Below are 57,505 nucleotides of genomic sequence, written 5' to 3'. Positions count from 1 at the left end.
GCCCTCCGCCTGGCCGAACTTGCCAGCGAGGCCGGCGTCCCGGACGGCGTCTTCAACGTCATCCCCGGCCTCGGCGAAGTGGCCGGCGCCGCCCTGGGCCGCCACCCTCTGGTGGACAAGATCACCTTCACCGGATCCCCGGAGGTGGGCCGGTACTTCCAGCGCTACGCCTCCGAATCCAACGGCAAGCAGGTGGCCCTGGAACTCGGCGGCAAGTCGCCGCAGGTAGTGCTGCACGACGTCGGCGACATCGCCGCGTGCGCGTCCGCCGTCGCCTGGGGCATCTTCTACAACGCCGGCCAGACCTGCCACGGCGGCTCCCGCCTGCTGGTGGACGAACGCGTCCACGACGAACTGCTCGAAGAGGTCATCAAGGTGGGCCGCTCGCTCCAGCTCGGCGACCCGCTGGACCCCGCCACGCAGATCGGTGCGATCATCGATGACCGGCAGCTTGAGAGCATCCTCGGCTACTACGCCGTCGCAGAAGACGAGGGCATCGTCGTCGCCAGCGGCGGCACCAGAGTCCGGCCGGCCGGCGTCGAAAACGGCTTCTACCTGGAGCCCACGGTCCTGGACCGCGTCAACAACGCCGGACGCATCGGCCAGGAGGAAATCTTCGGTCCGGTCCTGGCCGTCAGCACGTTCCGCGGCGCCGCCGAGGGCATCCGGATGGCCAACGACAGCAAATACGGGCTCGCCGCGAGCGTCTGGACGCAGGACATCACCAAGGCCCACACTGCGGCGCGCGAACTGCGCGCCGGGACCGTCTGGGTGAACACCTTCGACGTCGCGGACATCATCACACCCTTCGGCGGCTTCAAGGAATCCGGCTTCGGCAGGGACCGCTCGCTGCACGCACTGGACGCCTACTCCGCCCTCAAAACCACCTGGATCAACCTGGGCGACGCCGCCCTGGACGACGCCTGACCTCCCGGAAGCGAGACCCCACGAATGACTGCAACAACCCACACCCCCTCCGCCGCCGCGGCACCAGTGCAAGCGCCCCTGCTGCCCGGAACCGCCCGCATCGGCTTCATCGGCCTGGGCAACATGGGCTCCGGCATGACCCGGAACCTGCAGGCCGCCGGCTTCCAGCTGATCGTCAACGACGTCCGCAAGGAATCCGCCGCGGAACTCCTCGCCAACGGCGCCGAGTGGGCGGACAGCGCCGCGGCCGTCGCCGCCGGCTCCGACGTCGTCATCACGATGCTGCCCACGCCCAAGCACGTCGAGACGGTCGCCCTGGCGCCCGGCGGCATCCTGGACGGACTGCCCGACGGCGGCACCTGGGTGGACATGTCCACGTCCGTCCCCGAGGTGGCCAACCGCGTCCGCGAGGCCGGCGCCGCCCGCGGCATCCGCGTCCTGGACGCCCCCGTCAGCGGCATGTCCGTGGGCGCAGCCAACGGCATGCTGCAGATCTTCATCGGTGGCGAGGGCGCCGACGTCGAACGCCTCCGCCCCGTCTTCGAAGCCATGGGCGATCCGGAACGGATCCAGCATGTGGGCGGCCACGGTGCCGGCTACGCCGTGAAACTCATGATCAACCAGCTGTGGTTCTCCCACCTGGTGGCCACCGCAGAGGTCCTGAGCACCGGCGTCAAAGCCGGCGTGGACCTCGAAGTCCTCCGCCGGGCCCTCATCGCCAGCCCGGCCAACTCCAACTTCGTCGAAAACGACATCCTGTCCATCCTCAACCACGGCGACTACGACGAAGGCTTCGCGATCGCCCTCGCCTGCAAGGACCTGGGCCTCTCCGTGGACCTGGCCCGCTCGGTGGGCGTCCCGGTGGAACTGTCCTCCCTGGTGGAGCAGCTCTACCGCCGGGCCAAGGCCCTCTACGGCGACAAAGCCGGCGAAATGACCCCCGTGAAACTTTACGAAGACGCCATCGGCGTGCAGCTGCGGACCGCAGCCGCTACCGAGGCCACCCCGGCAAAAGGAGCCTGACATGCACACCCGGATGCAGATCCACGCGGAGCTCGCCTCAACCGAACTGACCCTGGACCCCAAACCCACCGCGTACTTTGGCCGCGGCCGGGTGGCCGAGGTGGGCGGCATCGTGGCCGCGCTGGGCGGGAAGTCGGCACTGATCGTCACGGACCCGTTCCTCGCCACCACCGACGTCGTGGCGGCCGTCCGCACCTCGCTCGAGGCCGCGGGACTCTCGGTCACAGTGTTCGACGGCGTCACCCCCAACCCCACCACGACGTGCGTGGATGCCGGTTCCGACCTGGCCGCGGAATCGGGCGTGGACGTGCTGGTGCCGGTGGGCGGCGGTTCCTCCATGGACGCCGCCAAGGGGATCTCCCTGGGCGCCGTGAACCCGGCCCGCGGGGCCGGCCTGGACTACAGCAACCACTTCGCCAACCCGGCGCTGCCCATCGTGGCGGTCCCGACGACGGCCGGCACCGGCGCCGAGGTCAACGCCTTCGGTGTGGTCACCGACGTCGAGGCCCACCGCAAGTTCTACGTGGGCCACGAATCCGCGCTGCCCAAGGCCGCGGTCCTGGATCCGGAGCTGACCCTGGGCCTGCCGCCGAAAGCCACGGCCGCCACCGGCATGGATGCCCTGACGCACGCGATCGAGTCCTACTCGTCCATCCGGCAGAACCCCTACTCCGACGGCATCGCCCTGCAGGTGGTGTCCATGGTGGCCGAGTTCCTGCCCCGCGCCGTGGCCGACGGCACCGACATCGAGGCCCGGTCCCAGCTGCTTCTGGCCTCGCACATTGCCGGCGTCGGCTTCTCCCATACCGGCCTGGGCCTGGTGCACGCGATCGCCCACCCGCTGGGCGGCCGCTTCAACATCCCGCACGGCCTGGCCCTCTGCCTGGTGATCGAGGACGTGCTGCGGCTGAACCTGCGCAACCGCCTGGACCGGACCGCACGCCTCGCCTTCGCGCTGGGCGTGGGGGACACGGCAGCCACGGTGGAGGCGAACGCGGAGGCGGCCGTCACCGCCGTCGCCGCCCTGGCCCGCGAAGTAGGCATGACCGCACGGCTGGCCGATTTCGGCGTCACGGCAGCGGACCTCGACTCGCTGGTGGAGGACACCCTGGCCGACGCGGTCATCAACAACACCCCGGTGCCGCCCACCGCCGTCGAAATCCGCACGATCCTCGAGAAAGCGCTCTAAGTGGAAAACACCCTTGCCCCCGCCCTGGCCGAAACGTCCGTGACCGACAAAGAGCGGGAGTTCCTCGCGACACTGCCGACGCAGCTTTTCATCGACGGCGAGTGGACGGACGCGTCCGACGGCGGCACCTCCGCCGTCGAGGATCCTTCCATCGGTGCCACCCTGGCTTGGATCGCCGACGCGTCACCGGCCGACGGCGACCGTGCGCTTGCCGCCGCCGCCCGCGTCCAGGATTCCTGGGCGGCGACCCCGCCGCGCGAACGCGGCGAGATCCTGCGCCGCGCATTCGAACTGGTCACCGCCCGGGCCGACGACTTCGCCCTGGCCATGACCCTGGAAATGGGCAAGCCGCTGGCCGAATCCCGCGGCGAAGTGGCCTACGGTGCCGAGTTCCTGCGCTGGTTCTCCGAGGAAGCTGTCCGCATTTCCGGTCGCTATTCCACGGCACCGGACGGCAAGTCCCGGCTGCTGGTGACCAAGCGCCCCGTGGGCCCGTGCCTGTTCATCACGCCGTGGAACTTCCCGCTGGCCATGGCCACCCGCAAGATCGCCCCGGCCATCGCGGCCGGCTGCACCATGGTGCTCAAGCCCGCCAACCTGACCCCGCTGACGGCGCTTCTGCTCACCGAAGTCTTCCGGGAAGCCGGCCTGCCTGCCGGCGTCCTGAACGTCATCCCCACCACCCGTCCTGGCGAGGTGACGGGTCCGCTGATCCGGGACAGCCGCCTCCGGAAGCTCTCCTTCACCGGGTCAACCGGCGTGGGCCGGCAGCTCATCGCCGACTCCGCCCACCAGGTGCTGCGGACCTCCATGGAACTCGGCGGCAACGCGCCCTTCTTGGTGTTCGAGGATGCAGACCTGGATGCCGCCTTGGACGGCGCCATGCTGGCCAAGCTGCGGAACATGGGCGAGGCCTGCACGGCCGCCAACCGCTTCATCGTGCACGAATCGCTGCTCGGCGAGTTCAGCCGGCGCCTCGCGGAACGGATGGCGTCCCTGAAGCTGGGCCGGGGCTCGGCGGAAGGCACCAACATCGGGCCGCTGATCGATGCCAAGAGCCGGGCGAAGGTGGACGAACTTGTCCGGGAGGCGGTCGCCGGGGGAGCCACGGCACTCACCGGCGGAGCGCCGTCGGACGGTGACGGGTACTTCTACCCGCCCACGGTCCTGAGCAACGTGCCCGCCACTGCGCGCATCCTGCACGAGGAGGTGTTCGGTCCGGTGGCTCCCATCGTGAGTTTCCGGACCGAAGCCGAGGCGATCGCCCTGGCCAACGACACGGAGTTCGGCCTGGTGGCCTACGCCTACACCCGCGACCTCAACCGCGGGCTGCGGCTCTCCGAAAAGGTGGACGTGGGGATGTTCGGCCTGAACACCGGCATTGTGTCCAACCCGGCGGCCCCGTTCGGCGGCGTCAAGCAGTCCGGCCTGGGCCGCGAAGGCGGCACTGAGGGCATCGAGGAGTACCTCGAGACCCGCTACATCGGCATCGCGGACCCTTCCTGATGCTTCGCATACTCGTCACGGGCGGCACCAGCGGGATCGGTGCCGCCCTGGTCCGCGAGTCCCTCCGCGCCGGGCACACCGTGTTCACCACAGGGCGCGACGCCGGACGGCTGGCGGAGTTCCTTCACTCCTGTTCGGGCCTCGGGACTGTCCACGGCTCTGTGGCCGACGCCGGGGACTGGGATCAGACCCGCGTCGCTGTGGCTGCCGCGGTGGAGGCCATGGGCGGCCTCGACGTGGCGGTGGCCAATGCCGGGTTCTCGGCTCCCGGCGACCTGGCGGACGGCGACCCGGAGCGCTGGCGGGACATGGTGCTCACCAACGTCTACGGCCCGGCAGCCCTGGCGAAGGCTGCGCTGCCGGAGCTCACCACCAACCGCGGTCACTTCGTCCTGATGGGCAGCACGGCCGGCCGCAAGGTGTATCCGGGCAATCTGTACACCGCCACCAAATGGGCTGTCACCGGTTACGCGGAATCGCTCCGCCAGCAGCTCGTCGGCACCGGGGTCCGCGTACTGCACATTGCCCCGGGCCACGTGGACACGCCGCTGTGGAAGGAAGCACCGGACGCCGCCATCGCCCCGGAATCCGTGGCCGGGGCGTTTCTTTGGGCTTTGTCCCAGCCCGCCGGTGTCGACGTCTCAGAAGTGGCGATCCGGGCCACGGGCCAGGCCTTTTAGCCGATCATCGGTGGGATCAGAGGCCACGCCCGGTGGGGGCCGATGCTTGCCAGGGATGTTTAGGGCAGACTGGTGGCGTGAGCGGAATCCGGTGGGTGCTGCACGTCGATCTCGACCAGTTCATCGCGGCGGTCGAAGTGCTCCGGCGGCCGGAGCTTGCGGGGAAGCCGATCATTGTCGGCGGCCGGGGCGATCCCACGGAACGAGCGGTGGTATCCACCGCTTCCTACGAAGCCAGGGCGTTCGGTGTGGGTTCCGGAATGCCCTTACGCATTGCAGCCCGGAAGGTGCCCGACGCCGTGATCCTGCCCGTCGATCAGGAGGCTTACCTCGCGGCGTCTGAAACGGTGATGGCCACGCTGCGCGCGCAACCCGGCGCCACCGTGCAGGTGCTGGGTTGGGATGAAGCCTTTATGGGCACTGAGACAGAGAATCCGGAAGCCTACGCCCGGCAAGTGCAGGCCGCTGTCCTGGAGCGAACGCGGCTTCATTGCAGCGTGGGCATCGGCGACACGCTGGTCCGAGCCAAGGTCGCCACCGGTTTCGGCAAGCCGGCCGGCGTTTTCCGTCTCACTGCCGGGAACTGGCTCGACGTTATGGGCAGCCGGCCCACCAAGGACCTGTGGGGTGTCGGAACCAAGGTGTCGGGCCGGCTGGCCAAACTCGGCATCAATACAGTGGCGGAGCTCGCCGCCTCCGACCCCCAGAACCTGGTTCCGGAGTTTGGCCCCAGGATGGGTCCTTGGTACGCGGAGCTCGGACGCGGGGATGGCGCCAGCGTTGTGGACGATACGCCGTGGGTTGCCCGCGGGCATAGCCGGGAGACCACCTTCCAGCGGGACCTGACCGAGCCCGCCCAGGTGGACGACGCCGTGAGGGAGCTGGCAGCGCGTGTCCTTGAGGATGTTGTGGCTGAAGGACGGCCCGTGGTTGGGCTGACCCTGAAGGTTCGGTACGCGCCGTTCGTGACCAAGAACCACGGGAGGAAGATTCCCGAGACCTTCGACCGGGAGGAAATCCTCGCGAGGGCTTTGGACCTCGCAGCAGGAATCGAAGCGGGCCGTCCGATTCGACTCCTCGGCCTGCGGGCCGAAATGGCCATGCCCGACGATGCCCGAAAGGGACATACGCCTACGCGAGGCGGTTGGTGAATGAGGTGAAGTGTTCCGTCTGGGTTATATTGGCCGCCGTCCTGTGGTTGTGCGGGTGCACCAGTCCAAGCGGTCCGGTCGCGGGGCATTCAGGGGATGTTGCCGGGGTGGTCCTGACCGCCCCGGTCTGTCCCGTCGAACGTGTTGGTCAGGAGTGTCCACCGCGCCCAGTATCAGGGGCCGCGGTTGTGGCCTTGGACGGGGACGCCGTCCGGGGCTCAACACAAACCGATAGCACCGGTGCCTTCCATCTGACGCTGCCTGACGGACGTTATGTGATCAGGGCGACCAACGTCGGCGGCTACGCTTCGACGGCTACCGAGCTTGTGGTCATCTCGGACAGGCCCGTTCACATCACGCTGGTTGTCGACAGCGGGATTCGCTAAGCCTGATCCGGGCAGGGCCGACAACTCTGGTGAGATCCGCGCCGTGGCGGCTGCCGCCGTCGTCCGGCATTTCCGCCGTGGCCCTGACGCCGCGGGGGAGCTTGACGTCCAGAGTATGTCCCGTGCGTGACGGTCCAGGCTGTGCTGCCCCGGGGCGTCCCGACGGGCGGCGCTCGCCGGGGTGATTCCCCTACCGGGCTGCCTAGGGGCTTTCATTCTGCCGGGCCGGCGTCCCTGATGGTCTGCGCTGATGCTGGCGGAGTGCGAGCAGCGGAAACAGGAGTACCGAGAGCATTCCTGCGCCGACCAGCGCGGATGCGATTCCGCCTGAGAGAAGCCCCGCGTCCCGGCCAATGCCTGTCACCGCCACGATAATCGGCAATCCTGTTGCACCAAACAGGATGATGGCCCGTTTGTCGGCACGGCTGGACTTTGGGGGAGCAGCGAGTAGCGACGGCAGACCTCGGATGATGAGCAGGAGGAGCAGAAACAAGGGAACCAGTGCGAGAGCGGCAGGGCTGGCGGTGAGCGCTCGCAGGTCGAAGTCAATGCCCGTGTCGATGAAGAAGACCGGCACCAGGAATCCGAACGCGATGGCGTCGATTTTCGCCTCAATGACTTTCCGGTCCGGCTCGGGCGCGCGCGCGATGGCGACCTTCCAGAGGACTCCGGCGGCGAATGCACCCAACAGCATGTCGAGTCCCAGGACCATGCTCAGCACAACGAGCACGGTGAGGATAAAGATGATGGACCGGACGGCGAACTGGCCGCTGGTGTGGAGGGTCCTGGTGACCTGGGAGTGGAGCAGAGAGTGCCGTGCGCGCGACGCGAGATAAATCGCCAGACCGGTCAGGAGGACAAACCCGAGAAGTACCGCTGTTGCCGGTCCCAACTGCCTGCCACTAAAGAACAGCGAGATCGCAATGAGGGGACCGAACTCCCCAACCGCACCCAGTGCGGTGACCGCAATACCGATCGGGGATTTCGACTCGCCGGCGTCGCGAAGGATCGGCAGCAGCGTACCCAGGGCTGTGGAGCACAAGGCGACGCCGATGATCACGGCCGCCTCCGGTGCGGGGGCCAGGAGCAGGCCAGCGCCAATGCCTGCCGCCAAGGAAATGACCCAGCCAGCAGCGGCACGGTTGGCGGGCCGGCCGCGGATGAGGGCGAAATCAATCTCGTTACCGGCAACGAAGAAGAGCATGGCCAGGCCGAAATCGGCGAGCGTATCCGTGAACTGGGCGGGTTGGATCCACCCCAACAGGCTGGGGCCGAGCATGATTCCGAGGACAATTTCGAACACCACGATCGGCACCCTGACCACCCGATCAAGGAAGCGGGCCGCAAGGGGCGCCGCGATAGCCAGCAAGGCGATCAGAACCATTGACGTCGACAAGCCATGCATCGGCGGTACCTCCGGTACCTCGGCTGCTTCGAAGGAAAAGTAATCCAAAGCTACCGCCACTGTTGGGGATGGCGCCATAACAGCCACGTCCCAAATGCTATTGGCGGTTCTTCACTGTTCCTGGGACACGATCAGGAAGTCGTACTGACGATCGCGTTGGGCGCAAGCGCTAGCCCACGGGGCACGGACGGTGGGATCATCCGGTCATCGGAGGCGATCAGGTACCAACCGGGCAAGGAACGCCAGGCAGGGCGGGTGATGGCTCCTTCGAGGGCATCGACGCCCCAAGGGACCTGCGGATGAGCTGGCGCGTCCCTGACCAGCTGAGGACGCGGTTCGGCGGGACGTCAGGTTTCCCTGTTCCGCCGGGAGAACTCACGGTGGAGTTTGTTCCTGGCGCCGTGTTCGACAAGGGTCGGGATGTAGGTCCGGATCCGGCCGGCATCCAGCGTTTCGTATTCCTCTGTGACGACCCGGACGACCACCGGCCGGGGTGCGTCGGGATAGCGTGCGGCGAGCAGGGCGGTGACTTTGGCGATGGTGTCGTGCTTCTCCGTATCTTCCATCCAACTAGTTTGATGCCGAAGACCTGTGGCGTCTATCACATTTTTGCAGAGATGGGGGAAACGCTGAAGACCCGCTCGACGCGCGCACGTCCGGTTTCCGTTACGGTGTCAGGATCCCGGGCGCCCGGGCCACTCCTTGCCGGCCCACGGGTCGTAGTCGGCGATGAGTTCCTCCTGTGGCGGACGCACCGGTTCGGGGACGTGCTGCAGGTTCACCCGCACCCGGTACCAGAGTGAGCTTGATCCGCGCATCCCATCGACGAGCACATCGGCGGGGTGCAGGGTCGGGGTGACGTCCGCATGCCGGGACTTCCACTCATCGAGTGCCGCGAGCGCCTCGGGCTTGGTCCTGGTGCGGGCCACCTCGATAAGCGGCATCAGCGAGAGCCGGCGGCCGGAGCCGTCACCGCTGCGGGGCGCCTTCTCAGCGGGGCCGAGCTCGGCCGCCAGAGCCAGCAGCCCATCGAGGGTGCCGACGGCGTCGTCGATGCCTGCGTGGGGGTCGCCCACCTCGGCGAAGCGCCCGGGCACCGTGCGGACCGTGAACTGCTCCGGCCGGATGGAGCGGACCTCATCCCAGGTGAGCGGCGTCGAGACCCGGGCATCGGGCAGGGGCCGGATCGAGTACGCGGATGCCACGGTCCGGTCCTTTGCGTTCTGGTTGAAATCGACGAACACACTCTCGCCGCGCTCCTCCTTCCACCAGCGCGCGGTAGCGAGGCCGGGAGCGCGGTTTTCGACCTCGCGGGCGAGGGTCTCGGCGGCGAGCCGCACCTCGCGGAACGACCACTGCGGCGCGATGCGCACCAGGATATGCAGCCCGCGCGATCCGCTCGTCTTCGGCCACCCCACCAGCCCGACGTCGTCGAGCACCTCCCGTACGACATACGCGACATCAACGATCTGGACCCAGTCAACGCCCGGCATCGGATCGAGGTCCACCCGGAGTTCGTCCGGGTGTTCGAGGTCCTCGGCGCGCACGGGATGCGGGTTGAGGTCCAGGCAGCCAAGATTCACCACCCACGCCAGGCCCGCGGCATCCCGGATGACGGCCTCCTCGGCTGATGTCCCGGACGCGTAGTGCAGCGTTGTTGTGTCGATGAAGTCGGGGTGGTTTTCGGGCACGCGCTTTTGGAAGAACGGTTCAGCGTCGATGCCCTTCGGGAAGCGCTTGAGCACCATCGGCCGGCCGCCGGCGCCGCGCAGCGCACCATCCGCGACGGCGAGGTAGTAGCGGACCAGGTCGAGCTTCGTCAGCCCAGGCTCGGGGAAAACCACCTTGTCAGGACTTGAGATGCGCACCTCGGTGCCGGCAATGTCGAGGATCTCGGCCGGGGTCTTCGACGGGTTCATGCCGCCACGCTAGCAACGATTGGATGCCCCAACCAGACCCGTTGAGGGAATAGCCGCCGACATTTCGCGGCCAGGGCAGCGAACGCGGCATTGAATGCCAGCGGCAGCACGATCAGCAGCACACCGGCCGCAACGGTGGTGGCCACCGGCGCGCCACTGGAGCCGAACACGACGTAGCCGCGGTCGTCGTCGACGATTACATTGGCGGTGACCGTCCAGCGAGGGCTTGACCAACTCCTCGCCGGGATCCCCGTCACCGCATAACGGCGGCGACCGCGCTGATCTCGACCAGTGCGCCGGGTACGCCCAGCGCCGCGACACGCGCTCCGGTCACCAGGGCCGGTTCGTCGGACGCGAGTTCCGATGCTATCGCTCCGTACGCCGCCGCGAGGTCCACGCCATCGACGAAGAGCACTGTCCACTGCACAACGTCGGCGAGGGTCGCGCCGGCCGCGGCGAGCGCAGTCCTCGCGTTCTCGAGGGCGCGGGCAGACTGTACGGCCACGTCGTTCTCTCCGACGAGTGAACCGTCGGCGTCGACCGCGTTCTGGCCGCCGACGTAGATGGTGGTGGCGCCGGGCGGCACGATGGCGACATGGCTGAAGGCCGGGCTCGAAACGAGCCCCTGTGGGCGGATGCGCTGTATGGATGCCATGCCTGTATGTTCTCACCGACCGATGGCCGGGGCGACCCTCGAAACATAGCGAAAGCTTCAACGGGACGGCTGCTGACCGCCTTGAAGCATTGCGCCACCGTTCATGCGCAGTTTGCACACGCCGATACCCTGGCAGATACGCTCAATCAGTCGCGCGGCCAGTGCGTATGCCGCGCCGTGAAGAATGCCGATCCATTACGCCTGGAACGAAGCGACGCGGCGGAGTGTGGGGAACCATGGCGGGAGATCAGTTCATGAAAAGCGCACCCGCCGCTCTCCGGATTCAGTATTCGGACCGGAACCTGTCGTGGTGGCCCGTCCTGCTGTTCCTTCCAGCCCGGGCCCTCCTGTCCTTCCTGGCGCAGATAACAACGGCCGGTATCCTGTGGGCCACGGGCGACATGACTCCCTGGGAATCCTCCCGTGGTTGGTGGACCGTCTACGGAACACTCACCGACGCGGGGTGCCTGGTCCTGCTGGTGCTGCTGCTCCGCCGGGAAGGACTGCGCCTCCGCGACGTGTTCGGTCTCACTCGCACCAACTTGGGCCCTCAACTGCGTGCCATTCCCGTGTACTTGCTGGCCCTGCTGCCCGCCGTCGCGGCCGCAAGCCTGGCCACCCTTCCCTTCTACGGGCCCGGAGCCCTCCCGCCCCAGGTCACGGCCATTCACCTGCCGGTGTGGGCTGCCATCTACAGCAGCACCCTGTGGCCGGTGATCTGGGCGTTCACTGAAGCCCTGGTCTACCTCGGCTTCCTGCTGCCACGCCTTCAGGCGTTCACGGGCAGTGCCTGGAAGGGGGCGGCCATCGTTGTCTGCTTCTGGAGTGCACAGCACCTGGTGATCCCCTTCATTCCCGACGGAACCTACCTCATCTCACGGTTACTTAGTGCTCTCCTGGTCACCGCAGGCCTGACACTGACATTCGTGCTGCTGCGCCGCCGGCTCCTGGCCTCCACCGCCGTCCACTGGCTCAGCGACGCCTCCACCGCGATCCTTGCCGCCTTCGTCCTCACCCGCTGACAACGAGTGGGCGGCCAAGCCCACGAAGACTGTGAAACTATGTTTCCCACCGAAGGCGTCCATGAAATATTTTTTCTCCGTTTACCTTTGTGCCTTTCGCCGTTGACCTGGCATCCGTAGCTTTCTTGGTGTGACAACAACACAGCAAGTACCGGCCACAGCCCACCGCGAGCAGTTCCTGGAAGCGGTGCGGGAAAACCTCGCGTCCTTCACCGCGGTGGAACTGAGGATCGCCAAGGCGATGCTCAACGATCCTGCCGGACTGATCAACCAGTCCATTGGCCAATTCGCGGTAGTGGCCGGTGTTTCCGCGGCGTCGGCGGTGCGCTTCTGCCGGGCCATGGGGCTCGCCGGTTTCCAGGAACTCAAGCTGACCCTGAGCCGCTCGGCGCCCACACAGGCGGTCCGGACGGCAACGGACGTCGACGCCGGGGACTCGCCGGAGTCAGCAAGCCGGAAGGTGGTGCTGGGGTCGGCGGAGGCCCTGGCCACGGCGGCCGGCAACATCGATCATTCGGTCATTGCTGCCGCGGCGGGAGTGCTCGGCGAAGCCCGCAGGGTCCTGGTGGCCGGCATCGGTACGTCCGCTCCGCTGGCCGCGGATGTGGCCTATCGGCTGGCCTTGATCGGCGTGGACGCTGTGTTCCCGGCGGACGCGCACGTCCAGCATGTCATGGCGAGCCACCTCACGGCCGGGGATGCCTGCCTGGTGGTCTCCCACACCGGTTCCACCGTGGAAACGCTTGCCGTCGCCGGTGCCGCCCGCGACGCCGGGGCCACGGTGCTGGCGGTCACCAGCTTCGCCGCAACACCCCTGACCGATATCTCCGACCATGTGGTTGTCGCCGGCAGCCAGGAAACCGCCTATCGCGTGGACGCCATGACCAGCCGCGTGGTCCACCTCGCCGTCCTCGACGCCCTCGTTGTGGTGCTGGCGCACGCCTCGCCCGGGCGGTCCGAGACCCTGGCGTCGAGCAACGAAATCCTGGCCCGCGGCCACCGAATCTAACCCTCCATCCCAACACCAACCTCATTCCCTGGAGACACCCATGCCCAAATTCATCCATGGCCTCGTGACGGACGGCGCCGGAGCGCCGTTCCCCGGTGTCGCCGTCACCAACGGCTGCGACGTCGTCATAACGGACGACGTCGGAGCGTTCAGTCTGGAGCCCGCCGGGCAGTTCATCGCCCTCACCCGCCCCACGGGCTGGACCACCGACCGCTGGTTTGCCCGGATCGACGCCGACCCGGCTGGGGAATCGGCCATCACTTTCGTGCTGGAGCCGGACGAACAGCCGCTGCCTTACCAGTTCATGCACATCACGGACACACACATCGATGCCAAGCGCGAGTCCGAATGGTCCTTCGACTACGGCCGCCTCACCCAGGCCAGCCAGCTCAAGGAGTTCCTACAGGACCTTCCGCAGCTGTCCCCGGCAAGCCGGTCGGTGATCATCACCGGAGACCTCGTTGATCACGGCAGCCCCGACGAATTCGTTGAGCTCATGGATGCTGTGGCGGACGCCCCGGTCGCGGTCAACCTCGTGCCCGGCAACCACGACCACATGCACACGGGCCTCAAGGGCCTGGTCTCGCGCAACAACTACATCATCAACGACGGCAACCCGGAGCTCTACGAAGCCATGGTGGGCCCCCGCTGGTTCTCCTACGACGTCGCGGGACTGCACGTAGTGGTGATGGACTGGCACACCCACGAGCTCGGCCTGGACCACACCGCCCAGGAGGAATGGCTCCGGAACGACCTCGCGGCAGCGGGGGAGGACACCCCGTACATCCTCTGCATGCATGACCAGCCGGGCCACTCCATCATGGACAGGCTGCCGCGCAAGCCCCTGGCCACGTTCTCCGGCCACTGGCACACCTCCCGGGTGGTGGACATCGACGGCGTCCTGCACGTCAACAGCCCTACACCGTTCTTCGCCGGTCTGGACTACTCGCCGCCGATGTTCCGGGAAGTGCTCTGGGACGGCACGGAGATCACGCTCAACTCACGCACCATGCCGGCGCGCTACCTCCACAACCCCGAGCACGCCTTCGATGTGGACAAGGCCACCTTCGCCGGTTACAACGCCAAGCCCGAACAGCCGCAGGTCCGCTGGCGGCACCAGCTGGCCGGTGCCGGGCACCGTGCAGGAGTTGCTGTTGCGGACGGCATGGTCCTGGCCGGGTCCCAGATCGAGGACAAGCCCGCGGGCAGTGTGGAGGCGCTCGACGCCGCCACCGGCAGCCTGCTGTGGCAGGCCCGCACGGCGTCAGCGGTCAAAACCACGCCCCTGAAGGTGGGTGGCACCGTGGTGGTCGCAGAGGTCAACGGTGCAGTCGCTGGACTCGACGCCGCCACGGGTGAGCGCGTGTGGACCACACCGTCCACCGACCCGTACCGGCGCTTTGCCTGGCAGTCGCCGGTAGCCTCGGAAGGGATCGTGGTCCTGGGCGACCAGAGCGACCTCCGTGCCCTCAATGCCGCCACCGGCGAGGTCCTGTGGCGCAGGACCGATCTGTCCCCGCACCACAACATCGTCACCCACTCCAGTGTGCTGATCCTCGGACGGACAGTGGTGGTTGGCTTCTGGCCGACGCCCAACGCGCCGATCGCCGTCGACCTCCACACCGGCGAATCCCTGTGGGCCGTGCCGGCCCTGAAAGATGACCCTTGGGAGACCGCGCGGAAGCTGCGTGTGACAGGCACCGCCGTCTTCGACGCCGCCGACGACAGCATTCTCCTTCCCGCCATCGCCGGCACCGTCAAGCTGGACCGCGCAAGCGGGCGTGTGCTGTGGACGGCGGACCATGAGGGCGGGTACAGCCCGTCAACACCCGTCGTCACGCCTGACGGATACGTCGTCACGGTCACCGGCCGCGGGATCCGGATGCTGGACCGGGAAACCGGTGCCCAGCTCTGGGACGTCGCCGTGGACGGAGTCGCGCCCTTCCCCATGACCGCCTACCGGAAGAAAGCCCATCCTGTCATGGCGGCACCTTTGTATGTCGTGGCAGAGGACGCCCTCCTGCTCCCCGGACTCGACGGCGTCATCCGGCGCTATCGCCTCAACGGCACCCCGGCGGATGAGTTCCGGATCGGCGTCCCACTCGCCGCCCCGCTGGTAGCTGCCGACGGCGGATACCTGACGGTCGGCGTCGACGGCGGCGTCCTGTCGCTGGACCTGCCCTCGGGCCCGCGAGCGGAAATCGGCGCCACATCATGACAACGCCCGCGATGAAAGAGCGACCCTCGCTTGAACAGCAGGCGGCCGGAGATAGTCCAGCGCCGGTCGATGGGCTGGCACCGGTCAATGGGCTGGCGCAGCGAACACCGCGCGCGCCCAGGCCCAGCCCCACGCCCTACCTGCTGCTTCTACCGGCGCTGCTGGGCATGCTGTTGTTTGTCTACGGCCCGGCGCTGTTGTCCCTGGTAGGCAGTTTCTTCATCATCCCGCTGTCCAAGGGGCCCTGGAAGTTCGCCGGGCTGAGCAACTACCAGTCCGTGCTCAGCGACCCCCTGATCCAGCAGGCCGCGTGGAACACGCTTATCTACTCGGTGGCGACGATCGTTCCGTCCATGGTGCTGGGACTGCTCCTGGCGCTCCTGATGGAGCGGCTGGGCCGCCGGGGCTGGCTGGCCAAAACTGCACTCATCCTGCCCATGACGGCCAACATGGTGGCGATGGCGGTGGTTTTCAAATGGATCTTCGCCCTGCAGGGCGGCCTGGCCAACCAGACCCTGGCCATTGTCGGGCTGGCCCCCGTCAACTGGCTCGAGGAGGCTGAAACCTCGCTGCCCACCGTGATCCTGGTGGGACTGTGGCGGGCAACATCCCTGTGCACCCTGCTGTTCATGGCCGGGCTCACCACCATTCCCGGCTCCATCCACGAGGCCACCGCGGTGGAGGGAATCCGCGGCTTAGCGAAGCTCCGCACCATCATCCTGCCCATGCTCAAGCCCACGGTCGTGTTCGTCTCGGTCCTTTCAATCACTGGTGCGGCGCAAGTGTTCGAAATCGTCCATGTGATGACCGACGGCGGACCGCTGGGCAGCTCGGAGGTGGCCATGACCGCCGCCCAGCGGGTCGGCTTCGAGTATTTCCGCGTGGGCGAAGCCTCTGCCATGTCCTTCACCCTCATCGCCATCCTCCTGACCATCGGCATCATCGGCCGAGGCCGCAGCCCCAAGGAAGAGTCATGAACCGTCTCTATAAGCCGCTCGGACTGGTTCTCGGAGCCGTTGCCGTCATCCTCGCCTTGTTCCCCTTCTACTGGATGCTCCGCACTGCCGTGGCGCCCGCCGACGGCAACGCGCTGACCGGGCTGAGCCTTATCCCGGCAGAGCTGGACCTGTCCAACTTCGCCCGGGCATGGGATCAGGCCAATCTGGGATCCGCGATGCTGAACGGCATTACGGTCACCCTGGGGATTCTCCTGCTTCAGCTTCTGACCTGCATCCCGGCGGCTTATGCCCTCGCGAGGTTCCGTTTCCGCGGAGCCGGAGTCCTGCTGGGCCTCGTGCTGGCCGGCCTCCTCGTCCCGAGCCAGGCCACCCTGATCCCCACCTTCGTGGGCCTGAACCTGCTGGGCCTCGGCGACACCAGGATCGGCCTGGCGCTGCCCTTCGTCACCAGCGCAATCGGAATCTTCATGCTCCGTCAACAGATGCTCTCCATCCCTGACGCCATCATGGAAGCCGCCCGCACCGACGGCCTCGGGCCGCTGCGGACCCTCGCCTCGGTGGTGGTCCCCATGTCCGCGCCCTCGATCGCAGCCTTCTCGATGCTGTCCATCTTCACCCACTGGAACGACTACCTCTGGCCGCTTCTCGTAGCACGCAGCCCGGAAATCATGACACCCCCGCTGACGCTTGCCATGTTCCAGAACGCAGACACAGGCTTCGACTACCCGGCACTCGCCGCCGCCGCCGCCATCGTCACCGCACCTGTCATCATCCTGTTCCTCCTCGCCCAACGGCACTTTGTCCGCGGCATGGCCGGCCCGGAAGTCGCCGGCTAGCCCCTCAAACCATTCCCTCCATCCCCATTCCTCCAACACCTCCCACAGCAGCGCCACCAACTAACCAAGGAAAAACAAATGCGCACCAAAGCAATCGCCACGGCGTCCGTTCTGACCGCCGTCGCCCTGGGCTTGTCCGCCTGCGGAACGTCCACCGAATCCGCCCCCGCCAACCAGGCTGCCGCGGCCTCGGCGATCGACAAGTGCACACCCGCCGGAACCAGTATCAAACTGGCCTTCGCGCCGCAGGGTACGCCCGCCGTCGAGCACGCCAAGAAGGTCATGGAACAGAAGTTCCCAGGGCTGAAAATCGACGCCGTGCCCGCGCAGAGCGGCAACTACTCGGACCTGACCAAGCAGATCGTGGCGGATTCCGCCGTCGGCAAGCGGCCGGACCTCATCATGACCGGCCTCGGGCAGCTGCGTTTCTGGACGGACACGTTCAACCCCGCCACGATTGACCCCGCCACGCTTCCTGACGGTTACCAGAAACAGTTCCTCTCCGCCGGCAAGGTTGGCGACAAGAGCTACCTGGCGCCGTTCCAGATTTCCACCCCCGTGATGCTGGTCAACAAGACGCTGCTGGCAGACGCCGGCATCACTGATCCGGCCAGCATCAAAACCTTCGGGCAAGTGGTCGAGGTCGCCAAGAAGGTCACGGAGAAAACCGGCAAGCCCAGCATCAACATCGCTTCCGACGACCTGCCGGACTGGTTCTCCCAGGCCCTGGTCCAGTCCTCGGGCGAAAAGTTCGTGGCCGACGACGGTTCCTTCGGCTTCAACACGGACAAGGGCAAGGAGGCCATCGGCCTGATCTCCACCCTTGCAAAGGAAAAGCTCGCCCTGAATGTCAAGATGGACGACGGCCAAGCCCAGTTCGTCGCCGGAAACCTGGCTTTCCAGATGGCCACCACGTCCCGGATCGCCCAAGTCTTGAAAAACGCCCCGAAGGACCTCGACTGGACCCCGATCGACCTTCCCGGCCTCAACGGCCCGGAGGGCGCCCTCCCCGCAGGCGGCAACGGCTGGGTGGTCATCTCCGAAGACTCCTGCAAGGCCGCGTTCTCACAGGCCATGGTCACTGAAATGCTGACCAAGGATGCCTCGCTCCTGAGCAGCGGCAAGGACTACAGCTACATCCCGGTCAACAAGCTCGCCACGGAAGAGCTCCTCAAGGGCGACAACATCGCCCCGCAGATGCGTTACGCCTGGACCTACAACAAGGCGCTGACCGTCTGGAGCGGATTCGCCGGAGCCCAGACCGCCCCCATTGTCGACACCCTCCGCACCATGCTCCAGCAGATGGGCACCGGCAAGTCCGCCGAAGATGCAGTGCCGGCAGCAGCAAAAACCATCAACGCGCTTCTCGGGAAATAGGCATGCCCTCCATCTCACTCCAAGACATCTCCAAGCGCTTCGGCAAGGTCACCGCCCTTGACGGTGTCAACCTTGAAATCCGCGACGGCGAAAGCCTGGCCATCCTGGGCCCGTCCGGCTCCGGCAAGTCCTCCCTCCTGCGCATCATCGCAGGACTGGAGGACCCCGACACCGGCCGTGTCCTGCTGGATGGCAAGGACCAGTTGGGCGTCCCCGCACACCGTCGGGACATCTCCATCGTCTTCCAGAACTTCGCGCTCTATCCCCACCTGTCCTCCTTGGGCAACATCACGCTGGGGCTGCGCCATGGCCTTGGCCTGTCCAAGAAGGAAGCCGAACAGCGGGCCCGTGAAACCGCGGCGCGCATGCGCGTGGAAGATCTACTGGACCGGCGGCCCAAGGCGATGTCCGGCGGCCAGCGCCAGCGCATAGCACTGGCCCGGGCACTTGCCCGGCACGCCGGCGTCGTCCTCCTGGACGAGCCCATGTCCGGCTTGGACGCCCAGCTGCACATCTCGCTGCGGGCGGAAATCCACCAGCTCATCAGCCAGGAAGGCGCTACGGGGGTCACCGTGACCCACGACCAGCAGGACGCCATGTCCATAGCCGACCGGATCGCCGTTATGAACCGCGGGCGCATCATCCAGCTGGGAACTCCGGACGAACTCTACGACGAGCCAGCTTCGGCGTTCGTGGCCGGGTTCATCGGGGCACCCCCGATGAACCTGCTGGCAGCCGTCCCTCACCGGCCGGGTCAGCTGGCTTCAGCGTTCGGACGCATCCAGCTCCCGGAACGAGGCCCTGCCGGGACGGATTCCGGGTTGGGTTCCGACGCGAAGGTGGGGATCCGGCCGGAGGATGTCCTGTTGGGCACTCCGGGCCGGGCCGACGCCTGGGCATCGGAAGGGACGGCGATTCTCGTGGAGCCCAACGGTCCGCTGCGGACCGTCCACGTTGATCTGGGAGATGAAGTGGTGCTGCTCTCGTGCCGCCCGGATGAACGCCCGGATCTCCACTCCAGGGTGAGCTTGTGGGCCCTCCCCGAGAAGATCCACTGGTTCAGCGGCCCGGAGGGCCTGCGGGCCGGAACGGCTGCCGGGCTGGGCCTCACGGCGGCGGCAATGGCGGGTGCCGTATGAAATTCCTGTTCGACTGGAACGGCACCATAGCCGACGACGCCGCGCGGGCATGCTTCGCCACCAATGCCGCCCTGGATGCCCTCGGGGCGCCGCGCATCGCCTCGGCCGATTTTGACCGCAAGTTCATCCTCCCGATGGACGAGATGTTTCTCCGGCTCGGTGTTTCCGGGGACGACCTTGCAACGGCGGCATCCCACTGGAACAAGGCCATGGCCTCACGGAACGCACCGATCCGCGGCGGTGCGGCCACATTCCTCCGGACCCTGCACGCCGCCGGCGAGTACTGCGCCGTCATCTCCGCGGCCGGAAAGCAGTATCTGCGCGACGAGCTGGAGTACTTCGGCCTGACGGACTGCTTCGACGAGGTCCTCACCGGCGCCACGGACAAGGTCACGGCACTGGAGGGCCTGCGGCAGGAAGGACAGGCGCTCTACTTCGGCGACACGGAATACGATATCGCCAGCGCCGTCGCCTCAGGGTGCATCGCCGTCGGGGTTCTCAGCGGATACTGCCCCGAAGACCGGCTGCGGGCTGCCGGAGCGCGGCACATCATCACGGACTACGAAGGAATGGACGGGGTCAGCGCACGTACGCTCTTCGGCAGCTACGTGACGCCATAGCTTCCTAAACGTGGCGAAGCTCCGGTCAGTCGCTAACTGACCGGAGCTTCGCCATTGAACGGCGGACGAGCGTGGACGAACCACTCATCGTCGATGCCCAAGCGGCGTCGTTCCTCCCATGTGTCCTCGTAGACCCGCCATTCGGTTAGCCCCTCGTGGGCGGCAACAGCCGTCCACAGCGCAGGTCCCTCGAGAGCGGGGAATCCCGGACACACGGTGTGGCCGACGATGGTGACTCTGTTCCCGCGGGCCAAGACGGCTTCGAAGATGTTCCGGTACCCGGGAAAGGAATCGAAGAAGCTGCGCCAGGCCTCGATGCAGACAGTCTTGCCGATGAAGGCGTTGCCGTCGGTGTCGATAAAGGAATGGTCGTTGGCCATGAGCCGCGCAAGCCCCGTCAGGTCTCGCGCGTTGATGCACTCGTTGAACCCCATGGCCAGTGCGGCGGCGTCGTCCATGCCGGAACGCTACCACCCGGCGACTGAAGGGCGGAACCGGGTGTTGGCGGTGGGTGGGGAACGCGACGTCGGTCGCGTGGGCACGCGACATGCTGCGCCCGAGCGGGTCCCCAACCGGTGAGCCAACGCGGCCCCCTTGAACGTCTGAGCGCGGCAGGGCTAGCACTGCCGGCACGGGCGCCGATCAATCGAGGAGACAGCCATGGGCGAGACGACTGCAGAGGCGGCCTCAGCGGACCTGATGGTTGACCTGATCATTTCCCTGGACGGGTATGCCTCGGCCGAGGGATGGCCAGGCTGGTGGGGTCTGGAGGGGCCGGAATACCTGGCTTGGCTCGGGCAGGAGGGGGAGAAGGACTACACCTTCCTCCTCGGGGCGAACACCTACCGGCTGATGTCCAGCATGTCGGAGGAGGCCGCGGCCGACGCCTCCAGCTTCTCCGAGGATGAAGGGGCAAGCCTGACCGGCCTTGCCGCCGTGCCCAAGGTCGTCTTCTCCTCCACCCTGCAGGAGCCCCTGACGTGGCCGAACACGGAGCTGGTCACCGGGGACGCGGTCCAGGCCGTGGCGGAGCTGAAACGGACCAGGACCGGAACCCTGAGCACCCTGGGCAGCCTCAGCCTCTGCCGGTCTCTGCTGACCGCTGGCCTCGTGGACAGGTTCCGGTTGGTCGTCTTCCCGGTGATTACAGGCAGCACCGGCAGGGAACGGATCTACGACGGCTATCCGGACATCTCGCTCGAGATGGTGAACAGCAGGACCTTCGACGGTCGGCTTCAGCTGCTCGAGTACATCCCCACCGTACTCAGCGGTCCGCCGGGTCGCGGTCCCACCTGAGCCAATCCGTGGGGTTCCCGCGTCAGTAGCTGGCGGGGGTTTCGCCGTCGGAGGGCTTAGTGAACGCGGCGGCCAGTGCCTCGGAGCCGCGGGCGAGGATGGCGACGTCGGCGCCCACCAGGACAAAGGCGGCGCCGGCCGCCAGGTAGCTGCGGGCGGTGTCCGGGTTGAAGGCGTTCACCCCGGCCGGTTTCCCGGCCGTTTTTGCGGCCGCAAGGCAGTGTTCGACGGCGGCGCGCACCTTGGGGTGTTCCTGCTGTCCCAGCACGCCCATCGAAGCCGCGAGGTCGGAGGGCCCAAGGAAGATGCCGTCCACACCGTCCACGGCCAGGATCTCTTCGACGGCCTCTACGGCCGCCGTCGATTCGATCTGCACGGTGACGCTGACGGTTTCTGACGCCCGGGCGAGGTAGTCCTGGACACGGTTCCAGCGTGAGGCCCGGGCCAGGGCGGATCCCACGCCGCGGACGCCGTGCGGCGGGTAGCGGGTGGCGGCCACCGCAGCTTCCGCCTCCTGCACCGAGTTCACCATCGGGACCAGCAGGTTCTGCACTCCCAGGTCCAGGTACTGCTTGATCAGCACGGTGTCGTTGACCGGCGGCCGGACCAAGACCTGGACCGCGTAGCCGTTGGCCGCCTGGAGCTGGGCCAGGATGGATTCGAGGCCGTTGGGGCTGTGTTCGGCGTCGACCAGGAGCCAGTCCAAGCCGGATCCGGCGCAGAGCTCGGCGATCAGCGGGCTGCCGGAGCAGACCCACATTCCCGCCAGGGGGCGGTCAGCCGCGGCGAGGGCGTCGCGGAACGTGTTCGCGTACTCAGGATTACCGGGTTCTACTCGAAGCGGCATGTGATGGCCCCCAATGGTCCGTAGTCGGCGTGGACGGTGTCGCCCTTGTACACCCAGAGCGGGCGGGTGAAGGAGCCGGCGAGGATGATGTCCCCGGCTTTCATCCCATCGCCGTGGGCAGCGATCTTGTTGGCGAGCCAGTGCACGCCGTTGGCGGGGTGGTCCAGCACGCCGGCGGCAACACCGGTTTCCTCCACGGTCTGGTTCTTGTAGAGGATGGCCGCGACCCAGCGGAGGTCCACGGCGTCGGGCTTTACGGGGTTGCCGCCGATCACCATGGCGCCCATCGCGGCGTTGTCCGCGATGGTGTCCACGATGGTTCGGCCCTCCATTTCGATCCGGGAGTCGAGGATCTCGAGAGCCGGAACCACGTAGTCGGTGGCGTCCAGGACGTCGAAGATGGTGCAGCCGGGTCCGGCCAGGTCCTTCTTCAGCACGAACGCCAGCTCCACTTCCACCCGGGGGTGGGTGTAGTGGTCCCATTCCACCGAGCAGCCGGTTTCGAGGACCATGTCATCGAAGATGGCGCCGTAGTCCGGTTCGGTGATGCCGGTGGCGGACTGCATGGCCTTGGAGGTGAGGCCGATCTTGCGGCCCACCAGCTTGCGGCCGGCGTCCTCGTTCCGCCGCCGCCACAGCTGCTGCACGGCATAGGAGTCCTCCACCGTCATCTCCGGGTAGCGGGCCGTGAGGCGGGGGACCGGGGTGCGGGTCCGGGCGGCCGCCAAGAGTTCGTCGGCAATGGCCTCAATCGTTTTCGCGTCCAGCATGGCTACAGCTGCGCCCCGAGCTTGAAGCCCGTTTTCTGTTCAACGGCGCCGGCGCCTTCTCCTTCTGTTTTGCGGGTATAGGAGAAGCCGTCGGCACCCACGGTGACCGCCATTTCGCTCTTTTCCTCACGCACGACGACGGGCTGCGGCTTACCGTCGAGGTCCAGGACCAGGGAGGCCTCGGTGTACCAGGACGGGACCACGGGGTTGCCCCACCAGTCGCGGCGCTGGTTGTCGTGCACGTCCCAGGTGACGACGGGGTTGTCGGGGTCGCCGGTGTAGTAGTCCTGGGTGTAGATCTCGATCCGGTGGCCGTCGGGGTCCAGGATGTAGAGGTAGAACGCGTTGGAGACCCCGTGCCGGCCGGGGCCGCGTTCAATCCGGTCGCTGATGCGCAGGGCGCCCATCTTGTCGCAGATCTGGATGATGTTGTGCTTTTCGTGCGTGGCGAACGCGATGTGGTGCATCCGCGGGCCGTTGCCGCCGGTCAGGGCGGTGTCGTGCACGGTCTGCTTGCGGTGCATCCAGACCGCGTACGTGACGCCGTCGGAGTCCTGGATGTCCTCGGAGACTCGGAAGCCGAGGTCCTCAAGGTATTTGCGACCGCGGGGCACGTCCGGGGTGACCTGGTTGAAGTGGTCCAGGCGGACCAGTTCGCCGGCGGAGTAGAGGTCGTAGCGCTGGGTGAGGCGCTCCACATGCTCCACGTCGTAGAAGAACTCGTAGGGGAACCCCAGCGGGTCCTCCACGCGGACGGAATCGCCCACGCCCTTGGTGAAGCCCTCCTTGCGGCGTTCGGTGCGGCAGCCCAGTTCCTGGTAATAAGCCTCGGCGGTGTCCACTTCGGCGGGGGACTTCACCCGGTAGGCAAAGGCGGCGACGGCGGCGATGGGTCCCTTGCGGAGCACCAGGTTGTGGTGGATGAACTCCTCCAGGGAGCGCAGGTAGATGTTGTTCTCGTCTTCCTCGGTCACGTGCAGGCCCAGGACGTCCACGTAGAACGCACGGGATTTGGCGAGGTCGGTCACCACGATCTCCATGTACGCGCAGCGGACGATGTCCGGAGCCGGAACTGTGGGGGTAGGAACGAAGTCGGTCATGGGATTCTCTCTTCTTTGAAAGGGGCCTTGAAGCGCTGTTAGGCGCCGAATTTGGGGGTGTGGCCGAATTTCGGAGTATGAACCGCGCCGAGGGTGATGTGGACGGCCTGCTGGTCGGTGTAGAAGTCGATGGAGCGGTAGCCGCCTTCGTGGCCCAGGCCGGAGGCTTTGACGCCGCCGAACGGGGTGCGGAGATCACGGACGTTGTGGCTGTTCAGCCACACCATCCCGGCCTCGACGTTCTGGGAGAAGTTGTGGGCGCGGGTCAGGTTCTGGGTCCAGATGTAGGCCGCGAGCCCGTAGCGGGTGTTGTTCGCCAAGGCCAGCGCCTCGTCGTCGTTCTCGAACGGGGTGATCGCGACGACGGGACCGAAGATCTCCTCCTGGAAGATCCGCGCGTCGGGGGCGACGTCGGCGAAGACGGTGGGTGCGATGTAGTTGCCCTCCGGGAGGTGGTCGGGGCGGCCGCCGCCGGCCAGGAGGCGGCCTTCGGACTTGCCGATCTCCACGTAGGAGGCCACCTTCGCATAGTGCTCAGGATGGACCAGGGCCCCCACCTCGGTCTTGGGATCGTGCGGGTCCCCGACCACGATGTTTTTGGCCCGGGCGGCGTACTTTTCGCAGAACTCGTCGTAGATGGCGCGTTCGACGAGGATGCGGGACCCGGCGGTGCAGCGTTCGCCGTTGAGGGAGAAAACCCCGAACAGGGCGGAATCGATCGCGGCGTCCAGGTCGGCGTCGGCGAACACCACGCACGGTGACTTGCCGCCGAGTTCCATGGACAAGCCCTTAAGGTTTGCTGCAGCGTTGCGGAAGATCGTCTGTCCCGTGGTGGTCTCGCCGGTGAAGGAGATCAGCGGGACGTCGGGGTGTTTGACCAGTGCATCGCCGGCCTCCTCGCCGAGGCCGTTGACGAGGTTGAACACACCGTCCGGGAGGCCGGCGTCCTTGAAGATCTGCGCCCAGAGCGAGGCTGACAGGGGCGTGAATTCGGCCGGCTTCAGGACCACGGTGTTCCCCGTGGCCAGTGAGGGGGCGAGTTTCCAGGACTCGAGCATGAAGGGCGTGTTCCAGGGGGTGATGAGGCCGGCGACGCCGATCGGCTTGCGGTTCACGTAGTTGATCTGGGCGCCGGGGACCTTCATGGCGTCGTCGAACTGGGCGACGATCAGGTCCGCGAAGAAGCGGAAGTTCTCGGCCGCGCGCAGCGCCTGGCCTTTGGCCTGGGTGATCGGCAGGCCGGTGTCGAAGGTTTCGAGTTCGGCGAGGCGGGCTTCCTGGGCCTCGACGGCGTCGGCGATCCTGTTCAGGATCCGGGCGCGTTCGCGCGGCTTCATCCTTGGCCACGGGCCGTTGGTAAAGGCTTCGCGGGCGGCGGCCACGGCGAGGTCGATGTCCTCCTTCTGGCCGGCCGCGGCGGTGGCGTAGTTCCGGTTCGACACCGGGTCCAGGACATCGAAAGTCGCTCCGTTCACGGAGTCAACGAACTTGCCGTTGATGTAGTGCTGGATGTGGGTGGGGAGGTCCTGCGGCACGTAATGGTTCGTGGTCTGTTCGGCGGTGAACGTCATTGTTGTTTCCTTACTGCGGGTGTGGCCGGTTCGGTTCAGATGTTCTTGGCCTGGGCGAGGTACGCGTCCAGGGTGGCGGAGCGGTGCCGGCGGGCGGATTTCTCAATCTCTTCCGCGCCGGCGCCGGCTTCGATGAGGCGGAGCAGCGCTTCGTGCTCGTCCACCGATTCGTGGGCACGGCCCGGAACGAAGCGGAACGTCGAGGTCCGGAGCGAGGCGAGCCGGTTCCAGCCCCGGTGGACCAGGTCCAGGATGTGCGGGTTGGGGCAGCGCTCAAAGAGGATGCTGTGGAAGTCCTGGTTCAGCGCCGTGAACCGGACCGGGTCGAAGTGCTGGAGGCTTTCCCGCATATCCTCGTTCACCGCCCGGGCGCGTGCAATGTCCGCCGGGCCAATCAGCGGCGCGGACAATGCGGTGGCGGCTCCTTCGACGATGCTCAGGGTCTGCATCGTGTAGAGGTACTCGGTCGGGTCGATCCCGGAGACCGTCGCGCCGACGTTCCGCTCGAACGTCACCAGTCCTTCGGCCTCGAGGCGCCGGATCGCTTCCCGGACCGGGACCACGCTGACGCCCAGATCCTTGGCGATGGCTGCCAGGACCAGCCGGTAGCCGGGGGAGTAGGTACCGTCCACGATCCGTGCCTTGACGGCGACGTAGGCCTGCTCTGATTTGCTGCCTGTAGCCATCAACGTCTCAGTCATTGGCTTTGCCTGCTTCCCATGCCTCGTACTTCATCCGCCAGGCGGCATTCAGCGGGTAGAGGCCGTCCACGCTGTGGCCCTGTGCCACCATTTCCGCGATAAAGGTCTCCTCACGCTCCTGGATGATGGAGTCGTCCGCGAGCTCGTCGGCGAGTGCCGGCGGGATCACCAGGATGCCGTCCGAGTCCGCGACGATGATGTCGCCGGGCTGCACGGTGGTGCCGCCGCAGGCGATGGTGATGTCCGTGTCCCACGGGATGTGCCGGCGGCCCAGGACAGCGGGGTGCGGGTTGGCGTAATAGGTGGGCATGTCCATCGCGGCCACCGCGGAAAAATCGCGGACGCCGCCGTCGGTGATGATGGCCGCGGCCCCGCGGACCTGGGCGCGCAGGGCCAGGATGTCACCGATGGTGCCAGTGCCCTTCTCTCCGCGGGCCTCCATGACCAGGATCTCGCCCTCGATGACGGAGTCGATGGCCTTCTTTTGGGCGTTGAAACCGCCGCCGTGGGTCTTGAACAGGTCCTCGCGGTTGGGCACATATCGCAGGGTCCGGGCCAGGCCCACAATCCGCTTCTCCGGCCGGGTGGAGGTCAGGCCGTCGATGCTGACGTTGTTCAGGCCCCGCTTGCGCAGCTGCGAAGAGAGCGTGGCGGTGCAGACGCTTTCCAGCTTCGCCTTCAGCTCGGGGGTCAGGATAGGCCCGACGGCGGCAGCCTCCACGGGTGCAAGGCCCGCCGCTGCGCGCGAACCGTACGCCTCCTCCCGCTGCGCGTCATCAGCCTGGGGCTGCGCACCAAAGTCAGCGAACGCCGTCGTGCCTTCCTCCACCCGGGTGACCAAGCGCCCGGTGCTCAACCCACCAGCGCTGACCTCAACCTCGACGACGTCGCCCGGGTTTGCCACGGAGGCGCCGGCCGGGGTGCCGGTCAGGATGATGTCGCCCTCCTCGAGGGTCAGCAGCTGGGACAGGTCCGCAACGAGCCGCGCGAACGGGAAGAGGAGGTCCGCGGTGGTGTCGTCCTGGACCAGATCGCCGTTGTGCCAGGAGCGGATCCGCAGTTGGGCCGGATCCACGGCATCCGCGGCGATCAGCCCCGGACCGATCGGGGTGAAGCCGTCGCCGCCCTTGGACCGGAGGTTGGAGCCCTTGTCCGCATAGCGGAGATCGTAGACGCCGAGGTCGTTGCTGGCGGTCACCCACTCGACATGGCTCCAGGCGTCCTCCACACCGACGCGTCGGGCGGGCTTGCCGATGATCAGGGCGACCTCGCCCTCAAAGCCGAGGAGTTCGCAGCCGGCCGGGCGCTCCACCACGGAAGGGGCTGCTGCCGAACCATGCGCCAGCGAGGACGGCGGCTTCAGGAAGTAGGACGGCTGCTCCGGCGTGCGGCCACGCTGGGCCGCCCGGCTGGGGTAATTGATGTGCACCGCGATGACCTTGCGGGCCGCGGCCAGGGTGTGCTCGGTGACCTGATCCAAGATTACTCCTCATCGAGTACGAAATCGTATACGAAGTAATATTGCAGATATCCCTTGCGGCGTCAATGGGTATGTTGCTCACGGGCTGAGCGCATGAGCCCCGGGGATCGCTGGACGAAGTGGTCCCGGGGCCCATGAATGGAGTTGTACCCCTCAGTGCTAGCTGAACGTCGGAGGAACAATAGCCCGGCTGTCCGCATCAATATGCTGACACGCCCGCAGGTACTGCTCGCCGATGACGGGCCTGAAGTCCGGTTCCGGTGCCGCCGTGAGCGCAACGGGCCACTCGGGACGGGTTCCCGACAGTGCCCAGGCAGCCTGTACCGCGGCGCCCCGGGCCACATACTCGCCGGGGCTTGGCACGACAACCGGCAGGTCAAACACCTGCGACGCGATCTTCTGTAGCGCCGCGTTCTGCACGGCTCCGCCGATCAACAGCAGCCGCCGTGCCGGATAGCCCAGGGCCTGCAAGGCCGCCAGGCCACCGGACAATCCGCACAGCATCCCCTCGATGGCTGCGCGGGCAAGGTTGCTGCGGGTGGCAGACGCAATGCTGAGGCCATGCAGGCTGGCTTTGGCGTGCGGCAGGTTGGGGGTGCGTTCCCCCCTTAAAATACGGCAAGAGCACTACGCCGCCTGCCCCGGGCTCAGCGTCCAGCGCCAGCCGGGAGAGCTCATCAAAACCGACATTCAGAAGCGCGGCCATGGAGCTCAGCACCCTGGCGGCGTTCAGCGTGACGGCGATGGGCAGGTAGGCGCCGCCCGCATCTGCAAAGCCGGCCACTGTTCCGCTGGGATCATGGCCCGGTTCGGAAGCGACGGCGAAGACCGTTCCGCTGGTACCCACAGAGACCACCACATCGCCGGGCCTGGCTCCTAGGCCCAGGGCTGCCGCTGCGTTATCCCCGGCGCCGGCGCCGAGCAGGATTTTCCACCCGTCCGCCGCCACCTGCGCCGTCGTCGGTACCGGAGCCTGCGCCGGGGTTGCTCACGGCAAAACAGTGTGGATGAACACGGCCGGCGGCTTCCCCCGCAGCCAGGACGCGCGGCAGGATTATCGTGGGGAACTGGGGCACACCTTTGTTCGCTCGGACGGCCAGACCTGCCATTGCGGTGCGTCCGGCTGCCTCGAAACCGAGGTGTCGCAGTCCCGGCTTTTTGACCTGGCAGGGCTCGGCGGCGGCGACACCAGCCAGCTCGAAGCGGCGCTCCGCGCGGCGGACAGCGCCGAGCTGGCCGGGGAGATCGCCCGCCAGGTGGGCTATTTGGGCATCACCCTGCGCAACGCGGTCAACACGTCCAACCCGGACGCCATAGTCCTCGACGGGTTCCTGGGCATTCTCCACGAACTGTCCCCTGACACACTGGACAGCCTGCTCCGCACCCAGGCCCTGGACGAGGCGGCGGGCCGCGCCAGGATCTACCGTGCCGCGCTGGGCTCCGATCTTATGATGATCGGGGCCGCGGAGCTGGCCTTCACCCGACTGCTCGCGGACCCGTGGGCGGGTCAACAAGAGCGACGTGGCGCGGGGCCCCGTGAACGAAACTCGCGCGTCAAACTAGGCGTGGAGACCTGCCTTGGCGGCGGGCCTGGCAGGCAGCAACAGCGTTTCTTTCAGCACGTTGCCCCGCGTGACGGCTCCAGTAGGATGTCGGTCATGGCCAAGCCTGCGCTGAAGGTCCCCGCAATCGGCGTTTCACGTGCGGTGCTGGATACCGTCTGGGACCGTTTGTTTTTCCTGGTCGGCGGGGTCTCGGCCGTGTGGCTGTCCTACCTGCTGCTACGGCTCAGCTTCGAGTGGGGCTGGGCGCAGCTCTGGTTCGCCTTCGTCTTCTGGGCCCTTCTCGCGTACCTGGTACTGCCCCGGCTGCACCGAATCCTGACCCGGCTCTACGTCCCGGACTATTTCATCGGGCGGGCCCGGACCAGCGACGGGCTGCTGGGCGACCCCGTGAACGTTGCGCTGCTCGGCTCGGAAGCCCAGATCCATGGCGTGATGCGCCGGGCCGGATGGACCATCGCCGACGACGTTACACTCGCCAGCAGCTGGCGGATCGTGGCATCCACCATCCTGCGCCGCAGCTACGACGAGGCGCCGGTGAGCCCGCTCATGCTGTTCGGGCGCCAACAGGACTTCGCCTACCAGCAGGAGGTGGACCGGAATCCAGGCAAGCGCCACCACGTCCGCTTCTGGCGCTGCTACCCCGGCTGGCTCCTTCCCGGTGGGCACGCAGTGGACTGGCTGGCCGCCGGGACCTATGACCGGAGTATCGGGTTCTCCCTGTTCACCCTGCAGATCACCCACAAGATCGACGAAGACACAGACGACGAGCGCGACCATATCGTCTCAAGCATCCTCGATGCCGACCCCACGGCAGAGGTACGGATGATCCGGGACTTCTCCACGGGCTACCACACGCGCAACGGCGGGGGCGATACGATCACCACCGACGGCGACCTCCCCATCGTGGGCCTGGGACGGGTGGAGGTGCCGTCGGATGCCGCCGGACACCCGGCCAGCGACAGCCGGAACAAGCGGCCGGGACCCACCATCGTCGGGGCACTCCTCGCCGGCGCCCGGGCCGTGGCCGCCCTCGTCGCGGTGGCGGCCGGATTCCTGTCCCCGGACGAACTGCTGCAGGGCATCACCATCCAATCCGACGGTGACTCCAGCCTGACGGCGGCCCAATCTGAGATGGTCCTGTACGCGGGTTTGGGCTTCGTGGGCCTCGTTGCCCTGGGCGAACTCCTGCTGGCCTGGTTCGTCTTCCTGGGCAGCAACCGGGCCCGCGTCACCGCCATGGCCCTGAGCACGCTGGCCATCGCCGCCCAGGCAATCGACGTGCTGAACGGCGGCTCCCTGGCGACCCTGGAGGCAAACCTGCCCGGGCTCACCCTGGACATCCTCCTGATCCTGGCCCTTTCCAGCGAAAGGGCCCGCATTTACGCGCGGCGGGACCGCAAGGAGCCCAAACGGGATTCAACGCGCCCCGGCGGCCGCGCAGCGTTCTGAACCCGCAAGGCGCCGGGCTATTCGATGACCACCACATAGAAGTGGACCCGGCCTGGGAAACTACACCCGCATCAACAGAATCGACACGGACAGGCGGGTAGCGGCCCGGACCAGCTCGTGCTGAACCAGCCGGGCACGTGGGTGCCGCTGATCGGCAGCCCGAAGAGACCCTGGGACATGTTCCAGCCAAGGTGCAGGCCAAGGGGCAGCCACACGCTGCGGGTCGCAAGGAAAGCGACAGCATAAATCACCCCGCCCGGGCCAGTACCGAAAGCGCTGATGGCAGATGCACCCTCGTTCCCCAGATGCGCGGCACCAAAGAGGACTGCGGTGGCCAGGACCGCGATCCAGCGACCCGACGCGACCCGGGACAAGAGCACCGCCAGGCCACTGAGGAGCAGCACACGGAAAAGAAATTCCTCCAACGCCGCAGCGCCCAGAAGCTTGAGCAGGACATCAGTGACGAACGATGGCCCCGTCAGCGTCCCGGGACCGAGCCGGATCACACTCAGCGCAAGCTCGGCCAGGAACATTGAACCGGAAACGACTGGAGCATCCACGGACTGAACTCTTCAGCAAAGAATGTTCCGAACCTTGAACCGGCCGCACATAACACTGGACGCCCGGGCCTGGACAGAGAATAACACCGGATAACTCCACCGGGACGAAGAGATTCCGACGGTTCTCACCAAGGCCGCCGCGTCCACGGCAGACGACTCGTGAAAATGACAGCGGCCATAGAATGTTGGACACCACCTTGTCTTCCACCGAAGGGTCCCTCACATGGGCAACACCATTGACCGACGCCAGCCACGCCTGGAAGACGTGGCAGCGCGGGCAAAGGTGTCCCACCAGACGGTCTCGCGGGTCATCAACAACCACCCCAATGTCAGCAGCGCCACCCGGGAAAAAGTGGAGGCGGCCATTGCTGAACTCGGCTACCGGCGCAACACCGCCGCCAGAAGCCTGGTCACCCGGCGTTCGCAGACCATCGGCGTGCTCGCGGCCGAAATGGGGCAGTACGGTCCTGCCAGCACTCTCCTCGGGGTCCAGCAGGCTGCCCGGGAGGCTGGCTACTTTGTGAGCATCGAAGCCATCAAGGAGGCCGGAGCGGAGGCCATCTCGGACGCCGTCAGCCATCTCACGGACCAGGGCGCGGACGGGATAATCGTCATTGTGCCCCACGACGGCACCGTCCAGGCGCTGGAGGGCCTGACCCTGGACGTACCCGTGATTCTTGTGGGTGCCCCCGGCCGGGGGCTCTTCAGCGGAGCGTTGGTGGACCAGAAGCTTGGCGCGCGCCTGGCGGTCTCGCACCTGATCGACCTGGGCCACCGCCGGATCGGCCATGTTTCCGGGCCCCAGGACTGGGTGGACGGCAGGTCCCGTGCCGAGGGGTGGGGTGAGCGGCTCCGCGAAGCCGGCCTGCCCGATGACCTTTTGATCGAAGGCGACTGGAGCGCCGGCAGCGGGTACCGGATCGGCCGGCAGCTTGCCGCTGAGCGCACGGCTACGGCCCTGTTCGTTGGCAATGACCAGATGGCCCTGGGCCTGCTGCGCGCCTTCAGCGAAGCGGGGGTCCGCGTGCCCGAGGACGTCTCCGTGGTGGGCTTCGATGACCAGCCTGAGTCGGGCTACTTCACGCCGCCGCTGACCACCGTGCGCCAGGACTTCGAGGAACTCGGCAGGCGCTGCATGGGCGTTATGCTGAGCGCCCTTGAGGGCGGCGCGGGCGCAGGCACCGTCATGGTGGAGCCGGAACTGGTTGTCCGCAGGAGTACGGCCGCTCCCGCCTGATTCTCTCCTGATCTTCCCAGCCATAACCCCGACACTTGACGTCCCAATTGTTAGCGCTCACAATTGGATCAATCCGCGCACACCGGACCAGCTATTTGGAGGACTTCATGGACGTCACAGTGGACGGCACAGACAACTACGTCATCGGCGTGGACTATGGAACGCTTTCGGGACGGGCCGTTGTGGTCCGGGTCCGTGATGGCAAGGAACTGGGCAGCGGTGTCTTCGACTATCCGCACGCCGTGGTCACGGATACCCTGCCGGCGGATGTAGCGGGCGACGGCGGCGCCCGGCTTCCCGGGGAATGGGCCCTGCAGGTGCCGAACGACTACCGCGACGTCCTCCGCCACGCCGTCCCCGCAGCGATCGCGGACGCCGGGATCAACCCGGCAGCCGTCGTCGGCATCGCCACCGACTTCACCGCCTGCACCATGGTGCCCGTCAAGGCCGACGGCACCCCGCTGAACGAACTGCCCGGCTTTGCCAGCCGCCCGCACGCCTATGTGAAGCTATGGCGGCACCACGCCGCGCAGCCGCAGGCGGACAGGATCAACGAACTCGCCGCCGAGCGAGGCGAGGCATGGCTGCCGCGCTACGGCGGGCTCATCTCGTCCGAATGGGAGTTCGCCAAGGGCCTGCAGCTGCTGGAGGAGGACCCGGAAGCCTACGCCGCCATGGATCACTGGGTGGAGGCGGCCGACTGGATCGTCTGGCAGCTTTGCGGCCAGTACGTTCGCAACGCCTGCACCGCCGGTTACAAGGGCATCTACCAGGACGGCCGGTACCCCTCCGAGGACTTCCTCGCCGCGCTGAACCCGGCGTTTAGGGACTTCGTCAGCACCAAACTCGAACACACCATCGGCCGCTTGGGCGATGCCGCCGGCTACCTCACGGCTGAAGCCGCCGGATGGACGGGATTGCCTGCGGGCATCGCCGTCGCGGTGGGCAACGTGGACGCCCATGTCACGGCCCCGGCTGCAAAGGCAGTGGAGCCGGGGCAGCTGGTGGCCATCATGGGCACGTCCACCTGCCACGTCATGAACGGCACCGAACTGCATGAGGTGCCGGGCATGTGCGGCGTGGTGGACGGCGGGATCGTGGACGGCCTGTGGGGCTACGAAGCCGGACAGTCCGGCGTCGGCGACATCTTCGGCTGGTTCACCAGCAACGGTGTCCCGCCGGAATACCACCAGGCGGCGGCTGCAGCAGGGCTGGGCATCCACGAATACCTCACCGACCTTGCCGCCCGCCAGGCCATCGGCGAGCACGGACTCATCGCCCTGGACTGGCACTCCGGCAACCGCTCGGTGCTAGTGGACCACGAACTCTCCGGCGTGGTGGTGGGCCAGACGCTCGCGACCAAGCCCGAGGACACATACCGCGCGCTGCTGGAGGCCACGGCTTTCGGCACCCGCACCATCGTGGATGCCTTCCGCGACTCCGGCGTTCCGGTGAAGGAATTCATGGTGGCCGGCGGCCTGCTGAAGAACAAGCTGCTCATGCAGATCTACGCGGACATCACGGGACTGCAGCTCTCCACCATCGGCTCAACCCAGGGCCCGGCCCTGGGCTCCGCCATCCACGCCGCCGTTGCGGCCGGAAAGTACGCCAGTATCCGCGAAGCCGCGGCGGCGATGGGCTCAGAACCCGGCGACGTCTACACGCCGATCCCGGAAAACGTTGCAGCCTACGAGGAACTGTTCCAGGAATACCGGATACTCCACGACTACTTCGGCAGGGGAGCCAATGACGTGATGCACCGGCTCAAGACCATCCAACGCAATGCCACGAAAGCACTCGTTGCTGCCGGAGCCACCGCATGAGCACCGCGACCGCAAAAACACTGGACACCATCGACCGGATCCGGCAGGAGGTCTGCACCCTGCATGCCGAGCTCATCCGCTATGAGCTGGTGGTGTGGACAGCAGGCAATGTCTCCGCGCGCGTTCCAGGCCATAACCTGATGGTCATTAAGCCGTCCGGCGTCTCCTACGATGACCTCACACCCGAGCAGATGGTGGTCACCGACCTGTATGGGGTGCCCGTGGCAGGCGACGCCGACGGTGAGTGGGGCAACCCGGGGCTGTCGCCGTCGTCGGACACCGCCGCGCACGCCTATGTCTACCGGCACATGCCCGACGTCGGGGGAGTAGTGCACACCCACTCCACCTACGCCACGGCCTGGGCGGCGCGGGGCGAAGCGATCCCGTGCGTGCTGACCATGATGGGCGACGAGTTCGGCGGCACCATCCCGGTGGGACCCTTCGCGCTGATCGGTGACGACTCGATCGGGCAGGGCATCGTGGAGACGCTGAAGGACTCCAACTCGCCCGCGGTGCTGATGCAGAACCACGGCCCGTTCACCATCGGCAAGGATGCCAGGGACGCAGTGAAGGCTGCGGTGATGTGCGAGGAAGTGGCGCGGACAGTGCACATTTCCCGGCAGCTCGGCGAGCCGCTGCCGATGGACCAGGCCAAGATCGAATCCCTCTACGCCCGCTACCAGAACGTCTACGGCCGCTAGCCGGCCCGGACCCCCGCACTTCACCGGACTTTCACAGGAGAAACCCATGAACAACGCCAACAGCACGTCCCTCGGCCACTACGAGGTCTGGTTCCTCACCGGCAGCCAGCACCTCTACGGCGAGGATGTCCTCAAGCAGGTCGCCGCCCAGTCACAGGAGATTGCCGCCGCGCTGAACGCCTCCTCCGACGTCCCGGTCAAGGTGGTCTGGAAGCCGGTCCTCACCGATTCGGACGCCATCCGCCGCACCGCGCTGGAAGCGAACTCGGACGATTCCGTGATCGGTGTGACGGCGTGGATGCACACCTTCAGCCCGGCCAAGATGTGGATCCAGGGCCTGGACCTGCTGCGCAAGCCGCTCCTGCACCTGCACACGCAGGCCAACGTGGAGCTGCCCTGGGCGGACATCGACTTCGACTTCATGAACCTCAACCAGGCAGCCCACGGCGACCGCGAGTTCGGCTACATCCAGTCCCGCCTGGGCATTCCGCGCAAGACCGTGGTGGGCCACGTGTCCAACCCGGAGGTCTCGCGGCAGGTGGGCGTGTGGCAGCGGGCTACGGCCGGTTGGGCCGCGGTCCGGACCCTGAAACTGACGCGCTTCGGTGACAACATGCGCAACGTGGCCGTCACCGAGGGGGACAAGACCGAAGCGGAACTGCGCTTCGGCGTCTCTGTGAACACGTGGTCCGTCAACGAGCTCGCCGACGCCGTGTACGGCGCCGCAGAGTCCGACGTCGACACCCTGGTTGCGGAGTACGAGCGCGTGTACGAGGTGGTCCCGGAGCTGAAGGCCGGGGGAGCGCGGCACGAGTCGCTGCGCTACAGCGCCCGAATTGAACTGGGGCTGCGCAGCATCCTTGAGTCCAACGGTTCCGCCGCGTTCACCACCTCCTTCGAAGACCTGGGCGAACTCCGCCAGCTGCCCGGCATGGCCGTCCAGCGGCTGATGGCCGACGGCTACGGCTTCGGCGCCGAAGGCGACTGGAAGACGGCCATCCTGGTCCGCGCCGCCAAGGTGATGGGCGCCGGCCTGCCCGGCGGAGCCTCTCTGATGGAGGACTACACCTACCATCTGGAGCCCGGCGCCGAGAAGATCCTGGGCGCGCACATGCTCGAAGTCTGCCCGTCGCTGACGGCCACAAAACCGCGCGTCGAGATCCACCCGCTCGGTATCGGCGGCAAGGAAGACCCGGTCCGGATGGTGTTCGACACCGATGCCGGCCCGGGTGTGGTGGTGGCGCTCTCGGACATGCGCGACCGCTTCCGGCTGGTGGCGAACGCCGTCGACGTCGTGGACCTCGACGAGCCGCTGCCCAACCTGCCGGTGGCCCGGGCGCTCTGGTCGCCCAAACCCGACTTCGCCACGTCGGCCGCCGCGTGGCTCACCGCCGGCGCTGCGCACCATACGGTACTGTCCACGCAGGTGGGGCTGGACGTTTTCGAGGACTTCGCCGAAATTGCCAAGACCGAACTCCTCACCATCGACGAAGGCACCACCATCAAGCAGTTCAAGAAGGAACTCAACTGGAACGCCGCCTACTACAGGCTGGCCGGCGGGCTGTGAACGGCGCCGAACTTGAGCTTGTTTCGGGGGACTACAGCGCCGCCGTCGTCCAGCGCGGCGGTGCCCCGAGGCGGCTGGCCTTCCAAGGCCGGGACCTGGTGGTGCCGTTCGACGCAGATGCGCCCATCCCGGACTACCGGGGGATCATCGCTGCGCCGTGGCCCAACCGGATCGCCGATGGCACCTACCGTTTTGCCGGCGTCGAGCACCAACTGCCCATCAACGAACCGGAGCGGGGCGCAGCACTGCACGGGCTCGCGTTCGACCGTTTGTGGACAGTTGAACGCAGCGGTGCCGACGCGGTGAGCCTGTCCTGTGAAATCCCCGCGGCCCCAGGGTATCCGTTCCACCTTCGGCTCCGCGTCGACTACGAGCTGGACGACGCCGGGCTGCACACCACTGTCACGGCAAGCAACGTCGGCGACGAGGCGGCCCCCTACGGTGTGTGCCCGCACCCGTATCTGCTGGCCGGACCCGCGCCGTTGGATGACTGGACCGTCCGGATCCCCGCGGAGTCTTTCCTCGAGGTCACGCCGGACCGGCTGCTGCCGGTCACGACCAGGACGGTGGCGGGCCACCAGTTCGACTTCCGGGTGCCGCGGGCAATCGGCGGCACGCAGATCGACCACGCCTTCACCGACCTTGAGTTCGACGACGGCGGCCGCGCCCAGCTGATCGCCAGAGACCCCGGCGGAACCGGGGTGGGCATGGCCTGGGACCGGACCTGCCCCTGGCTGCAGATCCATACCGCAGACAAACCCGCCCCCGCAGCGAACAGGCGGGCCTGGCGGTTGAGCCGATGACCTGTCCACCGGGCGCCTTCAACAGCGGCCAGGACCTGCTGCAGCTGGAACCGGGCAGCAGCCACCAGGCCCGCTGGAGCATCTTCGCCGCCTGATGCCGCGTGGTGGTGGCGTTGACACGCACAGAAGCGGCCGGCCCCGGCAGTTAGCCGGGGCCGGCCGCTTCAATGGACAAGCTGTCAGTGCACAATCAAGTCAGTGCACAATCAGGCCAGTGCATTCGCGGGTCAGTGCGCCAGCAGCGTCTCGAGCGGTTCTCCCGCCGCAATCCGTGCCAGCAGCTCCGGCTCGGCTGCGTCGGAGGCGAGCGCCTGCTCCAGGACAGCTGCTGCCTCCCGGGGGGACAACACAATTACGCCGTTATCGTCACCCAGCACCCAGTCGCCGGGGGCCACGTTCACACCCCCGCATGTCACGGGAACGTTGACCGCAGACCCCGTGCCGTGCAGGCGCTTGGTGGTGAGGCATGACGTGCCGCGGGCGAAGACCGGCAGGCCGGTGCTCCGCAGCTCCAGCAGGTCCGTTGCCACGCCGTCCACCACGATGCCGGCGGCGCCCTGGGCCTTGGCGGCTGCGGCCGTCACCGCGCCGACGGGGGCATGGCGGCGATCGCCGTCCATGTCCACCACCAGCACTGCGCCGGGGTACAGCTCCAGCAGCGCCCGGTTCATGGCGATCGCGTCATTGCCGACGATCCGGACGGTGACCGCAGGCCCGGCCACCTTCACGCCATCCAGCAGCGACTGGATGGCCGGGTCAACGAATCCGTCTTCGAGGAAATGCCCGATGGTGGGGTAGCTGACGGCCTCCAGGCCAGCCAGGACCTGCGTGCCTGCCAGGACCTTGCTGCTCACCGTCCCGCCTCAGCCAGGACCGCAACACATTCGATTTCCAGGGAGACTCCCCAGAGGCTGACACAGACGGACGTGCGTGCCGGCTTTGCGTCGCCGAAGAACTCCGCGTAGACGCGGTTGTACTCCTCCAGCTGCCCCGGGTCAGTGAGGTAGGTGTTGACTTTGACCACATGGGCCAGCCCGGATCCGGCGGCCTCCAGCACCGCGGTGAGGTTCCGGAGTGTCTGGCGGACCTGTTCCTCGAACGTTTCGGGCTGGTTGTCCAGTCCCGTGATGGCGGGGATCTGGCCGGCCGTGAATACGAACCCGTTGGCCACCACTGCCTGGGAGAAGGGGCCGACCGCGGCCGCCCCGCCGGGGATCTCAGCGATCCTCCGGATGGTCCCCGCAGTGGAGGCTGGCGTCACTTCGCCGCCGCCTCAACGGGGGACTCGTCGACGGCGTCGATGTTGCCGTAGCGGGTCTCCGTCAGGATCACGAGCGCCCCGAGCGAGACCAGGGAGGCTCCCATGATGTACCAGGCGATGGACGAGCTCTGGTGCGTGACGCCCAGGAGCCAGGTGGTGATGAACGGTGTCGCGGCGCTGCCCAGGAGTCCTGAGAGCATGTACGCCACGGACAGGCCGGAGTAGCGGACCTTTGAACCGAACAGCTCGGCCAGGAACGTGGCGATGGGGCCGTAGTTGGCGGCGAACGCGGTCATCATGGCCAGGTAGGCGATGAAGAGGAGCGCCACAGATTTCGTGTCCATCATCCAGAACATGGGGAAGGCCAGGGCTGCCTCGGCTGCGACGCCCGCGAAGATGATGGGTTTGCGGCCGTATTTGTCCGAGAGTCGTCCGAAGAACGGGATGAGGACGAAGCACAAGGCGCACGAGGCCAGGACCACCCACAGCATCAGGCTCTCGGAGTGGCCGAGTTCCTTCTTGCCGTAGGAGACACCGGAAGCAACCAGGAGCGTGAACGTACTGCCTGTTGAAAGGGTGGCAACGCCGCCCAGGATGACCTGCTTCCAGTACTTGGCCATCAGGGCCGCGAAGGGCAGCTTGGCTTTGGCGCCGGCATCCTTGACCGCCTGGAATGAGGGGGTCTCTTCAATGTGGAGCCGGATGTAGATGCCCACGGCCACCAGGAGCGCGGAGGCGAGGAACGGGATGCGCCAGCCCCAGCTGAGCAGTGCCTCAGTGCTGACGGTTGAGGCGACGATCAGGAACGCCACGTTGGCGATCAGTGTTCCGGCGGGCACGCCCACCTGGACCAGGGAACCGTAGAACCCGCGCTGTGAGGCAGGTGCGTGTTCCACTGTCATCAGCACGGCTCCGCCCCATTCGCCGCCCAGGGCCAGGCCCTGGATGACGCGGAGGAAGAGGAGGAGCAGCGGGGCCATGATGCCGATGCTGTTGTAGTCCGGCAGCAGGCCGATGGCAAACGTGGCGGCGCCCATGGTCAGGAGCGAGATCAGGAGCATGGACTTGCGTCCCAGCCTGTCCCCGAAGTGGCCGAAGATGATGGCACCCACCATGCGGGCGATGTAGGCCGAGGCGAACGTGCCGAATGCGAGCATGGTGCCCACCAGCGGGTCGAAGCTGGGGAAGAAGATTTTGTTGAAGACGAGCGCGGATGCTGTTCCGAAAACGAAGAGGTCGTACCACTCGACGGTGGTGCCGATCACGCTGGCGAGGGCGATTTTGCGCATTTTTGTGAGGTCCAGCCGTGCCGTAGCAGCGGCGGTGGTGGTATTTACCATGTTGGCCATCAGTTCTCCAGATGGGGTGCGGGGACGATTGTCCGGTGCAGGTAGTTACCAACTATTCTGTGTCGGCCATCACAGTTCAATGGCTAAAAATCCACCAGAAAACGCCGATAAATGTGAGTTCACACAAAACACCCCTCAGGGTATTAACGGGCCGCTACGCGCAGGCCACCACCGGTCGGGCGGCTGCGCCGGATCAGTGCGTCACACCTGGGCAGAAAGTTCGTGCCGGGTCAGGCTCAGGTACACCTTTCCGTCTTCGACCCGGTTGATGGCATCCGCAGCCGCATAGGAGTCGCTGGCCCAGAATCCGCGGGCATCGATTTTGATGTAGCCCGAATGGAACAACCGCCGGGCCATCAGCTCGGGTACTTTCGGTTCCCTGCCGAAGACAGCACTCAGCCCGAGGTTGATCAAATCCTGTTCGGAAGCCGTGGCGGCTTCTTCGAACACTTCTGCCTTAGTGTTGGGCGGAACGATGCGCTCAACGGCACCGATATCATCGCCCGACGCATCCACAACGCGCATTCCCTTGGACACGGATTCCAAGACGTCCACGATCGTCCTCCTCCACTCAACTTCATTACGGCACCGTTGCGGCCCACGGTCAAGGGGACGTGGCTTGGGCAGGCGCCGCGCATAGTGGCGCTCGCAGACGTTAGGCCCACGCCACTACCAGCCTGGCCACCTGGGCGGGAACGGCAAGGTCGATTCCGGTCAGCTCCTGGAACCGGTTAAGCCGGTTGAGGATGGTGTTCCGGTGGCAGAAGAGGACCTGGGCCGTGGTGGTGATGTTGCCTGTGGACAGGAAATGGCGCACCGTCTCCTCGAGGCGTTCGCGTTCTCCGCCGCGGCACGGTGAGAGTGCCGCGTCCAGGTCAGCCCACAGGTCCAGGCCGGCGTCCTGGAGCTGTTGTTTGGCCAGCCGGGCCCACGCCGCGGCGGCCGTCAGGGGTCCCCGGTCCGACGGGTGGAGCAGCAGGGCCAGCCGCTCGGCGGTCCGGGCGGCCGACGGGAGGCCGCGGAGCCCGGAGAAACTTTCCACATAGCCGCAGGGGATCCCGGCGATGCCGGCCGGGATAAACGGCCGCGCGGGATGCCGGCCGCCGGCCGTGGCCTTACCCAATTGCCAGAAGACATACGTGCTGCCGCCGAACTCGTGGACAAAAAGCCGCTGCGAGGACTGGGGCCCCTGGGCAAAGGCGCGGAGCTTGGTGGCTGCCTCCGCGCTAGCGGCCACAATCGAGTACCGGGCGTCGGGGTCGGTAACCAGGGCGGCGGACGCCTGGCTGATGGTGTCCGCCGAGAGCTCGGACTTGCTGAACAGCCGGGCGATGAATTCGCGCCGGATATTGGATTCCTCCTGGGCCATGCGGACCCGCTCGGCCGAATAGCTGGAGTGTGTGTGCGCGGCGAACTCGTCCACCACCCGCCACACCCGGTCCACCCGCGACGTGAGCAGCGGCGCGTCCTGCGGCTCGGAGATCTGCAGCAGGTCCTCCCACAGAATGCTGAAGTCAAGCCGGACGGCGGAGGTGAGGGCCTCGGGTGAGATTCCGGCGCGTGCCCTTTTCGCGCCCAGCTCCAACGAGAACCGCATCAGCGAGTCGTGATCGCCGTGGCGTCCGGACTGCTGCAGTTCCTTGTCGCGCAGCCCATCCACCAGGCGGTGGAACGTTTCGCGCGCGGTGTCCCGCAGTTCCGCCATGCCCACAGTGCTGCCGGCGTACTCGGGGATCTCGTGCACCCGCGCCAAAAACAGCTCTGCCAGTTCGTCGACGCGGCCGTGCAGCCGCTCCACCAGCTCGCCCCAACGGGCGCCATAATCCTGATCATTGTGCATTTCCACATTCTAGAACCAAGATCCCGTGGTGCATTGCTAGTTTTTTTGGACGAACCTACTGGAAGAATGGATTCACGCCCCAAGGTGAGCCGCATCATGCAACAAGCGGCAAGCAGGCTGGAGGCCCGCACCATCCGGTCAGTTTCTATCTGGAGTATTCATGGCAATCAACGACAGCACGGCGACGGGCGTGGACCAGCAGGTCCCGCGGATCGTGGATGAGAATGTCACCCGCAAGGTGGCCCTGGCAGCCCTGGTTGGCACAGCCCTTGAGTGGTACGACTTCTTCTTGTTCACCACCGCCGCGGCACTGGTGTTCAATGCCCAGTACTTCGTTTCCGATGACCCCTTTGTGGCCGCCATGAGCTCCTTCGCCACGCTCGCTGTAGGCTTCGTGGCACGCCCCATCGGCGGCTTCATTTTCGGCTCGCTCGGGGATAAGGTGGGCCGGAAAAAGATCCTCATGGTCACCATCGTGGGCATCGGCGTTGTGACCGGCCTGATCGGGCTCCTGCCGAACTACATGACCATCGGCGTCGCGGCTCCCATCATCCTGGTGGCGCTGCGCATCCTGCAGGGCCTGGCAGTAGGCGGCGAATGGAGCGGTGCGGTGATTATCGCCGTCGAAAACGCCCCCGTTGCCAAGCGTGCACGCTACGCGGCGCTGCCGCAGATCGGTTCCCCGATCGGCACCATCCTGTCCTCCGGCGGCTTCTTCGGCATGCTCTACCTCGTGGGCCAGACCAACTTCGACGCCTGGGGCTGGCGCATTCCGTTCGTCGCGGCCATCCCGCTGCTGGCCATCTCCATGTGGATCCGCAGCCGGCTCAGTGAATCCCCTGAATTCGAAGCCCTGATGGAAGCCGGCGAGACCGAACATGCGCCCATCCGTGGCGTCCTGAAGAACAGCTGGCGGCAGATCCTGGTGGGCATGTGCTCCGCGCTGCTGGGCATCGGCGGCTTCTACCTCATCACCAGCTTTGTGGTCTACTACGGCACCAAGGTCCTCAAGATGCCCTACGAAACCCTTTTGCTGGGCTCGCTCCTCGCCGCGGTCTTCGAGATCTTCGTCCTCATCTGGGCCGGACGCATGGGCGAGAAGTACGGGGCCAGCAAGGTAATCCTTTGGGACGGCGTGGCTTCCGCACTCGTGGCCGTCCCGGTCTTCCTGGCCATCAACACCGCGAACCCGGTGCTGGTCATCGGCGCCATGATCATCGGCGTGGCCACCCTGTCCATTCCCTACGCCGTCTCGGGCACAGCCCTAACGGCCCTGTTCGCCACCCGTGTCCGCTACACCGGCGTCGCCATCACGTCCAATAGCGCCGGCGTCATCTCCGGCTTCGTGCCGCTGATTGCCACGGCCCTCGTGGCTGCCAGTGGCAACTCATTCTGGCCAGGCGCCATCATCCTGCTGGTGGTTTCCATCATGACCGCGATGTCCGGCATCTTCCTGCCAGCCCTCAGTATCGAAGAAGAAGGTATGAAGCATTGAGTACAACAACCACTGCCGGGCACCTGATTGTCGCCCAGCTCGAACGTGCCGGCGTCCAGCGCGTTTACGGCGTCCCTGGCGAAAGCTTCCTGGATGTCCTGGACGGCCTGCACGGCTCCTCGATTGAAACCGTGGTGACCAGGCATGAAGGCGGCGCCGGGTTCATGGCACTCGCCGAGGGCCGGCTCACGGAGCTGCCCGGTGTGGCCATGGTGACGCGGGGCCCCGGTGCGGCCAACGCGTTCATCGCCATCCACACCGCCCACCAGGACGCCACCCCCATGATCCTGTTCGTGGGCCTCATCCCCGTGGCGGACCGCGGCCGCGAATCGTTCCAGGAATTCGACCTCAACGCCTGGTTCGGCAGCACCGCCAAGAAAGTGGTAACGCTCGACGACGCCGCTTCCGCCGCCCGTGTGGTGGACGACGCCATCTTCACCGCACTGAGCGGACGCCCCGGACCCGTGGTGATCGGACTCCCCGAAGACGTCCTGGTCCACGCCATTGAATCCGGGACCGTGGAACCGCGCAAGGCCTCCCGCCCGGCCCCGGCCGCCCCGGACCTGGCAGAGCTCGAAGCCCGGCTCGCCGGCGCTAGAAAGCCCCTAATCGTGGTGGGCGGCGAAGGCTGGACGCAGGAATCCGGCGAAGCGCTGGCCGGCTGGGCTGCCCGCCACGGCATCCCCGTCGTCGCGGATTTCCGCGCCTACGACGCCGTTCCGCACCGTTCCGACGCCTACGCCGGTTTCCTAGGCTACGGCCGCAGCGACGCCAATGCCGCACGGCTGGACGCGGCGGACCTGATCGTCTTCCTCGGCTGCGTCCGCGGCGACGTTCTCTCCGACGGTTACACGCGCGGCCTCGACGCCCACACCGTAGTGGTCAACGCAGACGCCGATCTCCTGGGCCACTTCGGCCGGATGGACCAGCACATCACCGCCGACGTCACGGCGTTCTCCACAGTGCTGGCCGGCTTGGAGTCCGCCGTGCGGCCGGCGGCCGGCTGGTTCGCCGACGCCCGTGCCGACTACCTCAAGTTCTCCTCCGCCCAGCCGGACGGCGGTACCGGCGTGGACCTCGGCGTCGTGATGGAAATCCTCAAGCAGGAAATGGCCGACGACGCCGTCGTGACGTTCGGCGCTGGCAACCACGCCCTGTGGCCGGCCCGCTACCTGCAGCACAACAGCGCCAACTCCCTGGCGGCGCCCCGGAACGGCGCCATGGGCATGGGCATCCCGGCAGCGGTGGCCGCCTCGCTGGCCTACCCGGGCCGGCAGGTCATTTCTGTGGCCGGTGATGGCTGCTTCATGATGAACGGCCAGGAAATCGCCACCGCCATGGGCCACGGCGCGACGTTCATCGTGCTGGTGGTGGACAACGGCATCTTCGCCACCATCCGCGAACACCAGGAAGCCCACTACCCGGGCCGCCCCTCCGGCACTCACATGACCAACCCCGACTTCGCCGCACTGGCCCGCTCCCACGGCGGCTACGGCGAGCGGATTGAAAAGGCGGAGGACTTCGCCGGTGCGTTCCGCCGCGCCGTCGAGTCCGGTCTGCCCGCCGTGCTGCACCTGCCGCAGGATCCCACCACCCGTTCCCCCAAGAGCAACTGACTGGAGCCCCACGTGATCACGCTTAAGAACATCATCAACGGCCAGGCCGTTGACGCCCCGGCCAGCCTGCCCTTCTTCGACCCGGCAACGGGACTCCAGATCGGCACCGCCCCGGACAGCGATACGGCCGCCGTCGACCTCGCCTTCCAGGCCGCGCAGCAGGCATTCAAGAGCTACAAGCGCACGACGCCGGGCGAACGCCAGGCCATGCTGCTCAAGCTCGCGGACCTCATCGAAGCCAACGTGGACCGCCTGCTGGAGGCCGAAGTGGCGTGCACCGGAAAGCCCCGTGCCGCGACCCGCGAGCTTGAGATCCTGCGGAGCGCCGACCAGCTGCGCTTCTTCGCCGGTGCCTGCCGGGTGGTATCCGGCACGGCGTCCACGGAGTACGTCGAGGGCTTCACTTCCTCCATCCGGCGGGAACCGCTGGGCGTGGTCGCACAGATCACCCCGTGGAACTACCCCTTCATGATGGCCATCTGGAAGATCGGCCCGGCCCTCGCCGCCGGCAACACCCTGGTCCTCAAACCGGCAGACACCACGCCGTGGTCCACCGTGGTGCTGGGCGAGCTGGCCCAGGAAGTGTTCCCGGCCGGCGTCGTGAACGTTGTCTGCGGCGGCCGCGACGCCGGTGCCGCCATGGTTGAGCACGAGATCCCGGAGATGGTCTCCATCACCGGATCCACCCGCGCCGGGGCACAGGTGATGTCCGCCGCGGCCAAAACGCTCAAGGACGTCCACCTCGAGCTCGGCGGCAAGGCACCCGCGATCGTCTTCGCGGACGTGGATATTGCCCGGACCGCACAGGAAATCGCGCTGAGCGCCTTCTTCAACGCCGGCCAGGACTGCACAGCAGTCACCCGCGTGCTGGTGGAACAGTCCATCCACGCCGAGTTCGCCGCCGCCCTCGGAGCCGCGGCGGCCGCACTCACCGTGGGCGGCGACGACGCGGACCTCGGCCCGCTGAACAGCGCCGCGCAGCTTGAACGGGTGGAGGGCTTTATGACCCGGCTGCCGGCCAACGCCACGGTCCTCTCCGGCGGGAAGCGCACCGGCGCCGGCTACTACTTCGAGCCCACAGTGATCGACGGCGTCTTCCAGAGCGACGAAGTGGTGTGCGACGAGATCTTCGGTCCCGTGCTCACCGTGCAGCCCTTCACCACGGAGGAACAGGCCATCGAGCTCGCCAACGGCACCAAGTACGCGCTGGCCTCCAGCGTCTGGTCCGAGAACCATGGCGTGGTCACCCGGGTGTCCATGGAACTGGATTTCGGCGCCGTCTGGATCAACTGCCACCAGGTGATCCCGGCCGAGGCACCGCACGGCGGCTTCAAGCACTCAGGTACTGGCAAGGACCTCTCCGTCTTCGGCCTGGAGGACTACACCCGCATCAAGTCCGTGACCACCTCACACCGGTAGGCCAGGAATCCGATCATGAAACTCGACCTCCTGCTGCGCAACGCGGACATCATCACCATGGACGCGGACCGTCCGCGCGCCACCGCGCTGGGTGTGTGGCAGGGACGCATCGTGGGCTTCGACGGGGACCTTGACGGGCTGGCCGCGTCCGAGGTCCGGGACCTGGACGGTGCCACGGTGACGCCGGGCTTCATCGACGCCCACTGCCACACCGCCTGGTTCGGCCTGGGCCTCGCGGAACTCGACGTGTCCGGTGCCCGGGGGCTGGACCAGCTGTATGCGCTGTTGGAGGCGGAAACAGCCGTGGATCCCGGAGCGGCCGGGTCAGCAGCGGCCGGGTCAGCAGCGGCCGGGTCCGGCGAGGGCGGTGGCTGGCTCATGGCCAACGGCTTCAGCCAGCACCACCACGGCGGGGCTTTCCCGGACATAGCGGTGCTGGACCGGATCACGGGCGGCCGTCCGCTGTTCATCCGGCACAACTCCGGGCATATGGCGGTGGTGAACAACGCCGCTTTGCGGCTGGCAGGTGCGCAATCGCCGTCGTTCCCGGATCCCGACGGCGGCGTGATAGTCCGCGACGCCGGCGGCAGGCCCACGGGCCTCCTCCAGGAAACGGCGCAGCAGCTTATCCAGGAGCTCATCCTGCCGTACTCCCTCGATGCCCTGGAAGATGCCCTGGACCGCGCCACGCGGCACTATGCGTCGGAGGGCATCACCAGTTTTACGGAAGCGGGCATCGGCGGCGGCTGGATCGGCCACAGCCCCATAGAACTCTCGGCATACCAGCGCGCGCTCGCCAACGGCAGGCTCCATGCCCGGGCGCAGGTCATGCCAGTGCTGGACATCCTCCATGGCCTGGACGGGTTCGGGACAGGTTTGGACACTGTTGGCCTGGACCTGGGCATGGCGAGCGGTTTCGGCAACGACTTCCTCGCGCTCGGCCCCGCCAAGGTGTTCCTGGACGGCTCGCTGCTGGGGGAGACCGCGGCCGTCACCGAGGACTTCTGCAGCCACGGCCAGCGCGACAACACCGGCAACCGGGGTTACTTCCAGGCCGATCCGGACCAGCTCAGGGACAGGATTGAGGCCGCCTACGCTGCGGGCTGGGCCATCGCCGCGCATGCCATCGGCGACCGGGCGGTGGACCTTGCCATCGGCATCCTGGCGGACTGCACCGCAAAATACGGGCGCCGGGCGCTGCCGAACCGGATTGAACACGCCTCCATGGTCAGGCCCGAACAGCTGGCAGCCCTGGCAGCGGCGGGCATCGCGGTGACCCCGCAGGCAAGTTTCTTCCGGGACGGCGGCGACGGCATGACGGAGTCGCTCGGCACGGCCAGGCTGGGCTGGGCCTACCGGGCGGCGACGTTCCTGGCGGCCGGCGTAACGCTGGCCGGCAGTTCGGACCGGCCCGTGGCCGACGGCAGCGTGCTCAAGGGGATGCAGGCTTTTGTGGACCGCCGGATGGCTTCCGGCGGTGTATTCGGCAACCCGGACGAACGGCTGACCCCGTTTCAGGCGCTAGCGGCCTATACCACCGGAGCCGCCGCGGCCGCGGGCACCTCCCATATCAAGGGCGCACTGACCCCCGGCAAACTGGCGGACTTCACCATCCTGTCCGGATCGCCCCTGACCACTGTCAACATTGCGGACCTCCGGGTCCTGGCCACCGCCGTCGGCGGCTCCTTCACTTACCAGGCGGATGCACCGCCCGCCGGGCCAACGCTTCAACAACCACTGACCACCACCGCTCCGATCACCACCGTTCATAGGGGAACACCATGACAACAGCACCCACCTTCACCGCCCCCGACGCCGCCTTCGTTGAAGACTTCCGCGTTATGAGCCAGTTCGGCGCCACGGAAAACGGCGGTGTGGACCGCCAGGCGGCCACCGCCGCGGACGGCGAGCAGCGCCGCTGGCTGACGGGCCTGCTGGAGGCCCGCGGATTCACCGTGAAGTTTGACCGCGCCGGCAACCAGTGGGGCCTCTTCGAGGCCGTCCCGGGAGCGCCGTTTGTAGTAGTTGGCTCGCACATGGATTCACAGCCGACGGCGGGCCGCTACGACGGTGCTTTCGGTGTCCTGGCGGCTGCGCACGCAGCGTTCCGGCTGGTGGAGAAATGGGCCGCCGGCGGCGCCGATTCCGGGAAGCCGAAGTTCAACATCGCCGTGGTGAACTGGTTCAACGAGGAAGGTTCCCGCTTCAAGCCGTCCATGATGGGCTCCTCCGTCTACACCGGGAAGCTCGCCCTTGAAACCGCCCTCAACACCACGGACACCCAGGGGATCAGTGTCCGCGAGGCGCTGGACGGGGTTGGCTGCCGGGGGGACTACGACGGCCCCACGGCCGCATACTGTGCCGAAATCCACATCGAGCAGGGCCGCAGCATGGAACGCGATGGCATCATCATCGGCCTGGTGCAGTCCAGCTGGGCGGCCAACAAGTACGAGTTTGTGGTCCACGGCGAGCAGGCCCACACGGGTTCCACCGTGATCGCGGACCGGAAGGACGCCCTCCTGGGCGCCGCCATGCTCGTGGTGGCAGCCCGCGAATTGGCCGACAAGTTCCCCGGCGTGCTGCACACCTCCGTGGGTGAGCTGACCGTGTACCCCAACTCTCCGGTGGTGGTCCCGTCCCGGGTCAACCTCCTGCTGGACCTGCGCAGCGCGGACGAGTCCGTCCTGGCCGAAGCCGATGCGCTGCTTCACGAACGCATCCCGGCGATTGAACGCGCCGCCAACATCAGCGTGGAGCGGAACCACTCACACTCGTGGCCGGTCACCCCGTACCAGACCGAAGGCGTGGAGCTCGCAGCGAAGGTGGCCGCGGACCTGGGACTGTCCAGCAAGCAGGTTATGACCCTCGCCGGGCACGATTCGATCAACATGAAGGACCTGGTCCCCACCGTCATGCTGTTCGTCCCGAGCGTGGACGGAATCTCCCATAACGAACACGAATACACCACCGACGAGGATATCGTGGCCGGTCTCGCCATGCTGACCGAAGTGGTCAATCGTCTTTGCAACGGGGTTCTGGAGGACTAGGGGAGCGGATCTCGGCGAAGGGGATGTCCTGATACCCCGGCCGCGTTGATTCGTGCTGCGCGTGGCGTCCCGGCATGGCTGGGCGAGCTGCATATTGTTCGAATGGTGGAACGAACCTGGATGGGATTTAGGAAGAAGCGGTCACCTCACGTCGTGTGGTCAGCATGGGAGGCTGCGGATGAGGCCAGAGACGCCGGCCTAGCGGCAGCGCTGGCCTCCGAGCTGCTGGAGCTGACACCGAAGTCCGATTACAGCTGGTTTCAAGCCGGTCTGCTGTCCAAGGCCGTTGGCAACTGGCCGGAAAGCTGGAGCGCAACAAACGGGCGGTGGAACTCTTCACTCAGAAAGATGCTGGACATCATCGACACCTGGAACATGACCATTGATACCCTGCCCGGCACGGTGACGGGGCGGTTCCGCGTGGAGCTTCCGGGCCGCCAGTTCATCGCCGTCAGGATCCGCGCGGTCAGCTAACCGGGGTTCCCAAAGGAACGGAACTAGACTCCCTCGGGTACGTAATTGCACTCAATGGAGAGGTAGTCCACTGTGGCTGACACAGTCCTGACCAAGACCGGAACCGAAGAACGCGGGCTCGCCAGAGTAGCCCAACGGATGGCGGCCTGGACCGAGAAATGGTTCCCGGATGCCTACATCTTTGCCCTGGCCGGTGTGGTCATCATCGCCGCCGCCGCCTTGGCGATCGGTGCTTCACCGCAGGCGATCGCCGACTCTTTCGGCAACGGCTTCTGGGATCTGACGGCGTTCACGCTGCAGATGGCCATGGTGGTCCTGACCGGTTACGTGGTGGCCACGTCGCCGCCGGTGGCGAAGCTCATCAACCGGCTGGCGCTGATTCCTGCCACGGCACGCACGGCGGTCAGTTTCGTGGCGTTGATGTCGATGTCCGTGTCCTTCCTGAACTGGGGTCTGAGCCTCATCTTCGGTGGCCTGTTGGCCCGGGCCATTGCGCGGCGCAAGGACCTCACGGTGGATTACCGTGCGCTGGGCGCGGCGGCGTTTATGGGCCTCGGAGCTGTCTGGGCGCTGGGGCTGTCCTCGTCCGCGGCCCAACTGCAGGCCACCGCTGCCTCGCTGCCGCCTGCCCTGCTGAAAATCACCGGCATCCTGGACTTCGGGACCACGATTTTCACCTGGCAGTCACTGCTCACCCTGGCCATCCTGATGGCCCTCACCACTGTGATCGCACATTTCTCCGCGCCCCAGGGCGGCGCGATCCGCACAGCTGAGGATCTCGGCGTCGACCTCGACGACGAACCCAGCGAATCGGCGCCCCGTTCACGCCCGGGCGAGTGGCTCGAATACAGCATGATCCTGCCGATCCTTGCGGGCATCCTGACCCTGGGCTGGTTGGTCTCCCAGTTCCTGACGAAGCCGTTCCTGACCGTGGTCAGCAGCCTCAACGGCTACCTGCTGGTCTTCTTGATCCTGGGCCTGGTGCTGCACGGGACACCACGGAAATTCCTGCAGGCCGTTACCAAGGCTGTTCCGGCAACCGCCGGGATCCTGGTCCAGTTCCCGCTGTACGCGGCCATGGCGGCGATCCTGACCAAAGCCACCGGCCACGGCGGGATGACCATTTCCGCGCATCTGGCAGAGTTCTTCTCGGACATCGGCGGTGGCGGCGCGTTCGCTGTGGTCATTGCGCTTTACACCGCCGTGCTGGGCCTGCTGGTCCCGTCCGGCGGCGGTAAGTGGCTTGTGGAGGCGCCCTATGTGATGCAGTCCGCGACCGATGTGCAGATGAACCTCGGCTGGACCGTGCAGATCTACAACATCGCCGAGGCCCTGCCCAACCTGATCAACCCGTTCTTTATGCTTCCGCTGCTCGCGGTGCTGCGGCTCCGGGCACGGGACCTCGTGGGCTTCACCTTCCTGCAGTTCCTGTTCCACCTGCCGGTGGTCCTGCTGCTGGTCTGGCTGCTCGGGATGACATTCCAGTTCGTGCCGCCGGTGATGCCCGCAGGGCAATAGCGGGGCCATAACCCCCAATCAGGCTGTGGAACCTAGATGGCCGTCGCCTGCAGGCGTAGTCTGTTTTCACCGGCAGCAGCCCGGTCCACCGGCCCGCGTGGATGCCCTTCCATCGGAAGGCGGTTTTCAGAAAACGAGCCCGCTAGGCCACACGGGGCTGCCCATGTTCCAGTAGGCGCTGTTTTTGGAATCCCGGCAACAGCGGTGCTCTCAGGCCGGACTCTGGCGGGACTGCGGCGGGGCGGGCTGGCGCCGAAATAACCGGAAAACGACGACGAGGGAGGACTCCCATGCGTGCTCGTTCCATCACAATGCTCATTCTCGGCATTTTGCTATCGATGCTGGGCGGTGGGCTGCTCGTCGGGGGAATTGGCGCTTCGTGGGTCAACTCGCTCCAGAACGACGGCGGCTACCTCACCTCTCCGAGGGAACGCTTTGCCGTCGATTCCACAGCCATCGTTTCCGCCAGGGCGGACAGCATGCGAGGGGACTCCTACCCCGGACCCCTGCCCTTCGACGTGGGCAGCTTCCGGATAGGGGCTGAGTCTGCCAATACAGGCAAAGACATTTTTGTCGGCATAGCGCCCCGGGCGGACGTTGACCGCTACGTCGCCGGATCCAACTACTCCGAATTGCGGGATGTGGAGTTCCGGCCGTTCAGCGCCGAGTACCGCGAGGTGCAGGGCACAACCCAACTGCCGGCCCCCGCCGACCAGGACTTCTGGGCGGCGTCCACAGCGGGCAGCGGCCAACGGACCCTGGACTGGAAAATCGAGGCCGGGGACTGGTCTGTGGTGGTTATGAACGCCGATGCCAGCGCCGGAGTGTCGGCGGATCTGCAGGCGGGTTTCCGGTCCGAGCTGTTCGGCCCGATTGCCGCCGGCCTGCTCACGGCGGGCGTCATCCTGCTGGTTCTCGGCGTGCCACTACTGATCTTTGGCGCCCAGGGGCTGGGCAGGCACACACCGTCACCCACCGCTGCGGTGCCGGCCGCGTCTCCCGGCGCCGCAACGCCGTCCGCCTACCAGGGCCCCGCCGGCCAGGCTCCAAACGTCCAGTCCCCAAGCGTCCAGCCTGCCGCCGGGCTGCCGCCGTACCCGGCGCGACTTCGCGGTGAACTCGACCCGGTGCTCTCCAGATGGATGTGGCTGGCGAAGTGGTTCCTGGCCATCCCGCACTTTTTTGTGCTGTTCTTCCTGTGGTTCGCGTTCGTGGTGGTCACCATCATTGCCGGGTTCGCCATCCTTTTTACGGGCCACTATCCACATTCCCTGTTCAACTTCAACGTGGGAGTGCTGCGTTGGGGCTGGCGGGTGGCCTTCTACACCTACGGGGCGCTTGGCACGGACAGGTATCCGCCCTTCACCCTTGCCAGGACGGACTACCCTGCTGATTTCGACGTGGATTACCCGGAACGGCTGTCCCGTGGGCTTGTGCTGGTCAAGTGGTGGCTCCTTGCCCTACCGCACTTCGTGATCATTGCTGCGCTGACCGGCACCAGCACCGTCCGTTGGACCGACCCCCAGACCCCAGGGATCAGGTACGAGACCGGGACGGGATTTTCGCTGTTCGGCTTCTTGGTCCTTGTTGCGGCGGTAATACTGCTGTTCAGCGGCCGCTACCAACGCCCGCTGTTCGACCTTCTCATGGGCTTCAACCGCTGGATCTACCGCGTCATCACCTACGCAGCCTTGATGCGCGATGAATATCCGCCCTTCCGCCTGGACCAGGGCCCATCAGAACTCCAGGCGTGGCAGCCAGGCACCGGCGAAGGCGCCAGGCTGCCTGCCTCGGCCCCGCCGGCCGGCCCGCCGCCGGATGGACCCCCGCCGCCGTCGGATCCTACAGTGCGCGATGAGGGTCCACTACCCTGATCGTTAAGCGGGGACCACCACCGGAACGGTGGATCAGCCGTAAGTGCGAACGCCCGGCTCAGCGCCGCTTACGTTTGGACCGTTGCTCCTCCCGCCGCTCGGAACTGTCACGCTCTGCGGAACGCTGCGATTTCGCTGCCACCACCACCTTCTGGTGCCACTCGCGCTGGTAGGCCCGGCGGGCGGCGGCATCGGTGCGGCGGGCCAGGGCGGCGAGTTCGCGCTGGAGTTTTCCATAGCTGAGCCAGCGGCGCCCATCGAGTGTCCCGTCCGCCAAAGCCGCCTGCACGGCGCAGCCGGGCTCCTGCTGGTGGGCGCAGTCAGCGAACCGGCAGCGGCTGGCCAGTTCCTCCACGTCCCCGAACATCTCACCAAGGCCTTCGCCGGCGTCGAACAATCCGAATCCCCGGACGCCCGGCGTGTCCATGAGAACGGCGCCGTTCGCCAGCGGCACGAGTTCCCGGGACGTGGTGGTGTGCTTGCCTTTGAAGTCACCGGACCGGACCTCACCGGTGTGCTGGACCTCGCGACCCGCCAGCGCGTTGATGAGCGTGGACTTGCCGGCGCCCGACGGGCCGAGGAGGACCAGCGTGCCGTGCGGCGGCAGGTGCTCCAGCAGCGCATCGATCCCGTCGCCGTTCTCGGCTGACGTGGTGACCACGTCCACGCCCGCCGCCTGCAGGATGACCTTCCCGACGACGTCGTCCGCTATGTCCGCAAGGTCGGCTTTGGTGATGATCACCAGCGGAACCGCGCCGGAATCCCAGGCTGCAACGAGCGTGCGCTCGAGGCGGTTGTGCGTGAGCGGCCGGTCCACCGGGACCACCACGCCCACCACCTCCATGTTCGCGGCCAGCACCTGCGCCTCCGAGGAATCTTCAAAGGCGCGCTTCCGGCTGAGCTCAGACCGGCGCGGGAGGATCCCGGTGATCTGGCGGCCGCCCGCGCGGTTGGGCCCGATCCAGACCCAGTCGCCGGTGACCGGAACGCCGGCGTCGAGCGGGTACGGCAGGTGGAGAAGTTCGCCGCCGACGGCTGTGAGCACGAGGTTGCGGTCCAGGCGCACCACCCGTCCGCGCTCGCTGTTTTGGTTCGCTGGGTGGCGGGTCCGGTGTTGGGGTTGGTGGGCGTCAAAATAATCGGCGACGGCGGGGGAGTAGCCGTACGTTGTGGGCCCTTCGGGCCCGGGGGTTGAGTCGGAGGGTGAGGGGGAGTAGCTGTCCAGGCTGGTGCCTGAGGAATTGTTCAAGGTGAGTCCTCGGGTGAGGTCTCCAGACTCCGGAATCAGCGCAGCCCTGCGGCTATGAGGCCTGTCCGTTGGTGTGTTGGGCGCTTACGCCGTGCGAATGCTGGAGACGGTGGTGATTGGATTGATGCGTGCGGGGCGCTCTGGGCGCGGGACTGTATCAGTCATCAAAACCACCTCCGTTTCTCTCCAGATGTCCGGATGCTGTCACGGACTCTCGGCTCCGAGTGTAGCTGGCCGGGGTTGGGTTGAATAGGGCAGCTTCCGTTCGTCCGGCCGCGCCGGTTCCCGTTAGCCTGTGGGGCCGGTCAGTTGGTAGTCCAGCAGGACGATACCGGACGGAAAGGAGCGGCACTCGCGGAGGGCAAGCTTTTTCCATTCGCTGATCCTGCCGAAGAAGAGCACCCCGCCGCCGAGGATGACCGGCACGACGGCGACGCCCAGTTCGTCCAGCAGGCCCAACTCGATGAATTCAGTGAGGAGCTGACCGCCGCCGAACACGCAAATGTCCTTCTCCTCAGGGATGGCGGACTTGATCCGGGCGACAAGTTCGCCCAAATCGCCGGAGTACAGGTGCGTGTTCCGTCCCACGGCCAGAGTTTCGTCGTGGGTGACAACATAAGTGGGAATCGCGGAGCCCCGGCCGCCCATTGCCGCCATTTCCCGGTACGTATTGGCACCCATGACATAGGCTCCGGTTCTGCGCTCAGTTGCCTCGAATCCGTAATCCTCATTCTTGGCCATGGCATCGTTCAGCCATGACAGGTCCCCGCTCTCTGAACGGATGTAGCCATCGAGGCTGACCGCCATGCCGCCAAAAACGGTGCCCATAAACCTGACGCTATCCAGCCCTGATTCGACGGTCAAGACCACCTTTGAGCCCGCCGAATACGCTGGCTGACGCACTTCCAGTGGCGGTTCAGCGGCCTGCACGGAAAGCATAGAGTTGGACCAGCCCCATACTCTCCAGAGCGAGGAATGCCGTTGTTTCAGAGACGTACTTCCAGGTGGTGGTCCGCTACCAGGTGAGACCCGAAGAGACCGAAACGGTCCTGGGCCTGCTGGGCGAGATGGCCGCAGCCACGCGTACGGAGGAGGCCAACATTTCCTACGAGTTCTTCCAAGGCGTGGAGGACCCCGCGCAGATCGTCATCCTGGAGCGCTACACGGATGCCGCGGGTTTTGCCGCCCACCGCGAATATGAGCACATCGAGCGGATCGGGGCTGCACAGATCATTCCGCGGCTGGAGCGCAGGACCATCCAAACGTTCGAGGTTACGGCGGACGCCTAGGTTTATCAGCCCTGGGCTGCAGCCACTACGCGCTCGCCGTTGAAGTATTCGAGGTGCCAGCCCTCGGTGGCATGGTAGTGGGCCAGGTTCAGCACCGCGTTGTCGATCCTGTGCAATGTGCGGCCGATGGCGCGGTTAAGGCTCACCCGGAGGAGTGTGCCGTGGGCGACCACAAGGACGCGGCGGGCCGGGAATTCTTCGGCCAGCGCTTCCAGTGCACCCAACCCGCGCGCGGCCGCGTCTTCCTCGCTTTCGGCGCCGCGGTAACCACCGGGTATGCGCAGGGCCTCCAGCTCGGGGCCGGCCTGCAACCCCTCTGCCGGTCCGAAGCTGCGTTCGGCGAGCGCCGGAATGTGCCGCGTAACGCTCAGCCCCAGCCCGTCGGCAATCACGCTGGCGGTTTCCGCGGCACGGCTAAGCGGCGAGGACACGATCGCATCCCACTCGTAGCCTGACAGGACGTCGACGGCGTCGCGCGCCTGGCCGCGGCCGACGTCGTTCAGCGGAATGTCGGTGGCTCCCTGGAGCCGACGCTGCGCATTCCAGTCTGTCTGGCCATGGCGGATCAGGGCGAAGGTCGTAAGGGTCATGCTGTCTATTCTGCCCTGACGGCCGGCACGGTCCGGGCGGCCGCGGGGATCAAGGCAACCTTTCTAAGCCCAAGGGTCCGGTCCGGCGTTGCGGTCGATGAAGTCCAGGACAGCCGGATGGGCGGGATCAATGAGATGCCCGCCCGGGACCAGAACCGTATGCGTAAAGGGCAACGCACCCGACAACCTTGCGTTCACGGACCGGCAGGCCTCGGGGGAGTCCTCGGCGGAGACGATCAGGGCGGGCCGGCGGATCCCGGCGAGTTGCTCCTCGTTCAGGTCCAAAGCATCGTCGCTGAGATCCAGGCCGTGGCCGTTGATTTCGGCCAGGACAGCGTGGCTCGTGCCGGCAAACATCTGTATGAGCCCGGGGGGGAAACGACTCCCATGTCGCCTCCCCAAGGGCTTCCCGGATTACAACCTCGGCGGCGAGCCCGGGCTGACCGTTCGTGCGCTTGAGCACCTGGCGGCGCAGGCGGCGGGCCCAGGCGTCCGCATCCGGAGCGATGGTGAACAAGGCCGGTTCCAGGAGGACCAGGGCTTTGACTTTGTCCGGGAAACGGCGGGCAAGTTCGACGGCGATCAGGCCGCCTGTGCTGCGGCCGATCACGATTGCCGGCCCGGCACGGCGCGCCGCCAGGACTGCCGCTGCGTCGTCGACATGATCCACCAGGTCCAAGGTCGCGAACGGCCGCTGCGGGGCACTGCGGTGGAAACCCCTGCGGTCGTAGATGATGCAGCGGCCATGCCGGGCGAGATCGGTTGCGGCGTCCGCCCACATCACAGCCGAACTGGGTGTTCCGTGCACGCCTAGTATTGGTGTCCCTTGGCCGCTCTCTTCGTAGTAGAGATCAACACCGTTGACGCTGAGGTGGGGCATGTCGTCAGCCTGGAGTTCGCGCGCCCATCGCAGGACACCACCCGGGCTCAGGGGCCCGGCCAGTGCTCTCTGTCGAATCCATAGGGGTTGGGAGCAGCTTTCCGGTCAGCCGG

General features: G+C 66.6%; 52 protein-coding genes and 4 pseudogenes (1 of these 56 cut by a window edge). 32 read left to right on the top strand and 24 right to left on the bottom strand.

Going from position 1 to position 57,505, the window contains the following annotated elements; genetic code table 11:
• From MUN23_RS20665 to MUN23_RS23705, 7 genes are all read left to right on the top strand, one after another.
• Positions 1-927, top strand: partial view of an aldehyde dehydrogenase gene (locus MUN23_RS20665; RefSeq protein WP_248760822.1) — the 3' portion only. 594 nt of this gene lie to the left of the window's left edge; only the last 927 of its 1,521 coding nucleotides appear in the window; its start codon lies off the left edge, out of view; it ends in the stop codon at positions 925-927.
• A gap of 24 nt (positions 928-951) precedes the next feature.
• The gene (locus MUN23_RS20660) at positions 952-1,950 is read left to right on the top strand and encodes an NAD(P)-dependent oxidoreductase (protein ID WP_248760821.1); all 999 of its coding nucleotides are present in this window, start codon (positions 952-954) and stop codon (positions 1,948-1,950) included.
• A 1-nt stretch (position 1,951) separates the two neighbouring features.
• On the top strand, positions 1,952-3,139 hold the full coding sequence (locus MUN23_RS20655; RefSeq protein ID WP_248760818.1) for an iron-containing alcohol dehydrogenase family protein: 1,188 nt from the start codon (positions 1,952-1,954) through the stop codon (positions 3,137-3,139).
• Positions 3,140-4,645 (top strand): NAD-dependent succinate-semialdehyde dehydrogenase, encoded by a 1,506-nt coding sequence (locus tag MUN23_RS20650; protein ID WP_248760816.1) that lies wholly within the window; start codon positions 3,140-3,142, stop codon positions 4,643-4,645. It begins immediately after the preceding gene.
• Positions 4,645-5,325, top strand: coding sequence for an SDR family oxidoreductase (locus MUN23_RS20645; RefSeq protein ID WP_248760815.1), 681 nt, complete (start codon positions 4,645-4,647; stop codon positions 5,323-5,325). Before MUN23_RS20650 ends, MUN23_RS20645 begins: the two co-directional genes overlap by 1 nt.
• Positions 5,326-5,420: 95 nt before the next feature.
• Positions 5,421-6,476 (top strand): DNA polymerase IV, encoded by a 1,056-nt coding sequence (locus tag MUN23_RS20640; RefSeq protein ID WP_248764164.1) that lies wholly within the window; start codon positions 5,421-5,423, stop codon positions 6,474-6,476.
• On the top strand, positions 6,473-6,862 hold the full coding sequence (locus tag MUN23_RS23705) for a carboxypeptidase-like regulatory domain-containing protein (RefSeq protein ID WP_371875947.1): 390 nt from the start codon (positions 6,473-6,475) through the stop codon (positions 6,860-6,862). Before MUN23_RS20640 ends, MUN23_RS23705 begins: the two co-directional genes overlap by 4 nt.
• Positions 6,863-7,064: 202 nt before the next feature.
• On the opposite strand, the gene MUN23_RS20635 is transcribed toward MUN23_RS23705, so the two are convergent.
• The 5 genes from MUN23_RS20635 to MUN23_RS20615 all read right to left on the bottom strand — a co-directional run bounded on the left by MUN23_RS20635 (position 7,065) and on the right by MUN23_RS20615 (position 10,841).
• Positions 7,065-8,345: a cation:proton antiporter gene (locus MUN23_RS20635; RefSeq protein ID WP_248764163.1), complete on the bottom strand. Its 1,281-nt coding sequence runs from the start codon at positions 8,343-8,345 to the stop codon at positions 7,065-7,067.
• A 269-nt stretch (positions 8,346-8,614) separates the two neighbouring features.
• The gene (locus tag MUN23_RS20630; RefSeq protein ID WP_248760814.1) at positions 8,615-8,833 is read right to left on the bottom strand and encodes a three-helix bundle dimerization domain-containing protein; all 219 of its coding nucleotides are present in this window, start codon (positions 8,831-8,833) and stop codon (positions 8,615-8,617) included.
• 108 nt (positions 8,834-8,941) lie between these two features.
• Positions 8,942-10,186 carry a non-homologous end-joining DNA ligase gene (gene ligD, locus MUN23_RS20625; protein ID WP_248760813.1) on the bottom strand — a complete coding sequence of 415 codons (1,245 nt, stop codon included), beginning with the start codon at positions 10,184-10,186 and terminating at the stop codon, positions 8,942-8,944.
• Positions 10,183-10,443, bottom strand: a complete 261-nt coding sequence (locus tag MUN23_RS20620; protein ID WP_248760812.1) for a hypothetical protein — start codon at positions 10,441-10,443, stop codon at positions 10,183-10,185. Before MUN23_RS20620 ends, ligD begins: the two co-directional genes overlap by 4 nt.
• A complete protein-coding gene (locus MUN23_RS20615) occupies positions 10,440-10,841 on the bottom strand; it encodes a RidA family protein (protein WP_248760811.1) in 402 nt (133 codons plus the stop codon). Before MUN23_RS20615 ends, MUN23_RS20620 begins: the two co-directional genes overlap by 4 nt.
• A gap of 254 nt (positions 10,842-11,095) precedes the next feature.
• Here MUN23_RS20615 and MUN23_RS20610 point away from each other — a divergent pair, with 254 nt between their 5' ends.
• The 8 genes from MUN23_RS20610 to MUN23_RS20575 all read left to right on the top strand — a co-directional run bounded on the left by MUN23_RS20610 (position 11,096) and on the right by MUN23_RS20575 (position 20,021).
• Positions 11,096-11,863 (top strand): type II CAAX prenyl endopeptidase Rce1 family protein, encoded by a 768-nt coding sequence (locus MUN23_RS20610; protein ID WP_248760810.1) that lies wholly within the window; start codon positions 11,096-11,098, stop codon positions 11,861-11,863.
• Positions 11,864-11,993: 130 nt separating this feature from the next.
• Positions 11,994-12,872 (top strand): MurR/RpiR family transcriptional regulator, encoded by an 879-nt coding sequence (locus MUN23_RS20605; RefSeq protein ID WP_248760809.1) that lies wholly within the window; start codon positions 11,994-11,996, stop codon positions 12,870-12,872.
• A gap of 40 nt (positions 12,873-12,912) precedes the next feature.
• Positions 12,913-15,090, top strand: coding sequence for a PQQ-binding-like beta-propeller repeat protein (locus MUN23_RS20600; RefSeq protein ID WP_248760808.1), 2,178 nt, complete (start codon positions 12,913-12,915; stop codon positions 15,088-15,090).
• 11 nt (positions 15,091-15,101) lie between these two features.
• The gene (locus MUN23_RS20595) at positions 15,102-16,067 is read left to right on the top strand and encodes a carbohydrate ABC transporter permease (protein ID WP_248760806.1); all 966 of its coding nucleotides are present in this window, start codon (positions 15,102-15,104) and stop codon (positions 16,065-16,067) included.
• Complete coding sequence (locus tag MUN23_RS20590) at positions 16,064-16,885, top strand: carbohydrate ABC transporter permease (protein ID WP_248760803.1); 822 nt, start codon at positions 16,064-16,066, stop codon at positions 16,883-16,885. Before MUN23_RS20595 ends, MUN23_RS20590 begins: the two co-directional genes overlap by 4 nt.
• A gap of 78 nt (positions 16,886-16,963) precedes the next feature.
• Positions 16,964-18,262, top strand: coding sequence for an extracellular solute-binding protein (locus tag MUN23_RS20585; RefSeq protein ID WP_248760802.1), 1,299 nt, complete (start codon positions 16,964-16,966; stop codon positions 18,260-18,262).
• 2 nt (positions 18,263-18,264) lie between these two features.
• Entirely contained in the window at positions 18,265-19,401 is a 1,137-nt protein-coding gene (locus MUN23_RS20580) for an ABC transporter ATP-binding protein (protein WP_248760800.1), read from the top strand.
• A complete protein-coding gene (locus tag MUN23_RS20575) occupies positions 19,398-20,021 on the top strand; it encodes an HAD family hydrolase (RefSeq protein ID WP_248760799.1) in 624 nt (207 codons plus the stop codon). Before MUN23_RS20580 ends, MUN23_RS20575 begins: the two co-directional genes overlap by 4 nt.
• Positions 20,022-20,053: 32 nt before the next feature.
• Here the strand turns inward: MUN23_RS20575 and MUN23_RS20570 are convergent, their stop codons facing one another.
• Entirely contained in the window at positions 20,054-20,479 is a 426-nt protein-coding gene (locus MUN23_RS20570) for a nuclear transport factor 2 family protein (protein WP_248760798.1), read from the bottom strand.
• Positions 20,480-20,681: 202 nt separating this feature from the next.
• Here MUN23_RS20570 and MUN23_RS20565 point away from each other — a divergent pair, with 202 nt between their 5' ends.
• The gene (locus MUN23_RS20565) at positions 20,682-21,317 is read left to right on the top strand and encodes a dihydrofolate reductase family protein (RefSeq protein ID WP_248760797.1); all 636 of its coding nucleotides are present in this window, start codon (positions 20,682-20,684) and stop codon (positions 21,315-21,317) included.
• Positions 21,318-21,339: 22 nt separating this feature from the next.
• On the opposite strand, the gene MUN23_RS20560 is transcribed toward MUN23_RS20565, so the two are convergent.
• The 7 genes and pseudogenes from MUN23_RS20560 to MUN23_RS20530 form a co-directional block, all read right to left on the bottom strand.
• Complete coding sequence (locus MUN23_RS20560; protein WP_248760796.1) at positions 21,340-22,164, bottom strand: HpcH/HpaI aldolase/citrate lyase family protein; 825 nt, start codon at positions 22,162-22,164, stop codon at positions 21,340-21,342.
• Positions 22,149-22,934: a 2-oxo-hept-4-ene-1,7-dioate hydratase gene (gene hpaH / locus MUN23_RS20555; protein WP_248760795.1), complete on the bottom strand. Its 786-nt coding sequence runs from the start codon at positions 22,932-22,934 to the stop codon at positions 22,149-22,151. Before hpaH ends, MUN23_RS20560 begins: the two co-directional genes overlap by 16 nt.
• A gap of 2 nt (positions 22,935-22,936) precedes the next feature.
• Positions 22,937-24,034 (bottom strand): 3,4-dihydroxyphenylacetate 2,3-dioxygenase, encoded by a 1,098-nt coding sequence (hpaD, locus tag MUN23_RS20550; RefSeq protein ID WP_248760794.1) that lies wholly within the window; start codon positions 24,032-24,034, stop codon positions 22,937-22,939.
• Between the two features lie 38 nt (positions 24,035-24,072).
• A complete protein-coding gene (gene hpaE, locus MUN23_RS20545; protein ID WP_248760792.1) occupies positions 24,073-25,605 on the bottom strand; it encodes a 5-carboxymethyl-2-hydroxymuconate semialdehyde dehydrogenase in 1,533 nt (510 codons plus the stop codon).
• A 35-nt stretch (positions 25,606-25,640) separates the two neighbouring features.
• Positions 25,641-26,306, bottom strand: coding sequence for a GntR family transcriptional regulator (locus MUN23_RS20540; protein ID WP_248760790.1), 666 nt, complete (start codon positions 26,304-26,306; stop codon positions 25,641-25,643).
• The gene (locus tag MUN23_RS20535; protein WP_248760788.1) at positions 26,299-27,786 is read right to left on the bottom strand and encodes a fumarylacetoacetate hydrolase family protein; all 1,488 of its coding nucleotides are present in this window, start codon (positions 27,784-27,786) and stop codon (positions 26,299-26,301) included. Before MUN23_RS20535 ends, MUN23_RS20540 begins: the two co-directional genes overlap by 8 nt.
• Positions 27,787-27,945: 159 nt before the next feature.
• Positions 27,946-28,711: pseudogene (locus tag MUN23_RS20530) on the bottom strand (FGGY-family carbohydrate kinase); the annotation flags it as partial.
• A gap of 82 nt (positions 28,712-28,793) precedes the next feature.
• On the opposite strand from MUN23_RS20530, the pseudogene MUN23_RS20525 reads away from it, so the two are divergent.
• Positions 28,794-29,201, top strand: a pseudogene (locus MUN23_RS20525) (ROK family protein); the annotation flags it as partial.
• A gap of 243 nt (positions 29,202-29,444) precedes the next feature.
• Entirely contained in the window at positions 29,445-30,800 is a 1,356-nt protein-coding gene (locus MUN23_RS20520; RefSeq protein ID WP_248764162.1) for an LssY C-terminal domain-containing protein, read from the top strand.
• Positions 30,801-30,871: 71 nt separating this feature from the next.
• Here the strand turns inward: MUN23_RS20520 and MUN23_RS20515 are convergent, their stop codons facing one another.
• On the bottom strand, positions 30,872-31,360 hold the full coding sequence (locus tag MUN23_RS20515; protein WP_248760786.1) for a CPBP family intramembrane glutamic endopeptidase: 489 nt from the start codon (positions 31,358-31,360) through the stop codon (positions 30,872-30,874).
• Positions 31,361-31,583: 223 nt separating this feature from the next.
• On the opposite strand from MUN23_RS20515, the gene MUN23_RS20510 reads away from it, so the two are divergent.
• The 5 genes and pseudogenes from MUN23_RS20510 to MUN23_RS20490 all read left to right on the top strand — a co-directional run bounded on the left by MUN23_RS20510 (position 31,584) and on the right by MUN23_RS20490 (position 37,586).
• On the top strand, positions 31,584-32,597 hold the full coding sequence (locus MUN23_RS20510; RefSeq protein WP_248760784.1) for a LacI family DNA-binding transcriptional regulator: 1,014 nt from the start codon (positions 31,584-31,586) through the stop codon (positions 32,595-32,597).
• 107 nt (positions 32,598-32,704) lie between these two features.
• Positions 32,705-34,420 carry a ribulokinase gene (gene araB, locus MUN23_RS20505; RefSeq protein ID WP_248760783.1) on the top strand — a complete coding sequence of 572 codons (1,716 nt, stop codon included), beginning with the start codon at positions 32,705-32,707 and terminating at the stop codon, positions 34,418-34,420.
• A complete protein-coding gene (locus tag MUN23_RS20500; protein ID WP_248760781.1) occupies positions 34,417-35,121 on the top strand; it encodes an L-ribulose-5-phosphate 4-epimerase in 705 nt (234 codons plus the stop codon). The genes araB and MUN23_RS20500 overlap by 4 nt, the downstream gene beginning before the upstream one ends.
• Before the next feature lie 46 nt (positions 35,122-35,167).
• On the top strand, positions 35,168-36,688 hold the full coding sequence (gene araA, locus MUN23_RS20495; RefSeq protein ID WP_248760779.1) for an L-arabinose isomerase: 1,521 nt from the start codon (positions 35,168-35,170) through the stop codon (positions 36,686-36,688).
• Positions 36,685-37,586: pseudogene (locus MUN23_RS20490) on the top strand (aldose 1-epimerase family protein). The gene araA and the pseudogene MUN23_RS20490 overlap by 4 nt, the downstream one beginning before the upstream one ends.
• Before the next feature lie 132 nt (positions 37,587-37,718).
• Here the strand turns inward: MUN23_RS20490 and MUN23_RS20485 are convergent.
• The 5 genes from MUN23_RS20485 to MUN23_RS20465 form a co-directional block, all read right to left on the bottom strand.
• Positions 37,719-38,345 (bottom strand): RraA family protein, encoded by a 627-nt coding sequence (locus MUN23_RS20485; protein WP_248760777.1) that lies wholly within the window; start codon positions 38,343-38,345, stop codon positions 37,719-37,721.
• Positions 38,342-38,752, bottom strand: coding sequence for a RidA family protein (locus MUN23_RS20480; protein ID WP_305886572.1), 411 nt, complete (start codon positions 38,750-38,752; stop codon positions 38,342-38,344). The genes MUN23_RS20485 and MUN23_RS20480 overlap by 4 nt, the downstream gene beginning before the upstream one ends.
• Complete coding sequence (locus tag MUN23_RS20475) at positions 38,749-40,101, bottom strand: MFS transporter (protein ID WP_248760775.1); 1,353 nt, start codon at positions 40,099-40,101, stop codon at positions 38,749-38,751. The genes MUN23_RS20480 and MUN23_RS20475 overlap by 4 nt, the downstream gene beginning before the upstream one ends.
• Positions 40,102-40,302: 201 nt before the next feature.
• Positions 40,303-40,656: a hypothetical protein gene (locus MUN23_RS20470; protein WP_248760773.1), complete on the bottom strand. Its 354-nt coding sequence runs from the start codon at positions 40,654-40,656 to the stop codon at positions 40,303-40,305.
• Positions 40,657-40,756: 100 nt separating this feature from the next.
• Positions 40,757-41,941 (bottom strand): helix-turn-helix domain-containing protein, encoded by a 1,185-nt coding sequence (locus tag MUN23_RS20465; RefSeq protein WP_248760772.1) that lies wholly within the window; start codon positions 41,939-41,941, stop codon positions 40,757-40,759.
• Positions 41,942-42,101: 160 nt separating this feature from the next.
• On the opposite strand from MUN23_RS20465, the gene MUN23_RS20460 reads away from it, so the two are divergent.
• From MUN23_RS20460 to MUN23_RS20425, 8 genes are all read left to right on the top strand, one after another.
• Entirely contained in the window at positions 42,102-43,436 is a 1,335-nt protein-coding gene (locus MUN23_RS20460) for an MFS transporter (protein WP_248760770.1), read from the top strand.
• Complete coding sequence (locus tag MUN23_RS20455) at positions 43,433-45,052, top strand: thiamine pyrophosphate-dependent enzyme (RefSeq protein ID WP_248760768.1); 1,620 nt, start codon at positions 43,433-43,435, stop codon at positions 45,050-45,052. The genes MUN23_RS20460 and MUN23_RS20455 overlap by 4 nt, the downstream gene beginning before the upstream one ends.
• Before the next feature lie 12 nt (positions 45,053-45,064).
• Positions 45,065-46,471, top strand: a complete 1,407-nt coding sequence (locus MUN23_RS20450; protein WP_248760766.1) for a gamma-aminobutyraldehyde dehydrogenase — start codon at positions 45,065-45,067, stop codon at positions 46,469-46,471.
• 15 nt (positions 46,472-46,486) lie between these two features.
• Complete coding sequence (locus MUN23_RS20445; protein WP_248760765.1) at positions 46,487-48,256, top strand: amidohydrolase; 1,770 nt, start codon at positions 46,487-46,489, stop codon at positions 48,254-48,256.
• On the top strand, positions 48,253-49,518 hold the full coding sequence (locus tag MUN23_RS20440; RefSeq protein ID WP_248760764.1) for a M20 family metallo-hydrolase: 1,266 nt from the start codon (positions 48,253-48,255) through the stop codon (positions 49,516-49,518). Before MUN23_RS20445 ends, MUN23_RS20440 begins: the two co-directional genes overlap by 4 nt.
• Before the next feature lie 102 nt (positions 49,519-49,620).
• Positions 49,621-49,992, top strand: a complete 372-nt coding sequence (locus MUN23_RS20435) for a DUF5605 domain-containing protein (RefSeq protein WP_248760763.1) — start codon at positions 49,621-49,623, stop codon at positions 49,990-49,992.
• Positions 49,993-50,064: 72 nt separating this feature from the next.
• Positions 50,065-51,510, top strand: a complete 1,446-nt coding sequence (locus tag MUN23_RS20430) for a short-chain fatty acid transporter (protein WP_248760762.1) — start codon at positions 50,065-50,067, stop codon at positions 51,508-51,510.
• A gap of 290 nt (positions 51,511-51,800) precedes the next feature.
• On the top strand, positions 51,801-53,384 hold the full coding sequence (locus tag MUN23_RS20425) for a DUF4389 domain-containing protein (RefSeq protein ID WP_248760761.1): 1,584 nt from the start codon (positions 51,801-51,803) through the stop codon (positions 53,382-53,384).
• Between the two features lie 58 nt (positions 53,385-53,442).
• Here the strand turns inward: MUN23_RS20425 and rsgA are convergent, their stop codons facing one another.
• The gene (gene rsgA / locus MUN23_RS20420) at positions 53,443-54,633 is read right to left on the bottom strand and encodes a ribosome small subunit-dependent GTPase A (RefSeq protein WP_371875946.1); all 1,191 of its coding nucleotides are present in this window, start codon (positions 54,631-54,633) and stop codon (positions 53,443-53,445) included.
• Between the two features lie 288 nt (positions 54,634-54,921).
• On the bottom strand, positions 54,922-55,461 hold the full coding sequence (locus MUN23_RS20415) for a dihydrofolate reductase family protein (RefSeq protein ID WP_248760760.1): 540 nt from the start codon (positions 55,459-55,461) through the stop codon (positions 54,922-54,924).
• A 176-nt stretch (positions 55,462-55,637) separates the two neighbouring features.
• Here MUN23_RS20415 and MUN23_RS20410 point away from each other — a divergent pair, with 176 nt between their 5' ends.
• Positions 55,638-55,922, top strand: coding sequence for a putative quinol monooxygenase (locus MUN23_RS20410; RefSeq protein WP_256468659.1), 285 nt, complete (start codon positions 55,638-55,640; stop codon positions 55,920-55,922).
• 5 nt (positions 55,923-55,927) lie between these two features.
• Here the strand turns inward: MUN23_RS20410 and MUN23_RS20405 are convergent, their stop codons facing one another.
• The 3 genes and pseudogenes from MUN23_RS20405 to MUN23_RS20395 all read right to left on the bottom strand — a co-directional run.
• Positions 55,928-56,512 (bottom strand): histidine phosphatase family protein, encoded by a 585-nt coding sequence (locus tag MUN23_RS20405; RefSeq protein WP_248760757.1) that lies wholly within the window; start codon positions 56,510-56,512, stop codon positions 55,928-55,930.
• Between the two features lie 63 nt (positions 56,513-56,575).
• On the bottom strand, positions 56,576-56,869 hold the full coding sequence (locus tag MUN23_RS20400) for a hypothetical protein (RefSeq protein WP_248764188.1): 294 nt from the start codon (positions 56,867-56,869) through the stop codon (positions 56,576-56,578).
• Between the two features lie 127 nt (positions 56,870-56,996).
• A pseudogene (locus MUN23_RS20395) lies at positions 56,997-57,293 on the bottom strand (alpha/beta fold hydrolase); the annotation flags it as partial.
• Positions 57,294-57,505: the final 212 nt, after the last annotated feature.

The organism is Pseudarthrobacter sp. SSS035 (assembly GCF_023273875.1).
Classification (GTDB): domain Bacteria; phylum Actinomycetota; class Actinomycetes; order Actinomycetales; family Micrococcaceae; genus Arthrobacter.
Note: the sequence above shows the minus strand (reverse complement) of the source record. Positions and strands in the feature narration are given on the sequence as shown.

Bases quoted from the DNA above. Each gene is read 5' to 3' on its own strand.
- MUN23_RS20660 (WP_248760821.1), top strand. From the start codon at position 952: ATGACTGCAACAACCCACACCCCCTCCGCCGCCGCGGCACCAGTGCAA.
- MUN23_RS20655 (WP_248760818.1), top strand. From the start codon at position 1,952: ATGCACACCCGGATGCAGATCCACGCGGAGCTCGCCTCAACCGAACTG.
- MUN23_RS20645 (WP_248760815.1), top strand. From the start codon at position 4,645: ATGCTTCGCATACTCGTCACGGGCGGCACCAGCGGGATCGGTGCCGCC.
- MUN23_RS20635 (WP_248764163.1), bottom strand. From the start codon at position 8,345: ATGGCGCCATCCCCAACAGTGGCGGTAGCTTTGGATTACTTTTCCTTC.
- MUN23_RS20630 (WP_248760814.1), bottom strand. From the start codon at position 8,833: ATGGAAGATACGGAGAAGCACGACACCATCGCCAAAGTCACCGCCCTG.
- ligD (WP_248760813.1), bottom strand. From the start codon at position 10,186: ATGAACCCGTCGAAGACCCCGGCCGAGATCCTCGACATTGCCGGCACC.
- MUN23_RS20615 (WP_248760811.1), bottom strand. From the start codon at position 10,841: ATGGCATCCATACAGCGCATCCGCCCACAGGGGCTCGTTTCGAGCCCG.
- MUN23_RS20610 (WP_248760810.1), top strand. From the start codon at position 11,096: ATGAAAAGCGCACCCGCCGCTCTCCGGATTCAGTATTCGGACCGGAAC.
- MUN23_RS20600 (WP_248760808.1), top strand. From the start codon at position 12,913: ATGCCCAAATTCATCCATGGCCTCGTGACGGACGGCGCCGGAGCGCCG.
- MUN23_RS20595 (WP_248760806.1), top strand. From the start codon at position 15,102: ATGAAAGAGCGACCCTCGCTTGAACAGCAGGCGGCCGGAGATAGTCCA.
- MUN23_RS20590 (WP_248760803.1), top strand. From the start codon at position 16,064: ATGAACCGTCTCTATAAGCCGCTCGGACTGGTTCTCGGAGCCGTTGCC.
- MUN23_RS20585 (WP_248760802.1), top strand. From the start codon at position 16,964: ATGCGCACCAAAGCAATCGCCACGGCGTCCGTTCTGACCGCCGTCGCC.
- MUN23_RS20580 (WP_248760800.1), top strand. From the start codon at position 18,265: ATGCCCTCCATCTCACTCCAAGACATCTCCAAGCGCTTCGGCAAGGTC.
- MUN23_RS20575 (WP_248760799.1), top strand. From the start codon at position 19,398: ATGAAATTCCTGTTCGACTGGAACGGCACCATAGCCGACGACGCCGCG.
- MUN23_RS20570 (WP_248760798.1), bottom strand. From the start codon at position 20,479: ATGGACGACGCCGCCGCACTGGCCATGGGGTTCAACGAGTGCATCAAC.
- MUN23_RS20565 (WP_248760797.1), top strand. From the start codon at position 20,682: ATGGGCGAGACGACTGCAGAGGCGGCCTCAGCGGACCTGATGGTTGAC.
- MUN23_RS20560 (WP_248760796.1), bottom strand. From the start codon at position 22,164: ATGCCGCTTCGAGTAGAACCCGGTAATCCTGAGTACGCGAACACGTTC.
- hpaH (WP_248760795.1), bottom strand. From the start codon at position 22,934: ATGCTGGACGCGAAAACGATTGAGGCCATTGCCGACGAACTCTTGGCG.
- hpaD (WP_248760794.1), bottom strand. From the start codon at position 24,034: ATGACCGACTTCGTTCCTACCCCCACAGTTCCGGCTCCGGACATCGTC.
- hpaE (WP_248760792.1), bottom strand. From the start codon at position 25,605: ATGACGTTCACCGCCGAACAGACCACGAACCATTACGTGCCGCAGGAC.
- MUN23_RS20540 (WP_248760790.1), bottom strand. From the start codon at position 26,306: ATGACTGAGACGTTGATGGCTACAGGCAGCAAATCAGAGCAGGCCTAC.
- MUN23_RS20520 (WP_248764162.1), top strand. From the start codon at position 29,445: ATGGCCAAGCCTGCGCTGAAGGTCCCCGCAATCGGCGTTTCACGTGCG.
- MUN23_RS20510 (WP_248760784.1), top strand. From the start codon at position 31,584: ATGGGCAACACCATTGACCGACGCCAGCCACGCCTGGAAGACGTGGCA.
- araB (WP_248760783.1), top strand. From the start codon at position 32,705: ATGGACGTCACAGTGGACGGCACAGACAACTACGTCATCGGCGTGGAC.
- MUN23_RS20500 (WP_248760781.1), top strand. From the start codon at position 34,417: ATGAGCACCGCGACCGCAAAAACACTGGACACCATCGACCGGATCCGG.
- araA (WP_248760779.1), top strand. From the start codon at position 35,168: ATGAACAACGCCAACAGCACGTCCCTCGGCCACTACGAGGTCTGGTTC.
- MUN23_RS20475 (WP_248760775.1), bottom strand. From the start codon at position 40,101: ATGGCCAACATGGTAAATACCACCACCGCCGCTGCTACGGCACGGCTG.
- MUN23_RS20465 (WP_248760772.1), bottom strand. From the start codon at position 41,941: ATGCACAATGATCAGGATTATGGCGCCCGTTGGGGCGAGCTGGTGGAG.
- MUN23_RS20460 (WP_248760770.1), top strand. From the start codon at position 42,102: ATGGCAATCAACGACAGCACGGCGACGGGCGTGGACCAGCAGGTCCCG.
- MUN23_RS20445 (WP_248760765.1), top strand. From the start codon at position 46,487: ATGAAACTCGACCTCCTGCTGCGCAACGCGGACATCATCACCATGGAC.
- MUN23_RS20440 (WP_248760764.1), top strand. From the start codon at position 48,253: ATGACAACAGCACCCACCTTCACCGCCCCCGACGCCGCCTTCGTTGAA.
- MUN23_RS20435 (WP_248760763.1), top strand. From the start codon at position 49,621: ATGGTGGAACGAACCTGGATGGGATTTAGGAAGAAGCGGTCACCTCAC.
- MUN23_RS20425 (WP_248760761.1), top strand. From the start codon at position 51,801: ATGCGTGCTCGTTCCATCACAATGCTCATTCTCGGCATTTTGCTATCG.
- MUN23_RS20415 (WP_248760760.1), bottom strand. From the start codon at position 55,461: ATGGGCACCGTTTTTGGCGGCATGGCGGTCAGCCTCGATGGCTACATC.
- MUN23_RS20405 (WP_248760757.1), bottom strand. From the start codon at position 56,512: ATGACCCTTACGACCTTCGCCCTGATCCGCCATGGCCAGACAGACTGG.
- MUN23_RS20400 (WP_248764188.1), bottom strand. From the start codon at position 56,869: ATGTTTGCCGGCACGAGCCACGCTGTCCTGGCCGAAATCAACGGCCAC.